The sequence below is a fragment of the uncultured Nocardioides sp. genome, assembly GCF_947489365.1.
Lineage (GTDB): Bacteria > Actinomycetota > Actinomycetes > Propionibacteriales > Nocardioidaceae > Nocardioides.
The window spans coordinates 278165-332356 of sequence record NZ_CANLDB010000003.1; the positions used below are offsets into that span (position 1 = coordinate 278165).

60 protein-coding genes and 1 pseudogene (2 of these 61 only partly in view) are annotated in these 54192 nt (G+C 73.5%); 34 read left to right on the forward strand and 27 right to left on the reverse strand.

Annotated elements, in window-relative coordinates; genetic code table 11:
- Positions 1-1324: the 5' portion of an HNH endonuclease signature motif containing protein gene (locus Q0858_RS10420; RefSeq protein WP_299053654.1), read on the reverse strand. Its footprint begins 26 nt before the window's first position; 1324 of the gene's 1350 nt are visible here — the first part of the coding sequence; its start codon is at positions 1322-1324; its stop codon lies beyond the left edge, outside the window.
- Between the two features lie 72 nt (positions 1325-1396).
- Here Q0858_RS10420 and Q0858_RS10425 point away from each other — a divergent pair, with 72 nt between their 5' ends.
- Positions 1397-1840 carry a GNAT family N-acetyltransferase gene (locus Q0858_RS10425; RefSeq protein ID WP_299053656.1) on the forward strand — a complete coding sequence of 148 codons (444 nt, stop codon included), beginning with the start codon at positions 1397-1399 and terminating at the stop codon, positions 1838-1840.
- A 63-nt stretch (positions 1841-1903) separates the two neighbouring features.
- Here Q0858_RS10425 and bla read toward each other — a convergent pair whose 3' ends face one another.
- Entirely contained in the window at positions 1904-2797 is an 894-nt protein-coding gene (gene bla, locus Q0858_RS10430; protein WP_299053658.1) for a class A beta-lactamase, read from the reverse strand.
- Positions 2798-2877: 80 nt separating this feature from the next.
- On the opposite strand from bla, the gene Q0858_RS10435 reads away from it, so the two are divergent.
- Genes Q0858_RS10435 through Q0858_RS10445 form a run of 3 tightly spaced genes read left to right on the forward strand, consistent with a single transcriptional unit; the run spans position 2878 to position 5487 of the window.
- Positions 2878-3765: a LysR family transcriptional regulator gene (locus tag Q0858_RS10435; protein WP_299053660.1), complete on the forward strand. Its 888-nt coding sequence runs from the start codon at positions 2878-2880 to the stop codon at positions 3763-3765.
- Positions 3762-4703, forward strand: coding sequence for a serine hydrolase (locus Q0858_RS10440; RefSeq protein ID WP_299053661.1), 942 nt, complete (start codon positions 3762-3764; stop codon positions 4701-4703). Before Q0858_RS10435 ends, Q0858_RS10440 begins: the two co-directional genes overlap by 4 nt.
- A gap of 19 nt (positions 4704-4722) precedes the next feature.
- Positions 4723-5487, forward strand: coding sequence for a hypothetical protein (locus Q0858_RS10445; RefSeq protein WP_299053662.1), 765 nt, complete (start codon positions 4723-4725; stop codon positions 5485-5487).
- Position 5488: 1 nt separating this feature from the next.
- Here Q0858_RS10445 and Q0858_RS10450 read toward each other — a convergent pair whose 3' ends face one another.
- Positions 5489-6247 carry a hypothetical protein gene (locus Q0858_RS10450; protein ID WP_299053664.1) on the reverse strand — a complete coding sequence of 253 codons (759 nt, stop codon included), beginning with the start codon at positions 6245-6247 and terminating at the stop codon, positions 5489-5491.
- Positions 6244-6726 (reverse strand): SigE family RNA polymerase sigma factor, encoded by a 483-nt coding sequence (locus tag Q0858_RS10455; RefSeq protein WP_299053666.1) that lies wholly within the window; start codon positions 6724-6726, stop codon positions 6244-6246. The genes Q0858_RS10450 and Q0858_RS10455 overlap by 4 nt, the downstream gene beginning before the upstream one ends.
- Before the next feature lie 217 nt (positions 6727-6943).
- On the opposite strand from Q0858_RS10455, the gene Q0858_RS10460 reads away from it, so the two are divergent.
- Complete coding sequence (locus Q0858_RS10460; RefSeq protein ID WP_299053668.1) at positions 6944-7999, forward strand: spore photoproduct lyase family protein; 1056 nt, start codon at positions 6944-6946, stop codon at positions 7997-7999.
- 182 nt (positions 8000-8181) lie between these two features.
- Here the strand turns inward: Q0858_RS10460 and Q0858_RS10465 are convergent, their stop codons facing one another.
- Positions 8182-8496: a hypothetical protein gene (locus Q0858_RS10465; protein WP_299053670.1), complete on the reverse strand. Its 315-nt coding sequence runs from the start codon at positions 8494-8496 to the stop codon at positions 8182-8184.
- A 73-nt stretch (positions 8497-8569) separates the two neighbouring features.
- Entirely contained in the window at positions 8570-9313 is a 744-nt protein-coding gene (locus Q0858_RS10470; protein ID WP_299053673.1) for an SDR family NAD(P)-dependent oxidoreductase, read from the reverse strand.
- 104 nt (positions 9314-9417) lie between these two features.
- Between Q0858_RS10470 and Q0858_RS10475 the strand changes: the two genes are divergently transcribed.
- Entirely contained in the window at positions 9418-10266 is an 849-nt protein-coding gene (locus Q0858_RS10475) for a LysR family transcriptional regulator (RefSeq protein ID WP_299053675.1), read from the forward strand.
- Here Q0858_RS10475 and Q0858_RS10480 read toward each other — a convergent pair.
- A complete protein-coding gene (locus Q0858_RS10480) occupies positions 10253-11089 on the reverse strand; it encodes a helix-turn-helix transcriptional regulator (protein WP_299053677.1) in 837 nt (278 codons plus the stop codon). The genes Q0858_RS10475 and Q0858_RS10480 overlap by 14 nt on opposite strands.
- A gap of 87 nt (positions 11090-11176) precedes the next feature.
- Between Q0858_RS10480 and Q0858_RS10485 the strand changes: the two genes are divergently transcribed.
- The gene (locus tag Q0858_RS10485; RefSeq protein WP_299053679.1) at positions 11177-11857 is read left to right on the forward strand and encodes an SDR family NAD(P)-dependent oxidoreductase; all 681 of its coding nucleotides are present in this window, start codon (positions 11177-11179) and stop codon (positions 11855-11857) included.
- 48 nt (positions 11858-11905) lie between these two features.
- Positions 11906-13975: an ATP-binding protein gene (locus Q0858_RS10490; protein WP_299053681.1), complete on the forward strand. Its 2070-nt coding sequence runs from the start codon at positions 11906-11908 to the stop codon at positions 13973-13975.
- A gap of 324 nt (positions 13976-14299) precedes the next feature.
- On the opposite strand, the gene Q0858_RS10495 is transcribed toward Q0858_RS10490, so the two are convergent.
- A complete protein-coding gene (locus Q0858_RS10495; protein WP_299053684.1) occupies positions 14300-15010 on the reverse strand; it encodes a DsbA family oxidoreductase in 711 nt (236 codons plus the stop codon).
- A 403-nt stretch (positions 15011-15413) separates the two neighbouring features.
- Between Q0858_RS10495 and Q0858_RS10500 the strand changes: the two genes are divergently transcribed.
- On the forward strand, positions 15414-16745 hold the full coding sequence (locus Q0858_RS10500; protein WP_299053686.1) for an ATP-binding protein: 1332 nt from the start codon (positions 15414-15416) through the stop codon (positions 16743-16745).
- The gene (locus Q0858_RS10505; RefSeq protein WP_299053689.1) at positions 16742-17326 is read left to right on the forward strand and encodes a hypothetical protein; all 585 of its coding nucleotides are present in this window, start codon (positions 16742-16744) and stop codon (positions 17324-17326) included. The genes Q0858_RS10500 and Q0858_RS10505 overlap by 4 nt, the downstream gene beginning before the upstream one ends.
- A gap of 113 nt (positions 17327-17439) precedes the next feature.
- Here the strand turns inward: Q0858_RS10505 and Q0858_RS10510 are convergent, their stop codons facing one another.
- On the reverse strand, positions 17440-18879 hold the full coding sequence (locus Q0858_RS10510; protein ID WP_299053692.1) for a trypsin-like peptidase domain-containing protein: 1440 nt from the start codon (positions 18877-18879) through the stop codon (positions 17440-17442).
- A gap of 135 nt (positions 18880-19014) precedes the next feature.
- Between Q0858_RS10510 and Q0858_RS10515 the strand changes: the two genes are divergently transcribed.
- From Q0858_RS10515 to Q0858_RS10525, 3 genes are all read left to right on the forward strand, one after another.
- Positions 19015-19212: a hypothetical protein gene (locus tag Q0858_RS10515; protein WP_299053693.1), complete on the forward strand. Its 198-nt coding sequence runs from the start codon at positions 19015-19017 to the stop codon at positions 19210-19212.
- A 247-nt stretch (positions 19213-19459) separates the two neighbouring features.
- Complete coding sequence (locus Q0858_RS10520; protein ID WP_299053696.1) at positions 19460-19750, forward strand: DUF4287 domain-containing protein; 291 nt, start codon at positions 19460-19462, stop codon at positions 19748-19750.
- Between the two features lie 4 nt (positions 19751-19754).
- Entirely contained in the window at positions 19755-20240 is a 486-nt protein-coding gene (locus Q0858_RS10525; RefSeq protein WP_299053698.1) for a cupin domain-containing protein, read from the forward strand.
- An 11-nt stretch (positions 20241-20251) separates the two neighbouring features.
- On the opposite strand, the gene Q0858_RS10530 is transcribed toward Q0858_RS10525, so the two are convergent.
- From Q0858_RS10530 to Q0858_RS10575, 10 genes are all read right to left on the reverse strand, one after another.
- Entirely contained in the window at positions 20252-21025 is a 774-nt protein-coding gene (locus tag Q0858_RS10530) for an ABC transporter permease (protein WP_299053700.1), read from the reverse strand.
- Positions 21022-21789 carry an ATP-binding cassette domain-containing protein gene (locus Q0858_RS10535; protein ID WP_299054539.1) on the reverse strand — a complete coding sequence of 256 codons (768 nt, stop codon included), beginning with the start codon at positions 21787-21789 and terminating at the stop codon, positions 21022-21024. The genes Q0858_RS10530 and Q0858_RS10535 overlap by 4 nt, the downstream gene beginning before the upstream one ends.
- Before the next feature lie 5 nt (positions 21790-21794).
- The gene (locus tag Q0858_RS10540) at positions 21795-22157 is read right to left on the reverse strand and encodes a DUF1048 domain-containing protein (RefSeq protein WP_299053703.1); all 363 of its coding nucleotides are present in this window, start codon (positions 22155-22157) and stop codon (positions 21795-21797) included.
- Between the two features lies 1 nt (position 22158).
- The gene (locus Q0858_RS10545) at positions 22159-22488 is read right to left on the reverse strand and encodes a PadR family transcriptional regulator (RefSeq protein WP_299053705.1); all 330 of its coding nucleotides are present in this window, start codon (positions 22486-22488) and stop codon (positions 22159-22161) included.
- Positions 22489-22578: 90 nt separating this feature from the next.
- Positions 22579-23493 carry a hypothetical protein gene (locus tag Q0858_RS10550; RefSeq protein WP_299053707.1) on the reverse strand — a complete coding sequence of 305 codons (915 nt, stop codon included), beginning with the start codon at positions 23491-23493 and terminating at the stop codon, positions 22579-22581.
- Positions 23494-23671: 178 nt separating this feature from the next.
- The gene (locus Q0858_RS10555) at positions 23672-25084 is read right to left on the reverse strand and encodes a HAMP domain-containing sensor histidine kinase (RefSeq protein WP_299053710.1); all 1413 of its coding nucleotides are present in this window, start codon (positions 25082-25084) and stop codon (positions 23672-23674) included.
- Positions 25085-25789 carry a response regulator transcription factor gene (locus tag Q0858_RS10560; RefSeq protein ID WP_299053713.1) on the reverse strand — a complete coding sequence of 235 codons (705 nt, stop codon included), beginning with the start codon at positions 25787-25789 and terminating at the stop codon, positions 25085-25087.
- 67 nt (positions 25790-25856) lie between these two features.
- Positions 25857-26723: a fructosamine kinase family protein gene (locus Q0858_RS10565; RefSeq protein WP_299053716.1), complete on the reverse strand. Its 867-nt coding sequence runs from the start codon at positions 26721-26723 to the stop codon at positions 25857-25859.
- A complete protein-coding gene (locus Q0858_RS10570) occupies positions 26720-27280 on the reverse strand; it encodes a low molecular weight protein-tyrosine-phosphatase (RefSeq protein WP_299053720.1) in 561 nt (186 codons plus the stop codon). The genes Q0858_RS10565 and Q0858_RS10570 overlap by 4 nt, the downstream gene beginning before the upstream one ends.
- The gene (locus tag Q0858_RS10575; RefSeq protein ID WP_299053723.1) at positions 27277-27675 is read right to left on the reverse strand and encodes a phage holin family protein; all 399 of its coding nucleotides are present in this window, start codon (positions 27673-27675) and stop codon (positions 27277-27279) included. The genes Q0858_RS10570 and Q0858_RS10575 overlap by 4 nt, the downstream gene beginning before the upstream one ends.
- 92 nt (positions 27676-27767) lie before the next feature.
- On the opposite strand from Q0858_RS10575, the gene Q0858_RS10580 reads away from it, so the two are divergent.
- The 3 genes from Q0858_RS10580 to Q0858_RS10590 all read left to right on the forward strand — a co-directional run bounded on the left by Q0858_RS10580 (position 27768) and on the right by Q0858_RS10590 (position 30212).
- A complete protein-coding gene (locus Q0858_RS10580; RefSeq protein WP_299053726.1) occupies positions 27768-28334 on the forward strand; it encodes a VanZ family protein in 567 nt (188 codons plus the stop codon).
- Positions 28335-28343: 9 nt separating this feature from the next.
- Positions 28344-29417, forward strand: a complete 1074-nt coding sequence (gene hisC / locus Q0858_RS10585; RefSeq protein ID WP_299053728.1) for a histidinol-phosphate transaminase — start codon at positions 28344-28346, stop codon at positions 29415-29417.
- Positions 29418-29699: 282 nt separating this feature from the next.
- Complete coding sequence (locus Q0858_RS10590; protein WP_299053731.1) at positions 29700-30212, forward strand: hypothetical protein; 513 nt, start codon at positions 29700-29702, stop codon at positions 30210-30212.
- On the opposite strand, the gene Q0858_RS10595 is transcribed toward Q0858_RS10590, so the two are convergent.
- Both Q0858_RS10595 and Q0858_RS10600 read right to left on the reverse strand, forming a co-directional pair.
- Positions 30169-31440 (reverse strand): MFS transporter, encoded by a 1272-nt coding sequence (locus tag Q0858_RS10595; RefSeq protein WP_299053734.1) that lies wholly within the window; start codon positions 31438-31440, stop codon positions 30169-30171. The genes Q0858_RS10590 and Q0858_RS10595 overlap by 44 nt on opposite strands.
- On the reverse strand, positions 31437-32018 hold the full coding sequence (locus Q0858_RS10600; protein ID WP_299053736.1) for a helix-turn-helix domain-containing protein: 582 nt from the start codon (positions 32016-32018) through the stop codon (positions 31437-31439). The genes Q0858_RS10595 and Q0858_RS10600 overlap by 4 nt, the downstream gene beginning before the upstream one ends.
- A 91-nt stretch (positions 32019-32109) precedes the next feature.
- Between Q0858_RS10600 and Q0858_RS10605 the strand changes: the two genes are divergently transcribed.
- The 5 genes from Q0858_RS10605 to Q0858_RS10625 all read left to right on the forward strand — a co-directional run bounded on the left by Q0858_RS10605 (position 32110) and on the right by Q0858_RS10625 (position 35307).
- Positions 32110-32931 carry an alpha/beta hydrolase gene (locus Q0858_RS10605; protein WP_299053739.1) on the forward strand — a complete coding sequence of 274 codons (822 nt, stop codon included), beginning with the start codon at positions 32110-32112 and terminating at the stop codon, positions 32929-32931.
- A gap of 133 nt (positions 32932-33064) precedes the next feature.
- Complete coding sequence (locus tag Q0858_RS10610) at positions 33065-34024, forward strand: glutathione S-transferase C-terminal domain-containing protein (protein ID WP_299053740.1); 960 nt, start codon at positions 33065-33067, stop codon at positions 34022-34024.
- Positions 34021-34407, forward strand: coding sequence for a hypothetical protein (locus tag Q0858_RS10615; RefSeq protein WP_299053743.1), 387 nt, complete (start codon positions 34021-34023; stop codon positions 34405-34407). The genes Q0858_RS10610 and Q0858_RS10615 overlap by 4 nt, the downstream gene beginning before the upstream one ends.
- A 47-nt stretch (positions 34408-34454) precedes the next feature.
- Positions 34455-34850 (forward strand): hypothetical protein, encoded by a 396-nt coding sequence (locus tag Q0858_RS10620; protein WP_299053745.1) that lies wholly within the window; start codon positions 34455-34457, stop codon positions 34848-34850.
- A gap of 64 nt (positions 34851-34914) precedes the next feature.
- Positions 34915-35307 (forward strand): hypothetical protein, encoded by a 393-nt coding sequence (locus Q0858_RS10625; RefSeq protein WP_299053748.1) that lies wholly within the window; start codon positions 34915-34917, stop codon positions 35305-35307.
- A 21-nt stretch (positions 35308-35328) separates the two neighbouring features.
- On the opposite strand, the gene Q0858_RS10630 is transcribed toward Q0858_RS10625, so the two are convergent.
- The gene (locus Q0858_RS10630; RefSeq protein WP_299053751.1) at positions 35329-36975 is read right to left on the reverse strand and encodes an MFS transporter; all 1647 of its coding nucleotides are present in this window, start codon (positions 36973-36975) and stop codon (positions 35329-35331) included.
- Positions 36976-37078: 103 nt separating this feature from the next.
- On the opposite strand from Q0858_RS10630, the gene Q0858_RS10635 reads away from it, so the two are divergent.
- The gene (locus Q0858_RS10635; protein ID WP_299053754.1) at positions 37079-37978 is read left to right on the forward strand and encodes a MarR family transcriptional regulator; all 900 of its coding nucleotides are present in this window, start codon (positions 37079-37081) and stop codon (positions 37976-37978) included.
- On the opposite strand, the gene Q0858_RS10640 is transcribed toward Q0858_RS10635, so the two are convergent.
- Positions 37965-38693 (reverse strand): hypothetical protein, encoded by a 729-nt coding sequence (locus Q0858_RS10640; RefSeq protein WP_299053757.1) that lies wholly within the window; start codon positions 38691-38693, stop codon positions 37965-37967. The genes Q0858_RS10635 and Q0858_RS10640 overlap by 14 nt on opposite strands.
- Complete coding sequence (locus Q0858_RS10645) at positions 38686-39255, reverse strand: sigma-70 family RNA polymerase sigma factor (protein ID WP_299053760.1); 570 nt, start codon at positions 39253-39255, stop codon at positions 38686-38688. The genes Q0858_RS10640 and Q0858_RS10645 overlap by 8 nt, the downstream gene beginning before the upstream one ends.
- 262 nt (positions 39256-39517) lie before the next feature.
- On the opposite strand from Q0858_RS10645, the gene Q0858_RS10650 reads away from it, so the two are divergent.
- The 3 genes from Q0858_RS10650 (at position 39518) to Q0858_RS10660 (ending at position 41820) form a co-directional block, all read left to right on the forward strand.
- On the forward strand, positions 39518-40246 hold the full coding sequence (locus tag Q0858_RS10650; protein ID WP_299053763.1) for a CHRD domain-containing protein: 729 nt from the start codon (positions 39518-39520) through the stop codon (positions 40244-40246).
- Between the two features lie 185 nt (positions 40247-40431).
- Positions 40432-40869, forward strand: a complete 438-nt coding sequence (locus Q0858_RS10655; RefSeq protein ID WP_299053766.1) for a class F sortase — start codon at positions 40432-40434, stop codon at positions 40867-40869.
- 27 nt (positions 40870-40896) lie between these two features.
- Positions 40897-41820, forward strand: coding sequence for a cation diffusion facilitator family transporter (locus Q0858_RS10660; RefSeq protein ID WP_299053768.1), 924 nt, complete (start codon positions 40897-40899; stop codon positions 41818-41820).
- 55 nt (positions 41821-41875) lie between these two features.
- On the opposite strand, the pseudogene Q0858_RS10665 reads toward Q0858_RS10660, so the two are convergent.
- Positions 41876-42298: pseudogene (locus tag Q0858_RS10665) on the reverse strand (SRPBCC family protein); the annotation flags it as partial.
- Between the two features lie 84 nt (positions 42299-42382).
- On the opposite strand from Q0858_RS10665, the gene Q0858_RS10670 reads away from it, so the two are divergent.
- The gene (locus Q0858_RS10670) at positions 42383-42904 is read left to right on the forward strand and encodes a hypothetical protein (RefSeq protein ID WP_299053771.1); all 522 of its coding nucleotides are present in this window, start codon (positions 42383-42385) and stop codon (positions 42902-42904) included.
- Position 42905: 1 nt separating this feature from the next.
- On the opposite strand, the gene Q0858_RS10675 is transcribed toward Q0858_RS10670, so the two are convergent.
- Positions 42906-44219 carry an MFS transporter gene (locus tag Q0858_RS10675; RefSeq protein WP_299053774.1) on the reverse strand — a complete coding sequence of 438 codons (1314 nt, stop codon included), beginning with the start codon at positions 44217-44219 and terminating at the stop codon, positions 42906-42908.
- Between the two features lie 102 nt (positions 44220-44321).
- A complete protein-coding gene (locus Q0858_RS10680; RefSeq protein WP_299054541.1) occupies positions 44322-45941 on the reverse strand; it encodes a FumA C-terminus/TtdB family hydratase beta subunit in 1620 nt (539 codons plus the stop codon).
- 175 nt (positions 45942-46116) lie between these two features.
- Between Q0858_RS10680 and Q0858_RS10685 the strand changes: the two genes are divergently transcribed.
- The 8 genes from Q0858_RS10685 to Q0858_RS10720 form a co-directional block, all read left to right on the forward strand.
- Positions 46117-46890 (forward strand): SDR family oxidoreductase, encoded by a 774-nt coding sequence (locus Q0858_RS10685; RefSeq protein WP_299053777.1) that lies wholly within the window; start codon positions 46117-46119, stop codon positions 46888-46890.
- Positions 46890-48101, forward strand: a complete 1212-nt coding sequence (locus tag Q0858_RS10690) for a CaiB/BaiF CoA-transferase family protein (RefSeq protein ID WP_299053780.1) — start codon at positions 46890-46892, stop codon at positions 48099-48101. Before Q0858_RS10685 ends, Q0858_RS10690 begins: the two co-directional genes overlap by 1 nt.
- A complete protein-coding gene (locus Q0858_RS10695; protein WP_299053782.1) occupies positions 48098-48775 on the forward strand; it encodes a GntR family transcriptional regulator in 678 nt (225 codons plus the stop codon). The genes Q0858_RS10690 and Q0858_RS10695 overlap by 4 nt, the downstream gene beginning before the upstream one ends.
- Positions 48775-49698, forward strand: a complete 924-nt coding sequence (locus tag Q0858_RS10700; protein ID WP_299053784.1) for a DMT family transporter — start codon at positions 48775-48777, stop codon at positions 49696-49698. Before Q0858_RS10695 ends, Q0858_RS10700 begins: the two co-directional genes overlap by 1 nt.
- A 343-nt stretch (positions 49699-50041) precedes the next feature.
- The gene (gene pdhA / locus Q0858_RS10705) at positions 50042-51226 is read left to right on the forward strand and encodes a pyruvate dehydrogenase (acetyl-transferring) E1 component subunit alpha (protein WP_299053785.1); all 1185 of its coding nucleotides are present in this window, start codon (positions 50042-50044) and stop codon (positions 51224-51226) included.
- Positions 51223-52194, forward strand: coding sequence for an alpha-ketoacid dehydrogenase subunit beta (locus Q0858_RS10710; RefSeq protein ID WP_299053787.1), 972 nt, complete (start codon positions 51223-51225; stop codon positions 52192-52194). The genes pdhA and Q0858_RS10710 overlap by 4 nt, the downstream gene beginning before the upstream one ends.
- 5 nt (positions 52195-52199) lie before the next feature.
- Entirely contained in the window at positions 52200-53705 is a 1506-nt protein-coding gene (locus Q0858_RS10715; protein ID WP_299053789.1) for a dihydrolipoamide acetyltransferase family protein, read from the forward strand.
- 159 nt (positions 53706-53864) lie between these two features.
- Positions 53865-54192, forward strand: the 5' portion of a protein-coding gene (locus Q0858_RS10720; protein WP_299053791.1) for a cyclic nucleotide-binding domain-containing protein. 86 nt of this gene lie beyond the right edge of the window; 328 of the gene's 414 nt are visible here — the first part of the coding sequence; it begins with the start codon at positions 53865-53867; the stop codon falls past the right edge of the window.

Consider the following 54192-nt stretch of genomic DNA (forward strand, 5'->3'; position numbering starts at 1 on the left):
TGTCGTCGTCGTGCCAGCGGGTCTCGTACGTCGGGTCGTGGACGCGATGGTGGTGATGGGGGCAGAGCAGGGCGCCGTCGGCGACGCTGGTGTGGCCGCCCTTGGCCCATTCGTAGCGGTGGTGGGTCTCGCACCACGGGGCGGGGACGTCGCAACCGCGGGCCTGGCAGGTGGGGTGCTCCAGCTCGAGGGCGAGGCGTTGAGGACCCTGGTGCAGGCGGACCTTGCGGCCCAGGTCGAGGACCTCGGAGGCCCCGCCGAGCACGGCCCCGCGGACGCCGTGGACGCAGCCGAGGCGCCGGGCCTCCCCGACCGAGACCGGCGCCCCGCCGGTGGTGGTGCCGTAGCCGGCGTAGCCGTGCTCGGTCGCCTCTCGGCGCAGGGTCTCCTCGGTGATGGTGACGACCACGGTGACCGGGGACCCACCGTGGACGGGAAGGCGGTCGGTGCGCAGGTTCTCGACGAGGGTGCAGAAGGCCTGGCCGAGGCGCTGGGAGTCGGTCAGGCGCTGGCCGTCCTGGACCGTCGCGCCGTCGTAGGGGATGCCGCCGTCGAGGTGGGTGCGTCGTGGGTTGGTGACGGCACGTAGGGCGGCTTCCAGAATGGAGGCGTGGAGCTCGGGGATCTCGCCGCGGAACCGGCGGGTGCCGCGTCCGGTGCGGGACATGGAGAACGTGGTCTCGCGCCGCGCCTGGCGCTCCTCGTCGGCGAGCCGCTCGCCCTCGAGGCGTTCGGCGACGTCGGGGGCGACGGCCTCCAGCAGCCGCGCGCCGAGGGTGCGGATCTGGACCGGGGTGAACTCACGGCAGTGCCCGAGCATCACGGTCTCGGCCTTGGACAGGGTCTCGGGGTCGAGGGCGTCGGGCCCGCTGCGGGGGAGCCGGTCGAGGGCCTCGACGGCGGCGCGGGCGTGGTCGATGGTGATCTCTCCAGACGCCAACGCGGCTGCCAGTCGCGGCCACCGGGCCAGGGACTGCCCGAGCTTCGACGCAGCGTGCAGCCGGTTCGCGCGGGTGTGCTGGCGGTGGGCGAGCCAGTCCGCGGCGGTGCGGCAGGCGGTGTCGTCGGCGATGGAGTCTGGTCCGGAGCACGCGGGCAGCACCCGCATCAGCAGCGCGTCCAGGCTGGCCTGCGCCCGTCCCAGCGACTCCAGCAACGCACCCTGCTCGGCCGGGACCAGCCACGACGGGTCGGAGCCCGAATCGATCGCCCCGTGCGCCGCAGCGAGGGCCGTGGTCAGCGAGGTGGACGCGGTCAGCAGCGGGTGGGAGCCGAGCCCCCACTCCGTCCCGCCTGCCACGCCCGCGCCGTCGTCCCTGACCATGGTTCGAACATACGCTCGACCGCCGACAGTGGGCGGAGTCTCTCCACAGCAGGCTCGGTCTAGGGTCGACGGATGGTCGGAGGGGCGGGTCCGGAGCCGCTCGCCGTACGTCACGGCGTGGCGGGGGACGTCGATGCGCTGCTGTCGTTCTGGGCCGCGGCCGGGGAGAACGACGGCCGCCCACCCGACACCGCCGAGGCGGTCGACCGACTGATCGCGCACGACCCGGAGGCCGTGCTGGTCGGTGAGTTCGGCGGCGTTCTCGCCGCCACCCTGGTCGTCGGCTGGGACGGGTGGCGCGCCAACCTCTACCGCCTGGCCGTGGACTCGACCCACCGCGGCCGCGGTCTCGCGCGGCAGATGCTGCGGCACGCCGAGGAGCGGGTGGTCGAGCTCGGCGTCGACCGTCTCTGCGCGATGGTCCTCGACGAGAACCACGCCGGCGCGGCGTTCTGGAGCGCGGCCGGCTACGCGCCACGACAGGACTGGAGGCGCTGGGTCAAGACCCTCCGCTGACCCACGTCCGTCCGGCACCTGCGGTGGCGGAGTCGGTGAGGCGGCGCGCGCCCCCCGAGCTGCTCACCCGAGCCGGCGTACGGCGATCCGCGCGAGCTCGGCGTGGATCTCCTCGCTCGCGACCACGTCCGGCTCGGGCAGCCGCACGAAGGCCGACAGCACGAACGGCGTCCCGCCGCCGCTCGGGAAGACCACGCCGGCGTCGTTGAAGGTCTCGGTCCCGGAGCCGGTCTTGTCGGCGAGCGCCCACCCGTCGGGCAGCCCGCGGCGGAAGCGCCTCTCGGAGGTCGTGTTGCGCAGCATCCAGTCGCGCAGGACGTCGCGGTCGGCCGGTGACAGGGCGTCGCCGACGAGCAGCGCGACGTACCCCTGCGCGACCTGGCGCGGGGTCGTCGTGTCGCGCGGGTCGCCGGGGATCGCGGAGTTGAGGTCCGGCTCCCAGCGGTCGAGGCGGGTGGCGCGGTCGCCGACCGAGCGCGCGAAGCGGGTGATGGACGACGGTCCGCCGAGCTCGCGCAGCAGCAGGTTGGCGGCGGTGTTGTCGCTGATCCGGACGGCGGCGTCGCAGAGCTCGCGGACGGTCATGCCGCGGTCGACGTTCGGCTCGGTGACGGGGGAGTACGTCACGAGGTCGGCCCGCGTGTAGCGCACCAGCCGGTCGAGGGTCTCCCCGTTGCGGTCGAGGTCTCGCAGCACCGCGGCGGCGGCGTACGCCTTGAACACGGAGTGGATCGGCACCCGCTCCTCGGCTCGGTGCGCGAGCACGCGGGCTCCGCGGCAGACCCGGGCGGCGTAGAAGCCGATGGTGGCGTCGTACGCCCGCTCGAGGTCACGGACCTCCCGGACACCGGGCGTCCTGGCGGGGGCGGTCGGTGCCGCGACGGCGCCGCCCCTGCCGAGGAGCGGGAGGGCGGCGGTGGTGCCGAGGGCGGCGAGGACGGTACGTCGGCTGGTCATGGCGTGAGCCTCGCGACCCGACCGGAGCCATGTCGAAGACGGAACTCCCGATGCTCATGCGCAGGCGGTATAACCGCAGGGTGGACCTCTTGCTGCACCTCCGGGCGTTCCGGGAGGTCGTCGACCAGCGCAGCTTCACGCGGGCGGCGGCCGAGCTCGGCGTGCCGCAGCCGGTGGTCAGCCGCCGGGTCGCCGCGCTGGAGAAGCACCTGGGCGGGCGACTGCTCGTGCGCGACCCGCGCGGGGTGACGCCGACCGACCGGGGCCGCGCCGTCCTGCCCCACGCCCGCGACCTGGAGGTCCGCGCGGACCACCTCCTCGGCGTCGCCCGGGCCGTCGGTGCGGGGGTGACGCTGGCCGTGCCCGGCGGGGCGTCCGCCCGTGCGCTGGCGCCCGTGCGCGACGCCGCCCGCGAGGCGGGCCTGGACCTGGAGCTGCGGGTGGCCGACCCCGACGACCGGGCCGCCGCGGTCGCCCGCGCCGCCGGCGGGCTCGCGCTCGTGCCGTGCACCCCGGACGAGGCCGACCTCGTCGGTCCGCTCGGCGCGGCCACCCGCGACGAGCGCGCCGGTCGCCTGCACCTCGACACCCTGCGCGCGAGCCGCGGCGACACCGGTCGGCCCCGGCGCCTGCACCTCGGAGCGGAGGACGACCGCCCCTGGGTCCGCGACGTCGTCCGACGGACCGCCGGGCGGGCCGGCCTCTCGCCCGGTCAGGTCGTGGTCGGCAGCCCGGCGCTGTCGGCGGTCACGGACGTCCTCGCCCACGACGACGTGTGGCTGGCGACCCCCGTGGAGGCCGCGGCGCACGACCTCGCGTGGCGGCCGGTGGCGGACCTGCCCGTGCAGCGGTCCTACCGGCTCGCCGTCGGCCGCGGCGGCGTCGCCGCGGCGGGGCCCGCCGTCCGCGCGCGGCTGCTCGCCGCGCTCGGCCCGGCGCTGGGCCTCGACGCGGCCGGTGCGCCGTGAACGCCCCCGACCTGGTCGGCGGCGACGGCGCCGCCCTCGGCGTCGCGCAGGAGGTCGCCGGCGCCTGGCACGACGCCGGCCTGTCGGGGGCCTTCCTCGCCCGCCACCTCGGCACGGGGGCCGAGATCGGCATCGACGTCGACCGGCAGCTGCCCCTCGCCTCGCTCGTGAAGCTGCCGCTCGCGCTCGCCGTCCTGGACGCCGCAGCCCGGGGCGAGCTCGGACCCCGCGGCGAGGCGGAGCCCGTCGAGGTCGACCCCGCCACCGCGACGCGAGGCCGGACCGGGTTCGGCGCCTTCCGCCACCCGGCGACCGTCGCCCTCGGCGACCTGGTCGACTCCGTGCTCACCGTCAGCGACAACGCCGCCGCGGACCTCCTCTTCGACCGGCTGCCGCCGGAGCGGGTCAGCGCCGCCCTCGCCGGGTGGGGGCTGACGGACCCGGCGGGCGGCGGGATCGTCGTACGCCACCGCCTGCGCGACCTGCACGACGCCGCGGCGGCCGCGGCGCCCGACGAGGAGACGGCGCTGGCCCTCGCCGTCCGCGCCGCCACGGAGGGCGGTGGCCACGCGATCGCGATGCTCGACGTCGCCGCCGCGAACGTCGGCTCCGCCCGCGCGGTCGCCGACCTGCTCGCCGCGGTCTGGTCCGACGCCGTCGCGGCCCCGGAGGTCTGCGCGCGGGTGCGGGACGCGATGCGGCGCCAGCTCACCAGCCACCGGATCGCTCCCGAGCTCGCCACGGACGCCGTCCGGGTCGCGACCAAGACCGGCAGCTTCCTCAACCTGCGCCACGACGCCGCCGTCGTCGAGGCCGGCGAGCAGACGGTGGTCGTGGTCGCCCTGACCGAGTCCCGCGTGCTCGTCACCGCCGACCCCGGCGCCGACCTCGCGATCGGGCGGGCGGCGCGCTGGGCGTTCGAGGCGCTGCGGGACTGAGTCCCTCTACGCTGCCCCGATGGCGCCGCCGGAGACGTCCCGCGTGCACACCTTCCACCTGGTCGAGCTCCCGGTCCGGGTGGGGGCCCGCGCCCTCGCACGCCCGTTGACGCCCGGCGCGGTGCCGGGTCTCGACCACGCCGAGACCCTGGCCCTGATGCGGCTCGGCGCACCGGTCGTCACGCCCGACCGGCTGCAGCTGCGCCGGATCGCGGTGTTCGCGCAGTGGCGGGACGAGGACGCGGTCGACGCGTTCCTCGACCGCGACCCGCTCGGACGACGCCTCGCCACGGGGTGGCACGTGCGGCTGGAGTACCTGCGCCGCTGGTCCGGCATCGCCGCGCTCCCGGGACTGCCCGCCCGGGCCGGCACCTGGGACGACGACGAGCCGGTCGTCGCCGTCACCCTCGCGCGGATGCGTCAGGCCGAGGTCCCGCGCTTCCTGCGGTGGGGTCGCCCGGTCGAGCGACTGGTCCGCGACCACCCGGGGACGACGCTCGCCCTCGCGGCCTTTCGCCCGCCGCGCACCATCTCGACGTTCTCGGTCTGGCGCAGCGTGCGCGAGATGGAGGACATGGTCCGCGGCCGCTCCGCCGTCCCGCACGCGCGGGTGCACGCGGCGGCGATGGACGAGCGCAGGCGCCGCGACTTCCACCACGAGTTCGCCACCTACCGCTTCCGCGCGATCTCCGAGCACGGCGCCTGGCAGGGCCGGACCGGCATCGTGCCGCCCGGCCCGCACGGTGGTGACGGTGCGAGCGGAGCGAGCCTCGAGACCCCGTGACTCAGGAGCTGGGGGCCGGCTCCGCCTCCTGGAACGACACGCGCGACGCGGTGCGCCACCCGTCCGGGACGACGAACGAGCCGACGATCTCCTCCGCCTGCGCCCGCAGCCCGGGGTCGCGGGTGGTCGCGGACGCCGTACCGCTGTCGAGCGCGACCACGGTGCTGATGCCGAACGCCGAGTTCTCGCGGCCGCCGCCCCCGCAGCGACCCTCGTAGGTGCTCGAGGGCGGGTTCCCCTGCGACTTCGACAGGATCTTCAGGACCTGTGCCAGCGTGCGGAGGCACCCGTCGTCCAGGTCCTCGGTCAGCTCTCCGAGGGGATCGTCGCCCTGGGTCGGGTCCGCGGCGACCGCGACCTCGACGGGGCACCCGGTGGCGCCGGCCGGTCCGACGCAGGTACGCCGCTCGCTCGGCCGCGCGAGCACCTCCCACCCGTCGGGCAGCGTGTACGCCAGCCCGGCGGTCTCCGTCGTCCCCTCGGCCTGCTCGTCGTCGCCGGCACGGTCCACGGCGACGGTGCGGTCGCCGTCCTGGCCGCTCCCGGTCCCGCTCAGCAACGGCACGGTCGCGACGGCGGCGACGAGGACGGCGGCGACCGCCGTCCCCCCGGCCCACTGCCGGCGTCGGCGCCGGTCGGCGCGACGGCGTACGTCGCCCGCCCCGAGCGGGACGGGGGACGGCGGGGCCAGGCGCGCCCGGTGCAGCACGTCGGGGGCGGTCTCGGGTGACGTGTCGGATGCGGTGTCGCGGTCGGTCATGGTCGGGCTCCTCCCGGGTCGAGCGTGGTCGCGAGCGCGGCGCGTCCGCGGGAGAGGTGCGACTTGACGGTGCCCTCCGGCATCCCGAGGACGTCGGCGACCCGTCGTACGGGCAGGTCCTCGAGGTAGTGCAGCAGCAGGACGTCGGCCTGCGCCCTGGGCAGACGGGCGAGCGCGTCGCGGAGCTCGACGAGCTCCGCGGGCAGGTCGGCGGACGTCGGGGTGCGGCCGTCGCGCCAGGCGTCGGTCTCGCGGCGTCCCCGGTGCCAGTCCTTCACCGCCAGCCGCCACGCCACCGTCGTCACCCAGCCGACCGGGTCGTCGTGCTCCAGGCGGCGCCAGCGCCGCCAGGCGCGGACGAACGCCTCCTGCACGCAGTCCTCCGCGCGGGTCCGGTCGCCGGTGCGCGCCAGGATCGTGCGGACGAGGGAGGGCGCGCGGGCGGCGTAGAACTCGTCGAACCCCACTGCGTCGCGCACCCCGTCACCCCCTCGCCGGCCATCGTCGTCGGTCTCTCTACAGGGGATAGCCCTCGACGGCGAGCTCAGGTTGCAGCGAGTTCCTCGGTTCGCGCCCGACGGTCGGGCCGGGACACAGTTCGTGCGGGATCGGTGCCACCGGCGAGCACCGATCCCGCACGATCCGTGGTCGGTGGCCGTGAGTAGCCCTCCCCCCGCCCGGGGAACCATGGTCGTCGTGAGCCTCCTCGACATCCGCCGCCTGTACGTCGAGCCCGGCGTCGAGGACTGGCAGCGCGGGCGGGAGGTGCTGGCGCGCTACCCCGACGCGGAGCGGATCGAGGTGGCCTCGCACCAGAACATCCCCGAGCTGCACGGCAACCCGGGCGGCGTCCGCGACTGGGTGCGCAACAAGCGGCAGGTGCTCGTGCTGGGGGAGAAGAAGTCCCTCCAGGCCCGGGAGAACGGGCGGTCGGCGGACTGGATCGCGCCGTCGACGTCCAACGGCTGCGCGATGGCGTGTGGCTACTGCTACGTCCCGCGGCGCAAGGGCTACGCCAACCCCATCACCGTCTTCGTCAACATCGAGAGGATCACCGGGTACCTCGCCCGCCACGTGAAGCGCCTGGGTCCGAAGCCGGAGCCGAACCAGTGCGACCCCGTCGACTGGGTCTACGACATCGGCGAGAACGGCGACTGCTCGGTCGACGCCATGGTCAGCGACAACGTCCGCGACCTCGTCGACCTGTTCGGGGACCTTCCGGGGGCGAAGGCGAGCTTCGCGACCAAGCACGTCAACCGAGACCTGCTCGAGTGGGACCCCCGCGGGGGCACCCGCATCCGCTTCTCCCTCATGCCCGAGCGGACGGCGAAGCTGCTCGACCTGCGCACCTCACCGGTCGCCGAGCGCATCGCCGCGATCGACGACTTCGTCGAGGCCGGCTACGAGGTGCAGCTCAACTTCAGCCCCGTCGTCGTCCACGAGACCTGGGAGGCGGAGTGGCGCGAGCTGCTGCGCCAGGTCGCGGACGGCGTCGGCGAGCGGGCGAGGCGACAGCTGGCCTGCGAGGTCATCTTCCTCACCCACAACGCCGGCCTCCACGAGGTCAACCTCGGTTGGCACCCCCGCGGCGAGGACCTGCTGTGGCGTCCCGACCTCCAAGAGGCCAAGACGAGCCACTCGGGCCAGGAGAACGTCCGCTACCGGGCCCGGTGGAAGCGCGTCTGGACCGACCGCCTCGTCGCGATGATCGACGAGGAGCTGCCGGGGTGCCGGGTCCGCTACGCGTTCTGAGGTGGCGCCGTCGGACGCCCCCGCGGCCGTTCCGGGCGACTAGCCTGTCGTCATGAGCCGGACTCGCCAGGTCGCGCTGGTCGCCCTCGCACTGGTGCTCGTCGTCGTCATGCTCGGCTGGGTGATGACCCTCCTCGGCCCCGGCACCCTCGTTCCCTAGACCCACAGGTGTGGCGCGCCACTCAGCTGTAGCGGTGGTTCTTCGCCGAGTGCCCCTTCTCACGGGTGCAGGTGCGGCCGTTCATGGACTTGTGGCCGCACAGCTCCTCGGTCTCGGCCTCGGCCGCCGGCGTCGCAGCGGCCTCGGCCGGAGCCGCGGTCTTGGCCGGCTCCGCGGGCGGAGCGACCGGGGGCCGGGTGCCGCGCGGCGCGGAGGGGCGCGCGGGCGGGGCGGCGGGCTGGCCGAACCGGCGGGCGGGGATGCCCCGGCTGCCGTTGGCCAGGCGCTCGGCGTTGCGGGCGTCGCGCACGGCGCGCTGCGCGGATTCCTTGCTCATCGGGTGATCACACCTCGACCCTAGGTGCCGCCACCGACAACGGCGGCGGCGCCGGGCCGTGGGGTGCGGACGCTCACCAGGGGACGACGCCCGCGTCCTCGAAGAACCCGCCCGTCGGGCCGTCGTCCGGCAGCGTCGCGAGCCGGATCGGGGTCGCCGCGCCCTGCTCGGGGGTGCGGTGACCCTGGAAGCCGTTGAGGTCGGTGGCGACGTAGCCGGGGCACGCCGCGTTGATGAGGATGCCGCTGCCGGCGAGCTCCCGGACGTACTGGAGCATCACCGCGTTGAGGAACGTCTTGGACGGCGAGTACGCCGCCGCGACCGGCCCGGCCTGACCGTCGACGGCCGCCGCGGCCTGGCGGGTCAGGGAGCCGACGCCGCTGGAGACGTTGACGATCCGCGGGGACGGCGCGCGGCGCAGCAGCGGCAGCACCGCGTTGGTGAGCCGGAGGACGCCGAAGACGTTGGTCTCCAGGACCGTGCGGAGGTTGTCGAGCTCCACCACCGTCGGCTCCTGCGGCATCGAGCCGGTGATGCCCGCGTTGTTGACGAGGACGTCGAGCCCGCCGCGCTCGGTGAGCAGCGCGGCCGCGGCGGCCACGCTGTCGTCGTCGCTGACGTCGAGCGGCACCGCGAACACGTCGAGGCCCTCGGCCGCGAGGTCGGCGACGGCCGCGGCGCCGCGCTCGGCGTCCCGGGAGCCGACGCCGACGGTGAAGCCGCGTCGACCGAGCCCGCGGGCGATCTCGAGGCCGATGCCCTTGTTGGCGCCCGAGACGAGCGCGGTCCTGCCCTGGAAGGTCTGTGTCTCTGTCATGCCTCCAGCGTTCGTCGCTGGACGCCGGACTCCAACACCGCTTGGGTGGAAGCCCATACCCTGGAGGTATCGATCGCGGGCGTCAGCCGAGGAGGGTGGAGCCGGTGGAGACACGCGAGCTGCGGTACTTCGTCGCCGTCGCCGAGGAGCTGCACTTCGGGCGGGCCGCCGAGCGGCTCGGCATCGCCCAGCCGCCTCTGTCGCGGGCCATCGGTCAGCTCGAGCGTCGCCTGGGCGCCCGGTTGCTCGAGCGCACCAGTCGCTCGGTGGCGCTCACCGGCGCCGGGGAGGTCCTGCTCGCCGAGGCGCGGACCGCCCTCGACGCGGTGGCCGCGGCCGAGCGTCGTACCCGCCGGGCCGCGGAGGCCCCGACGGGAGGGGCGGGACTGGTCCTCGTCTCCAAGGCGGGCGCCGCGAACGAGCTGGTGGCCAAGCTGCTCGACCAGTACGCCGCGGAACCGGACGCCGTGGGCGTCGACGTGATGCTCGTGGGGCCGGGCCTGCAGGAGCAGGCGCTGCGCGACGGTCGCGCCGACGTGGCGATCCTGCACGCACCGTGGGACGACGTCGCCGGCTTCGACACCGAGGTGCTGACCGTCGAGGACCCGGCGGTGCTCGTGCAGGCCGGCCACCCGCTCACCGGGCGCGACGCCGTGCACGCCTCCGAGCTGGAGGCGCTGGTCGGGCTGCCCGCGCCGCGCTGGCCCGACCGCGAGGGCCGGTACGCCGACGGGCCGGGCCCGGAGGTCCACGACGTCACCCAGCTGCTCCAGCTCATCGCGCTCGGCCGGACCTACCTCGTCGCCCCGGTCTCCGCCGCCGCGCAGGCGGGCGAGGGCGTGGCCGCCGTACCGCTGCTCGGGGCGCCGCCCGTGACGACGCTGCTGGCCTGGCCGCCCCAGAGTCGGTCGCGGGACCTGGCGTCGTTCGTGCGGGTCGCTACCGGGGCGTGAGCGCCTGGGTCCCGGTGACCCGCAGCAAGTCCATCCGCGAGGCGGCCTCCGAGCCGGGCGCGACGGTGTAGACCACGATCCGCAGGTCGCCGCCCGGGGCGGTGAGGACGTCGCAGTCGATCTCGATCGGCCCCACCGGCGTGGCGGTCGCGGTCTTGCGGCTCGACCGGTGGCGCGCGACGTGGGCCTCGCCCCAGCGACGCTCAAAGGACGGTGACTCCCGCCGCAGCCGCGCCACGAGCTCCCGCAGGCGGGGGTCGTCGGGGTAGCGGCCGACGGCGTCGCGGAGGTCGGCGGCGAGGTCGTCGGCGAACTCCTCGCCGTGCGCGGCGTCGAAGACGATGCCGGTGGGAGCGTCGAGGAAGTGCTTGAGCGCGACGTTGCGCTCGGCCGGCGGCTCCGTGGACGGGTCGCCGGTGAGGGCGGCCCACAGCGGGTTCCACCACAGCAGGTCCCACGCGGCGGAGAAGACGCCGACCGGGACGTCGCCGAGCCGGTCCACCACCCGCTGCACGCCCGGCGCGACGTGCGCCGAGACGGTGCCGTCGGTGGGCGGGGCGCTGCCCGCGACCCGGTAGAGGTGGTCGCGCTCGGCGTCGGTGAGGCGCAGCGCCCGCGCCAGCGACGCCAGCACCGACGGCGACGGGTTCCGGGCGCGGCCCTGCTCGAGCCGCACCAGGTACTCGACGCTCACCCCGGCCAGCCCCGCGAGCTCCTCACGCCGCAGCCCGGGCGCCCGGCGTACGGGACCCGGCGGCAGCCCCACCTCCTGCGGCGTCAGCCGGTCACGCCACGACCGCAGCACCTGCGCGAACTCCTCCACCCCTCCAGCATGCTCCGGCCGGCGTCGATCCGGGTGGTACCAGCGGTGCCTACCCTCCGCCGCGCCGCGGCCCCCACGCTGGAGCACATGACCACCACACTGATCACCGGGGCGAACCGCAGCCTCGGTCTCGAGACCGCCCGCCGGCTCATCGACGCCGGCCACACCGTGTACGCCGGCATGCGCGACCCCGCGACCGGCGACGACGCCCGCGAGCTGGGCGCGCACGTCGTCCGGCTGGACGTCGGCGACGAGCAGTCCGTCGCCTCCGCGATCGCCGAGCTGCCCGCGCTCGACGTCCTCGTCAACAACGCCGGCGTGCTCGGCACGTCGTACGGCGTCGACGACCTGGACGCCGACGCCATCACCGCCGTCCTCGACACGAACGTCGTCGGCGTCGTCCGCGTCACCCAGGCCGCGCTGCCGCTGCTGCGCCGCTCCGAGAACCCCGTGATCGTCAACGTCGCCTCCGGCGTCGGGTGGCCGCGTTGGCTGACCGACCCCTCGCACGACGAGTTCCCGGTGAAGGCCGTCCCGTACGCCGCGTCGAAGGCCGCGCTCGTGGCGCTGACGGTGCAGTACGCCAAGAACCTGCCCCAGATGCGGGTGAACGCCTCCGACCCCGGCTATACGGCCACGGACTTCAACGGCCACAGCGGCCACCAGACCATCACCGAGGGGACCGACGCGACCGTCGCCCTCGCGCAGCTCGGCGCCGACGGACCGACGGGTGAGTTCCACAACCGGGACGGCCGCATCGACTTCTAGTCGCCGTTCGCTCCCGACTCCGTCGTGCCCGACCTATTGTCGGGCGCGATGGATCTCGGGGCAGGTGAGAAGAAAGCGTGGGTCTGTGCGGCGCTCGGCGTCGTGCTGGTCGCGTCCGTCGTCCTGGCGGCCCTCGGGACGAGCGACGGCGGGGACGCCGCGCCGTACGCGGCCTGGCCGGCGGTCGGTGTCGCGGCGGCGATGCACGTGGTCGCCGGCCGCGAGTGGCGCGGAGTGCTCCTCGCCGTGCAGACGGCGGCGGTCGGCGGGTCCCTGGCCCTCAGCGGCGTCGTCCCGTGGTGGGGAGGACTGCTGGCCAGCGTGGTCGTCACCGCCCCGGCGCTGCTGGCGGCGACGGGTCTGCGGCCCGGAGGTCCGGCGTTCCGACGGTTCAGCGACAACGAGGTCGACGCCTACCACGGGGTGACCGCCCTGGCGGGCCTGCTGTGCGGGGTGCTGGCGGTCGTCGCCCTGGCGATGGCGGGATCGTTCGGACCCGGTCGGCTCGCCCTGGTCGGACTGACCGTGGTCCTGGCGGCGACCACCTCGCAGCTCGTGGTGCTGCCGGTCTTCCTGAGCCGCTCCGGGGGGATCACCTGGCGCGGCTCGGAGCTGTGGGGCCAGCGGCTGCTGCTCGCGGTGGTCACCGCCGCGGTCTTCCTCCCGGCGCCCGCCGCGCCCCTGGGCTTCATGCTCTTCCCGATCCTCGGCTGGGCGGCGCTCCGCGCGCAGGCCCTGGAGACCTACCTCCAGGTGCTGGTCATCTCGCTGATGGTCCTCGCCGCGACGTACGCGGGCAGGGGCCCGTTCGGGGACATCGGCAACGCGGACATGTCCGCCCTGGTCGTCCACCTCTACATCGCCTCGGTCTGCTACCTGCTGCCCCCGCTGGCGCTCACGGTGCGCCGGCTGCTCGTGGTCAGCGGTCAGGCGACACGGGCCGCGACCACCGTGAACCGCATGCTGGACTCGGCGACCGGCACCGTCTTCCTCGCCTCCGACCGCGAAGGCGTCATCACGCACTGCAACACGGGCGCGGAGCAGGCCCTCGGCTACTCCGCGCAGGAGCTGATCGGCCGGACCTCGGACCACCTGTACTCGGACGCCGAGGTGCAGCGGCAGGCGGAGTGGTTCGGGGTGGTCGGGGAGGACCCCGAGGCGCTGTACGGCGCGACCGCGCGGGCGCAGGTCGCGAGCGACTCCCGCCGCGACTGGGAGGTGACCCGCTCCGACGGCCGGACCCGGATGCTCTCGCTCCACCTCAGCGAGATCACCGAGCCGGGTGGCGACGTGGTCGGCTACATCGCCAGCGGCGAGGACATCACCGAGCGCCTCCGCGCCGAGACCGCCCTGGAGGCGGCGTTCGAGCGCGAGCGGGCGTCGGTCGACTCGCTGCGCCAGGCCGACCTGGTCAAGCAGGAGCTCATCTCCACCGTGAGCCACGAGCTCCGGACTCCCATCACCAGCATCACGGGGTTCTCCGAGCTGCTCTCGTCCGGGACGTTCGGGGAGCTGACCGCGAGCCAGGTGGACGCCGTGGAACGCATCGAGCGGAACGGCGTGCGGCTCCGCGAGCTCGTCGAGGACCTGCTCACCCTCTCGGCGTCCGAGTCCGGCACCGCGGCGGCGGTCCTGGTGGACGTCGACCTGCGCGACGTCGTCCGGTCGGCGCACGAGGCGGTGTCCCGGCTGCTCGCCCAACGCCGGCTCGAGGTCGACGTCCGCCTGCCCGACGGGCCGGTCGTCGTCCGCGGGGAGGCCAGGACGCTCGAGCGGGCGGTCGTCAACCTGTGGAGCAACGCCATCAAGTTCACGCCCGACGGCGGCACGGTCACGGTGACTGTGTCCCGGTCGGGGGCTGCGCCGGACGTCCGCGGCGTCGTCACCGTCGCCGACACCGGCATGGGCATCGCCCCCGAGGACCAGGCCTCCGTGTTCACACGCTTCTTCCGGACGACGGCCGCGGGGGAGCGCGCGATCCAGGGGACCGGGCTCGGCCTCAGCATCGTGCAGGGGATCGCTGATCAGCACGGCGGGGAGGTGACCCTGGAGTCCGCTCCGGATGTCGGCACGACCGTCGCGGTCGCCGTGCCGCTGGCGCCGGCTGCCTCCGAGTAGCCCGACCCATGTTGGTCGAGCAGCACGCGAGCCCGACCCATGCTGGTCGAGCAGCACGCGAGCCCGACCCACGTTGGTCGAGCAGCACGCGGCCCCACCCATGCTGGTCGAGCAGCACGCGAGCCCGACCCATGCTGGTCGAGCAGCACGCGGGCCCGACCCATGCTGGTCGAGCAGCACGCGAGCCCTACCCACGTTGGTCGAGCAGCACGCGAGCCCGACCCACGTTGGTCGAGCAGCACGCGAGCCCTCGGCGAGCGCGCGTCGTCGAGACCACCGACAGTCAGCCGACCACGTCGTACGACGCCCCGCCCCCAAGGTCGGCTAGATCGCGCACCCGTCGGGACCGCAGGCCCCGTCCGCGTCGCCACCGACGGTCTGCAGCGTCGGCCGGCTCTCGCTCCACGCCCGCTCGAGCAGCTGGCTGAACACCTCGACCGGCTGTGCGCCGGAGACGCCGTACTTCTGGTCGACGACGAAGAACGGCACCCCGCTGGCACCGTACGCCCGCGCCTGCGCGACGTCCGCGGCCACCGCGTCGGCGTACTCGTCGGCGCCGAGGACGGCGGCGACCCGCTCGGCGTCCAGACCCACCCCGACGGCGGCGGTGGCAAGGACCCCGTGGTCGCCGATGTCCTCGGCGCGCGTGAAGTACGCCGCGAACAGCGACTCGGCGAGCTGACGCTGCAGCGCGGGCCCACCCGTGGCGAGTGCGAGGTGCAACAACCGGTGCGCATCGACGGTGTTGGTGTGGACGGTCTCGTGCAGCCGCATCTCGAGCCCGTCGCCGGCGGCGAGGTCGATGAGCTGCTGCTGCATGTCGCGCGTCTCGTCCTCGGTGCGGCCGAGCTTGCGCGCCAGCGACACCGCCGTCAGCTCGTGCCCGTGCTGCGGCGCGGTCGGGTCGAGCTCGAACGAGCGGAAGACGACCTCGACGTCCTCGCGGTGCTCGAATCCCGCCATCGCGGCCTCGAGTCGGCGCTTGCCGACAAAGCACCAGGGACACACGACGTCGGACCACACTTCAACCTGCATAACTCGGCTAACGATCGCGGAGGTCGACGTAGTCCCGACGCGACCGCATCGAGGCAGTCGACCGCACCGGCCGCGATTGCCGAGGGCCCGGGTGTCAACAAGCCAGTCGCCTCGCGAGACACAAGGGATCGAGTCGAGCCCATGACGGCACCAGCCAAGTTAGGCATTGCTACGGGGGGCATCCGTTGTTCCAACGAACAGCGGACCGCCGCGACTCGGCGGTGACGGTTGCTGTATCCGACCTTGGACGGGCACCTCGACGCACTCGGCGCGTGGTCAGTAGGCGCAACCGTTCGGGCTGAGGCAGACCACCAAGGCCGCTCGACTACTACAGTCCACTACGCGACCACTGTCGTCACGATTCACTTTCCGAGAACAACTACTGTCTCAAGCCGGAGAGCGCATGATTCTCTCGATCGAAGTAGACAACTTCAAGACCTTACGTTCGGCGCGGGTTGACTTTGGTCGAATGACGATGATCCTCGGTGCTAATGGTGCGGGAAAATCAAACCTGTTTGACGCGCTTCGCTTTCTCAAAGCTGTGGGGGACGGGAGGTCAGTCCGAGACGCCATAGAGGGACATGCTTCTCCTTCTCTTGTGTCCAGCATTGTGAGCGGTGTTCGTGGGGGCGGCGCGGCTGTATCGAACTTTATGTCAGACAGTCGTGAGTTCTCGATACGGGCGCGCGTTTGGGTCGATGGTCAAACACTCACGTACTACGTACGCGTCGATGCTGAGCGCTACCGGGTTGTTCAGGAAGAGTTGAGAGCAACAGAGCATCCTGGAACGTACGTGTACAGCACGCAACCCGAAACGGGCGCAATTGAACAGGATCCGGAATCCCCAGTCGTTGTCGCTCGATTTCACAAAGCCACTCGAGGGATCAACCCGAGGCGGGACTTCTCGCCGTACGATTTTATCCTCTCGCAGTTTGTGAGCCGACGAGCGGAAAGTCGCGTTAATGAGGAAGCCGCCCATCTGGTTCGAGCCGAATTCGCATCGATCGGCTTACTTGAACTTCGGCCAGAAGTACTTCGTCAGTATTCGCCCCTGGGGCGGACCGATCTTGGCGAGCACGGCGAAAATTTCGCTGCAGTTGTCTGGCAGCTGGTGAACGACGCTACTCGGCGAGTTCTGGTTCGACGAACAAACGATCAGGGCGAGGAGGCGATAGTAACGCAAACGGGTAAGCGGGCAGCGCGGGAGAGTTTGGCAGCGATAAACGCTTGGCTCAATGAACTTTCTCCAGTGCCGATCGATTCAGTGACTACGGTTCAAGCGCCCACCGGTGAGGCCATCTTTGCGATTCGGGAAGCCGAAATGCAAAAGGAGATCGCAGCACCCTCGCTGTCCGACGGTACGCTCCGTTTCGCTGCCCTCGCCCTGGCTGCGGTTGGATCCTCGGGCCGCCATACATTGGTGGTAGAGGAACTTGAGAATGGGATAAGCCCTGCGCGTCTATCGCTGCTTGTCCAGATGTTGGAGCAAACGACCGAGGCGTCGGATGGCCAGTTGCAGGTTATTGCATCAACGCACTCTCCGACATTGTTAGACTTCGCATCTCCTCGCACAATCGACGATTCGGTGATCTTTGGGTGGGACCCCGACGAGATGGCTTCCAAGCCGATAGCGATCTCCAAGATTCCTGCTCTGAGAGAGGGTCTCAAGGACCGCACGCTCGGCGACCTTCAGGAAGAAGGCTGGTTGCAATTCGCGGCGGATGCTGAGACATGAGTTACCGGGTAGCGGTGGTCTGTGAAGACCACACTCTGGACCAGTATGTCGTCAAGCCGATAGTTGCAGCTGCGCTCGCTGCCGTAGGCAAGCCCCGGGCTATCGTTCGTGTCATCACGGATCCCCGACTTAACGGGATCTCGGACCTTGAAGGTCAATTGCCCGCGATTAGTCGTCGGTACGCCGCAATCAATGATCTAGTGGTCGTGATGGTTGATGCTGACGGTAGTGACGGGACCGATGCCGCTGCGAAAGCTCGCAAGTCCAAGTTATTGCAACGCTGTGGAGAGGGGGAGCCGAGAGATAAAATTGAGGTGGTAGTTGCGGTCCAGGAGCTCGAAGTGTGGGCGGTCTGGGGTGTGCGTTCGCTGCTAGGAGTTTCTTGGTCGGCGGTGCGAGCAGAGCGCGATCCGAAAGAGCGCTTCTTTGATCCGCAGACAACAGACGCGGATGCGAAGGCACCCGGGAAGGGCCGCACCAGGCTTATCAAGGAGAGTCTGTCCGCAGGCTGGGCGTCCATCGCCTCAGGCTGCCCCGAACTGAAGGACTTCGAGAAAAGCCTACGCGAGCGAGTGACCTAAGTTGCGCCGTTGAGCGCTGCCGGAGCGGAACCACGCCGGTTCGACCTATAGCCGTGTCGCGATCTTGTTGAACTCCACCCGCATCTGGCCTAATGAGTGCAAGCACTCTCGCGTTATTCCGCGTCCGACCCGAACGTCACGGACAGCGTCTGCTGCTCGCCGTCCCGGTCGACCACGACGTCGGCGGTCTCGCCTGGACGGAACGCGTACACCGCGGCGATGAGGCCGTTGGAGCTCGTGATCGGGATGTCCGCGAGGCGGGTGATGACGTCGCCTTCCTCCATGCCGGCCTCGTCGGCGGCCAGGCCGGACTCGACCGTCCCGACGAGGGCGCCGGCGGGGACGTCCTCCTCGGTGAGCTCGTCGTTGGTGGCGACGCCGAGGCGGGCGTGGGTGGGGGTCTCGCCGGCGCGCATCTCGGCGACGATGTCCTTCACGTCGTCGATGGGGATCGCGTAGCCGATGCCGATGCTGCCGAGGTCGCCGCCGGCGCCCTCGCTGCTGCGGGCCAGCTCGATCGAGGAGTTGATGCCGATCAGCTCGCCGCCCATGTTCACCAGCGCGCCGCCGGAGTTGCCGGGGTTGATGGCGGCGTCGGTCTGGATGGCGCCGTACACGCTGACCTCGTCGGGGTCCTCCACCGACGGGATGACGATCGGGCGTCGCAGCGCCGACACGATGCCGGCGGTGACCGTGGACTGCAGGCCGTACGGCGACCCGACGGCCACGACCGCCTGACCGACCTCGGTGGCGTCGGAGGAACCCACGTCGATCGTCGGCAGGTCCGAGACGCCCTCGGCCTTGATCAGCGCCGTGTCCGTCTTGGGGTCGGTGCCGATGATCTCGGCGGGGGCGAGGGTGCCGTCGTCGAAGGAGATCGTCAGTGAGCCGCCGTCCCCGGCGGCCGAGGCGATGACGTGGTCGTTGGTGAGGATCTCGCCGTCGGAGGTGAGGATGATCCCCGAGCCGCTGCCCCCGCCGCCGTCACCGTCGCGGGCGTCGATCTTCACGACGGTCGGCAGGACCTCGCTGGAGACCTGGTTGACGGTCACGATGTCGACCGGGTTCACGTCGGACAGGTCGACCTCGTCGGCGTCGACGCTGCCGCCGCTGACGATGTCCTCGGCGACGTCGCCGCCGTCCGTGCTGAACGCGTCCCACGCCGCCGCGCCCCCGACGCCGCCCAGGAGGCCGAGCACCAGCGCCCCGGCGAGCAGGCCCGCGCCGATGCCCTTGCCGCGACCGGACTTGGAGGACGAGTCCGAGCGGTGGCCCGTAGGCGGCTGCGGGGGAGCGCCCCACTGCTGCTGCGCCTGCTGAGGAGGCTGCTGGGGCGGGAAGCCCTGCTGCGGGTAGCGGGCGGTCTGCTGGACCTGACCGGGCGCCTGACCCGGCAGCTGAGCGGGCTGCTGGATGCGGCGACCGGCGTACTGGCCGGGCTGCTGCCCGCCGTACTGCGGCGGCTGCTGCGGGGACTGCTGCGGGGCCTGCCACCCCTGCCCGGGCTGCTGGCCGGGCTGCTGGGGCTGCGGCGGACGCTGCTGGTCGCTCATGCGCCACATCATCACCCAGAACCGGTCGCCTGAACCCTTCCCTGCCGAATTCGACGCCGCCGGGTGGACTGAGGTGGAGGGCTGCTGTTCGTCAGGAGCAGCAATGCTCCACCTCGTCGTGGCTACGGTGGCGAGATGAGGGTCGCGACGCTGCTGCTGGCGAACGCGTTCCTGCTCGCCGCGATGGCCGTGGCGTACCGGTCGTCGCGCCGGTCCGAGCGCGGCGAGGTGCGGCCGGACCCCACTGCGCGTCGTACGAGCCGGCGGCTGCTGGCCGCGGCGTTGGTGTTCTTCGCCGCGCACGTGGTGCTGCTCGGGGTCGAGGGGGTCTGACCTCCCGGGAGGTCTGGGTCTCGACGACGCGCGCTCGCTGCGCTCGCGGGCTGCTCGACCGGCTGAATCTCGTGCTGTCGTCGTACGGGTGCGGGGGTCTCGTGGCTCCTCGCCAGGGCTCGGAGCACCTCGACCTCCGGTGAGGGCGGGGGCTCGAAGCACCTCGACCTCCGGTGAGTGGTGGCCGATGAGTTCCGGGGTGGGGGAGGGTCGGTGACTGCAGATCCCACGAACCCCAGGAGCAACGATGTCCTTCCAGGCCTATCTCGACGGCGCCGAGAAGAAGACCGGGCGCACGCCGCAGCAGATCCTCGACGCGATCGAGGCGCAGGGCTTCGGGCCCGACGCCAAGGCCACCGACGTGTTGGCGTTCCTCAAGGCCGAGTTCGACCTCGGACGGGGGCACGGGATGCCGTTCGTGCACGTGCTGAAGAAGGGCCCGACCATCAGCGACAAGCACGTCGGGACGACGGGCTCCCACCGCGACGAGTCCACCGAGCTGAGGCTCGACGGACTCGCCGCGCGGCAGGCAGGCTGAGGTCGTGTCGCTGCACCGGCCCTACCCACCCGTGTCGTACGACGGGGAGGGCGGCGAGGTCAGTGCGTGGCTGCGACGGTCGGACACCGCGCCCGACCTGACGTACCCGGGGGGTGGGTCGTGCGAGTACCTCGCCACGGGCGACGCGACCGAGGGCCGGTTCGGGCTGTACCGCTGGACGTTCGGCGAGGACGAGACCGGCCCCGACCCGCACTTCCACCGGACGATCTCCGAGCACTTCTACGTGCTGTCCGGCGAGGTCCGTCTGTACGACGGCCGCGACTGGGTGACCGCCCGGTCGGGCGACTACCTCTACGTGCCCGAGGGCGGGATCCACGGGTTCCGCGGCGGGGGGAACGCCTCGATGCTGCTGAGCTTCGCCCCCGGCGGCCCGCGCGAGGACTACTTCGAGACCCTCGCCCGCCGCCAGCCGATGACCGAGGACGAGCGGGCGGCGTTCATGGACCGCCACGACACCTACTGGGTGTAGGCGAGAAGCCGTCAGGCCGCCGTGCGACGGAACAGGCGCGTCGCGACGGCGTACGCCACGACGAGGATCCCGACGCACCACGCGAGGGCCACCCCGAGGTCCCCGCCGACGGTGCCGCCCTCCAGCAGCGCCCGGATCGCGTCGACGATCGCGGTCACCGGCTGGTGCTCGGCGAAGGATGCGACGGGGCCCGGCATCGAGTCGGTCGGCACGAACGCCGAGCTCACGAACGGCAGGAAGATGATCGGGTAGGAGAACGCGCTCGCGCCGTCCGGCGTCGAGGCCAGCAGGCCAGCGATCACCGCGACCCAGGTGAGGGCGAGGGTGAACATCGCCAGGATCCCGACGACGCCCAGCCACGCGAGCGGGCCGGCGCTCGACCGGAACCCCATCAGCAGCGCGACCGCGACCACCATCGCCAGCGAGATCGCGTTGGCGACCAGCGAGGTCAGCACGTGCGCCCACAGGACCGCCGTGCGTGCCACCGGCATCGACCGGAACCGCTCGACGATCCCGCCCTTCACGTCGAGGAACAGCCGGAACGCCGTGTAGGCCACCCCGGAGCCGATCGTGATCAGCAGGATCCCCGGCAGCAGGTAGTCGACGTACGACCCCACCCCGGCGCCGGACCCCAGGTCGATCGCGCCCCCGAAGACGTAGACGAACAGCAGGAGCATGGCGATCGGCATGATCGTCGTGGTGATGACGGTGTCGACGCTGCGCGTCACGTGGCGCAGCGAGCGCCCCAGCAGGGCGGTGGTGTTGTCCACGAACAGGGTGCTCATGAGTCCTTCTCCTCCGTGTCGGGGGTCGGGGTGCCGACGAGCGCGAGGAAGACCTCCTCGAGCGACGGCTGGTGCTCGACCATCCGCACCTCGGTCGGCGGCATCAGCGCCTTCAGCTCCCCGAGGGTGCCCTCGGCGATGATCCGGCCCCGGTGCAGCACGGCGATGCGGTCCGCGAGCTGCTCGGCCTCCTCCAGGTACTGCGTGGTGAGCAGCACCGTCGTCCCCCGCGCGGCGAGCTCGCGGACGGCGTCCCAGACCTCGATGCGGGCCTGCGGGTCGAGCCCGGTGGTGGGCTCGTCGAGGAAGATCACCGGCGGGTCACCCACCAGGCTCATCGCGATGTCGAGCCGACGCCGCATGCCGCCCGAGTACGTCGACACCGCGCGGTCGCCGGCGTCGGTCAGGGAGAAGCGCGCCAGCAGCGCCGCGGCCAGCCCGCGGGGGTCCGGCAGGCGGCGCAGCCGCGCCACCAGGACGAGGTTCTCCCGCCCGGTCAGCACCTCGTCCACCGCGGCGTACTGCCCGGTGAGGCTGATCGAGCGGCGTACGTCGTCCGCGGCCGCGGCCACGTCGTGCCCGGCCACCGTGGCCGAGCCGCCGTCGGCCGGGAGCAGCGTCGCGAGGATGCGCACCAGCGTGGTCTTGCCCGCGCCGTTCGACCCGAGCAGGGCGTGGATGGAGCCGCGGTCGACCCGCAGGTCGACGCCGCGCAGGACGTCGTGGTCGCCGAACGACCGCTCCAGGCCCTCGACGGAGATCATCGCGGTCACGACGACCGCTCCTCGGCGGTGGCGCGGTCGACGGCGTCGACGAGCCGCCTCCGCTCCTTCGCGATCCACGCGCCCTCGCGGTAGTTGCGGAGGAACTCCTCCGCGAACTCCACGGGGTCGTCGCCGACCACCTCGCGCACCGGCGTCCCGGCCGCGGCGCTCTGCTCGAACAGCTCGCCCAGGTCGTCGAGCATCTGCAGCAGCTGCTCGCCGTCCCCGGGACCGAAGACGTAGAAGTAGCGCTCGAGGCCCTCGATCGCCGTCGGGTAGCCCCCCGGCAGCGCCCGGGTGCGGGCGGCGTACTGCTTGTAGCGGCGCTTGTCGCCGACCATGCGGCTCACCGCGTCGGTCAGTCCCATTTCACTCACCTTCCTCACGGAGCTCGGTCAGTCGGTCCGAGAGGAAGCTCCAGGTCCTCCAGAACTCGTCGAGGTGGTCACGACCGGTGGCGTTGAGCGTGAAGACCTTGCGGGGCGGGCCCTTCTCGGAGGGCACCTTCTCCACGTCGACGAGACCGCGCTGCTCGACCCGTACGAGGAGGGCGTAGACCGTGCCCTCCGCGATGTCGGTGAACCCCTGGTCGCGCAGGGCGGCGGTGATCTCGTAGCCGTACGCCGGCCGCACGGCCAGCACCGCGAGGACGACGCCCTCGAGGACGCCCTTGAGCATCTCCGTCATCTGCTTGCCCATGGGGCCACCTCACTCGTCGTCAGTACTCAGTGTCGTTGACTACCGACTACATAGTGACGCTGAGTACCGCCGAGCGCAACCCTGGTGGCCTCACCACTCCCAGCGGACGCCGAGCGCGCCCGGCCCGAAGCTGCTCGCCGTGTGGTGCAGCCCGCCGCCGGGGTCGACCTCGGCGTGCTGGACCACCTCGGCGTGCCCGGCCTCGCGCTCGTAGGCCTCGGCGGACGAGGGCAGGCAGTCGGGGTCGAAGCGGACCCACACCAGGACGTCCCGCACCGGGCGCACGAGGTACTGCTCGTAGCGCGGCGCCTGTCGGCCGGCCCCGAGGCGCGGGAGGGCGATCTCGTGCTCGACGACGACGGTCTCGCCCACGTCGAGCGGCCGGGGGAGCAGGACCTCCCACACGGCGACACCGGCGCCCAGGTCGAGGACCTCGCGCCCGAGGCGGCAGCCGCGCAGGGACAGCAGTCGGGGTGCCTCGGGGAACGGCTGGCCGTCGTTCGTCAGCAGGAGAGGGAGCGTCGCCACCCGGGGCCGGACGGCGCGGAAGAGGAAGCGGGAGGACTGTCGCACCATCTCGCCGTCGCAGTCGACGTCGACGGTGGAGTGGACGCTGACCTCCACCACCCGGTCCTGGGAGTCGAGCAGGCCGAGCGAGTCGAGGTGGTCGGCCACCGGCCCCGACAGGGCCGGGACGTCGAGCAGCTCGTCGTACGACGCCCGCTCCCGGACGGGCCCCGACCGCCGGGAGGGTCCGAGCCAGCGGGTCAGCTCCCCGGCGCCGAGGCCGAGCACCTGCTCCAGCTCGTCGACCGCCTGGCGCGAGAGCGGACCCTCCGGCCGCCGCTGCCCGGAGCGCCAGTAGCTCAGCGCGCCGATGCTCACCCGGACGGCGCGCTCGGCCAGCCGCTTCTGGATGCCCTGCAGGGACAGGCCGGAGTCCTCGATGGCGACGGAGAGCGCATGGGAGAAGCGGGTGCCGCGTCCGCCGGAGTCCCCATCCACCCGTCCACTCTGTCAGCCGGGGCCGTCTCACGGATCGGGATCTTCACACTTGTTGGTCAGCACATGTGAAATACGGCCCGATAGCCTTCGGGGTGGCTCGGCAGCGAACCCGGGGGGGAGACGTTGCCGGGCCCGGACCGGCCCGGCGGCACCCCATGGTCGTCGGGCCGGTCCTCCGTCAGCCGGGCTGCCCCGGCAACGACATCTCCAGGCGTGCCCCGCCGACGGGCGACTCGGTGGCCACCGTGGAGCCGGAGTGGCGGTCCACCACCTGACGCACGATGGCGAGGCCCAGTCCGGAGCCGGGCATCGCGCGGGACTCCTCGGAGCGCCAGAACCGCTCGAACACGTGGGGCAGGTCGCCGGGCGCGATGCCGGGGCCCTCGTCGTCCACCCGCAGGGTGCCGTCGTGCAGCGACACGTGGACGACGCCCCCGGCCGGCGACCACTTCGCGGCGTTGTCGAGCAGGTTCAGCGCGGCCTTCTCGAGCCCGTCGGACTCGCCGCGCACCAGCCACGGCTCGAGCGACACCTCGAAGCGGACGTCGGGCGCGCGGCGTCGTACCCGCACGACTGCGCGGTCGACCACCTCGGCCAGGTCGACGGTCTCGACGACGGGCGGCAGCGGCTCGTCACGGGCCAGCTCGACCAGCGCGCCGACGAGGGTGGTGAGCTCCTCGGTCTGGGCGCGGAGGTCGTCGAGCAGCTCCTCGCGGGCCTGCTGCGGCAGGCCGCCGGCCGCGTCGGCCTGGGCGAGCAGGTCGACGTTGGTCCGCAGCGAGGTCAGCGGGGTCCGCAGCTCGTGACCGGCGTCGGCGACGAGGCGGCGCTGGCGGTCCCGGGAGGCGCCGAGCGAGGCGAGCATCCCGTTGAACGCGGCCGCGAGCCGGGCGATCTCGTCGTGGCCCTCGACGGGCAGCGGTCGCAGGTCCTCGGTGCGGGCGATGTCCTCGACCGAGGTGGTCAGCTTGCGGACCGGGCGCAGGCCGTTGCGGGCGACGCCCCAGCCCGACAGCCCGGCGGCGACGACGCCGGCGGCGCCGATGAACCCCAGCACGAGGGCCAGCTTGGAGAGCACCTGCTCCTGCGGGTCCAGGCTCGAGGCGACGACGACCGCCTCCCCGGGGCCGCCCGGGACGGCCGCGATCCGCAGCCGCTCGCCCGCGGAATCGACGACCGTCCGCACCGAGCTGGAGGAGTCCCGGTCGGCGACCGACAGCTCCGGGCCGCCGAGCGGCAGCGGTCCCAGGTCGTCGGTCAGGGTGGCCCGCCGGTCGGTGGTCACGAACACGATGCGGACGTCGGAGGCGCCCTGCGCCCACGGCGGCAGCGCGGTCGCGCCGGCCAGCTCGGAGAGGGCGCGTCCGTCGCTGACCTTCCCGGCGCGCTCCAGCAGGCTCGCGTCGAGCGTGCTCTGCATCTGCGCGCGCACCGTCACGAACGCGGCGAGCGCCATGAACGCCACGGCCAGGCCGACGGCCATCGTGGTGAGCAGCGTGACGCGGCTGGCCAGCGAGCGGCGGTAGTGCCACCGCTTGGCGACCAGCCCGCTGAACCCGCTCGGCCCGACGGGCCCGCCGAGCGCGGCCACTCAGGCCTCCCGGAGGACGTACCCCACGCCGCGCACCGTGTGCAGCAGGCGCGGCTCGCCCTCCGCCTCGGTCTTGCGGCGCAGGTAGCCGACGTACACCTCGAGGGAGTTCGCGGTGGTCGGAAAGTCGTAGCCCCAGACCTCCTCGAGGATGAAGGCGCGCTCCAGGACCCGGCGCGGACGGCGCAGGAACAGCTCGAGCAGCGAGAACTCGGTGCGGGTCAGCTCGATGGACCGGCCGTCGCGCAGGACCTCGCGGCTGGCGATGTCCATCGTGAGGTCGGCGAACGACAGCGTCTCGTCGGGGTCGTCCTCGGCGCCCGGGGTGGCCCGGCGCCGCAGGAGCGCCCGGACGCGGGCCAGCAGCTCGGCGAGCGCGAACGGCTTCGTCAGGTAGTCGTCGGCCCCGGCGTCCAGGCCCTCCACGCGGTCGCCGACGGCGTCGCGAGCGGTGAGCACGAGGATGGGGACGTCGTTGCCGGCGGTGCGCAGCGCCCGGGTCGCCTCGAGCCCGCCGAGACGCGGCATCATCACGTCCATCAGGACGACGTCCGGCCGCACCCGGGCGATCCCGGCGAGGGCCTCGGCGCCGTCCCCGGCGACCGCGACCTCGTAGCCGTTGAACTCCAGCGACCGGCGCAACGACTCCCGCACGGCCTTGTCGTCCTCGACGACCAGAACCCGGGGCGTGTCCACGACGGTCATGGTGCCAGCCGGGCCTGAGTGCGTCCTGAGAGCGAGGTGTGGGGGCGTGGCGGTGTCGGGCCGGGGCTCAGAGGTAGCGGGCGGCGACCTGGGCCGCGCGGGCGCCGTACCCGCCGCCGAACATCGCGGCGTGCACCAGCAGCGGGAACAGCTGGTGCACGCCGACGCGGTCCTCCCAGCCGTCCGCGAGCGGGTGGGCCTCGGCGTACGCGTCGAGCACGCGCGGCAGCTGCGGCAGCCCGAAGAGGCTCAGCAGCGCCAGGTCGGCCTCCCGGTGGCCGCCGTACGCCGCCGGGTCGATCAGCCGCGCGACCCCGTCGACGCCCCACACCACGTTGCCGCTCCACAGGTCGCCGTGCAGCCGCGACGGCGGCTCCTCGGGCAGCAGCGTGGTGAAGCGACCGACGAGCTGCTCGACCTGCCCGGCCTGGCCGGCGTCGACGGCGCCGCGGTCGCGGGCGACCTTGAGGTAGGGCAGGACCCGGCGGGTGGCATAGAACTCCGCCCAGGTCGGGGCGGCGCCGTTGGGCAGCGGCAGGCGGCCGATCCAGCCGTCGGCCTCCGCGCCGTACGACGGGGCGCCGGCGTCGTGCGTGGCGGCCAGGGCCCGGCCCAGGTCGGCGGCCGCGGTCTCGGTGGGCCGCCCGGGCTCCACCCAGCGCAGGATCAGGCAGTCCTCGTCGGCGGCGAGCACGGTCGGGACGGGGGCGCCGCCGGCCGGCTCGGCCTCGGCGAGCCAGCGCAGGCCGCGGGCCTCGGCGGCGTAGAAGCCCGGCGGCGGGGTCGGCAGCGTCTTGACGAAGGCGACGGTGCCGTCGGACATCCGCAGGCGGGTGGCGGTCGAGATGTCCCCGCCGGCGACGGGCGCGGTCGCGACCACGGAGCTGCCCAGCAGCTGCTCGGCGCGACGGGCCACGGTGGGCCGGCTCGTCACAGGCCCCCTCCGGGGCGGTCCTCCGGCGCCGTGGGACCGGTCCCGAGGGCCTGCTCGAGGGAGGCGACCAGCTCGTCCGCGGTCCGTTCCACCATCGCCAGCACCTCCTCGAAGCCGTCGTCGCCACCGTAGTACGGGTCCGGGACGTCCGCCCCGGGCTCCGCCGGATCGAAGTCGCGGAACAGGGCCACCCGCTCGAGCGCGCTCCCGCCGGCGCCCCGGACCCCGGCGAGGTTGTCGGCGTCCATCGCCAGCACGAGGTCGGCGCCGCGGGCGGCCTCGGGGCCGGTGCCGAGCTGCCGGCCCCGGTGGGCGGCGACGTCGGCGTCGTCGTACCCGGCGGCGCGGAGCGTGGCGGCGGCGCGGGCGTCCATCTCCTGGCCCACGTGCCACCCGCCGGTGCCGGAGCTGACGACCTCGACCCGGTCGTCGAGGCCGGCGGCCCGCAGGCGGTCGCGCAGGACGACGGCGGCGGTGGGGGAGCGGCAGATGTTGCCCAGGCAGACCGTCTCGACGACGTACTCCCCGGGCGTGCGCGGCGGGGGTGCCTGCCTCATCGCGCCACCCGGCGGGACTCGAAGAGCGGCTCCACGGCCCACGTGACCAGGGTGATGACGATGGCGCCGCCCACGGCGGTCCAGAAGCCCTCCACGTGGAACGGCAGCCCGAGCTGCCCGGCGAGCCAGGCGGTCAGCGCCAGCATCCCGGCGTTGATGACGAGCAGGAACAGCCCGATGGTGACAATCACCAGCGGCAGCGCGACCAGCCGGACGACGGGCGCGACGATGCTGGTGACGACGCCGAAGATCAGGCCGGTCAGCAGCAGCGGCAGGAACTTCTGCTCGATCTCGGCCATGCCCTGGCGCGGGCCGTCGAAGTAGATGCCCTCGAACAGGAACGCGGCCGCGGCGAGTCCCGCGATCCCCGCCACCACCGACGCCACGAACTTCACTCGAGTCACTCTAGTGATCCCGGCTGAAGCGTGCCTGAACGTCGCGGGCCGACCCTGGGGCACGGCGCCGTGCCCCGGCTACCCTCCCCGGCGTGGTGAGCTTCGGAGGCACGGGGGTGATGCTGCTGGGCGCTGCCCTCGCGGCCGTCGTCCTCGGCCTGCTCGGGCTGCTCGCCGCCCGCCGGACCGGCCCGGTGACGGCGTACGCCGCGGCGGGGCTCGTGTGGTCCCTGGTGGTGATCGCGCTGGTCACCCTCGTGCCGGCGGCCGGACCGCCCGGCTACCTCATGCCCGAGGAGGTGCAGACCGCCTGCTCCTTCGACTACGGCGGCCCGGCGCCCGACGGCTTCTGGATCTTCTCCGGCGGCCAGCGGCTGCTGAACACGGCGCTGTTCGTGCCGAGCGGGGCGCTGCTCGTCGTGGTCGCCGCCCGGTGGCGGCTCGGCTGGCTGCTCGCGCCGCTGGGGCTGGGCCTGCTGGCGGCGTACTCGGTCGGCGTCGAGGCCGCCCAGCTCGTCCTCGCCCGGATCGACCGCGCCTGCGACGTCACCGACGTCGTGGACAACGTGACCGGGGCGGGCATCGGTTTCGTCGTCGGGCTCGGGCTGGTTGTCCTGCTGCGCCCCTGGCGGGAGCGACGCGACGCGGTGATCGCCTAGCGTGCTCGCGTGACCGCTCCGGAGCCCCGCCGCAACGTCCAGCAGATCCCCGCCTACGTGCCCGGCAAGCCTCCGGCGCCGCGGACCGACCTGGTCTCGTACAAGCTGTCGTCGAACGAGAACCCGTACCCGCCGCTGCCGGGCGTGGTCTCCGCCGCGCAGGCCGCCGTCGAGACGATGAACCGCTACCCCGACATGGGCAGCGCCGCGCTGTACGCCGAGCTGGCCGCCCGCCTCGACGTGCCGGTCTCCGACCTGGCCGCCGGCACCGGGTCGGTCGCGCTGATCTACCAGCTCCTCGCGGCATACTGCGAGCCCGGCGACGAGGTCGTCCACGCCTGGCGCTCCTTCGAGGCCTACCCGATCGCGATCACCACGGCGGCCGCCGTCAGCGTCCCCGTCCCCCTGACCGCCGACGCCCGCCACGACCTCGACGCGATGGCCGCCGCGATCACCGACCGCACCCGCGTGGTGCTGCTGTGCACCCCGAACAACCCGACCGGCCCGGCGCTGACCCAGACCGAGGTCGACGGCTTCCTCGCGAAGGTCCCCGCCGGCGTGCTCGTCGTCCTCGACGAGGCCTACCTGGAGTTCGTGCGCCTCGACGACGCCCTCGACGGCATCGGCACCTACCGCCGCCACGACAACGTGCTGGTCTTCCGCACCTTCTCGAAGGCCTACGGCCTCGCCGGCTTCCGGGTCGGGTACGCCGTCGCCCACGCCCCGGTCGCCGCGGCGCTGCGGGCCGTGTCGCTGCCGTTCGGCGTCTCGTCGGTCGCCCAGGCCGCCGCGATCGCCTCGCTCGAGGCGCAGCCCGAGCTGTTCGAGCGCGTCGAGGGCATCGTCGCCGAGCGCGACCGCCTCGTCGCCGGGCTGGCCGAGGTCGGCTGGCACGTCCCCGACGCGCAGGGCAACTTCGTCTGGTTCGACCTGGGCGACCGCACCGGCGCCTTCGCGGCCGCGGCCGACGCGGCGGGGCTGATGGTCCGGCCCTTCGCGGGTCAGGGCTGCCGGGTCACCGTGGGCGAGCCCGAGGCCAACGCGCGCCTGCTCGAGGTCGCCGCGGCGTTCTCGCGGGAGTAGGGAGACCCCGGCCGGGGCAGGAGGGACGCATGCCACGCGTGCCGAAGGTCCGGGCCTGGTCCAACACGGTCCGGAAGAGCCAGTTCCACCCGGGCGACGTCGACCTGTTCGTGCTGCGGGACCACCAGCGGATCCTGCGCGTCCTGGGTTTCGAGCGCGCCGACGAGGGCGAGGGCGCACCCCTCGGGCCGCGACCGGTGGGGCCTGCTGCGCGGCATCGCGATGCTGGCCCCCGTGTTCACCGTGGTCGCCGGTGGCGGTCGGGTCCCGAGGAGCGGGACCGTGGTCGACCCGATGGGCAGCGACACCGCGACGGTCTACTGCGCCCTCCTCTTCCTCGTCGCCGTGCCCGGGCCGGCGCTGGTGGCGATGCGGTGGCTCGCGGCCCACCGCCGGCGGGACTGGCTCGAGATCGCCTACCTCGCCTTCACCACGCTGGTCGGCGCCAGCGTCCTGACCTCAATGATCACCGACTGGTACGTCGAGCCGCTCGCCCTCCCGACGCTGCCGGTCTGGGTGACCACGGTGACCGCCGCCGCGGTGCTCCTCGCCGTCGCGGTCGCCTCGCGGGGCCGTCGTACGCAGGCCGACGAGCACTTCCGCGTCGTGGGCGAGCCCGACCCCACGAAGGCCCGGCAGATGATCGAGGCGCTCCCCGCCCGCACGCGCGAACAGCTGCACGACATGCGCACCCGCGCGGTCGAGAACCTGACGAAGCGGGGCGTGGTCGACGCGGACGAGGCGCGTCGCATCACCTCGACGCCGCTGGGTGAGGGTCCGCAGTCGCGTCGTTAGTCGCGCCCGTGTCGAGGTGCTCCGTCACCCGGTCCATGGCGCGGAAGCGCGGGCCGGCGGCGGGCGCCATCGTCGCCACGAGGTACGCCGCCCCGCAGGCCACCAGCGCGGGTGCGAGACCGACGCCGGCGACGAGCCCGCCCGCCACGAGACCGCCGAACGGGATCAGCGACCACGCCGACGCCGTCATCATCGAGCCCGCCCGGCCCACCATCGGCTCGGGCGTCCGCTCGTAGAGCAGTGCGCTGATCAGCGGGTTGATGAAGCCTGCGGCGAAGCCGGCGACGACGCCCGTCGCGACCACCCCGGCGAGCGGGGAGTCGAGGGCGACCACGACGAACCGCGGCGCCCCCGCCAGCAGGAACGCGACGACGTACGTGGCGAACCGCGGCAGGCGGTCGCCGTACGCCGCGGCGAGGAGGCTGCCGGCGATCGCGGCGCCGGAGAACGAGGCGCCGAGCAGGCCGAGCACCGTCGCGCCCAGGCCGGACGCGACGACCCAGCTCGGCAGGAGGACCGCCGAGTACGCCTGGTCCAGCAGGTTCGTCACCGCCACCATCACCGCGATGCCGAGCAGCACGGGGTCGCGGCGCAGGAAGCCGGCGCCCTCACGCAGCTCGGTGAGGTAGCCCTGCCGCGGAGCAGGCTCCGGCGCGACCAGCCGCCGCGTCGCCACGAGGGTCAGCAGCGCCGCCGCGCCCCAGCCGACCGCCGTGACGACGAGCGCGTACGGCGCCCCGACGGCCGCGACGACCACCCCGCCGAGCGCGGCGCCGGCGAGGCTGGCGGTCCGCTCCGAGGTCCCGGCCAGGCCCGCGACCCGTTCCAGCGACGTGCCCGCGTGGCGGGCGAGCTGGGGCACGAGGGCGCCGCGCCCGGCGTCCGCCGGGCCGTTCAGCGCGGCCGCGAGCGCGACGAGCACGCAGAGCAGCGGGATCGACAGCACGTCGAGCGCGTACGCCGCCGGGACGGCCGCCAGCACCGGCACGCTCAGCGCCTCCGCTCCGATCGCGACCCGCCGCGCGCCGAACCGGTCGACCACCGGCCCCGCCAGTGCCTGGGCCACGACCTGCGGGACGGTCCCCGCGAACGCCACCACGCCCGTGAGGACGGCGCTGCCCGTCGTGGTCAGCACGAACCACGGCACCGCGATGAACGAGACCCGGACGCCGGCGGTGGCGAGGACGTCCGCGGCCAGGTAGCCCGCCAGCGCACCCCGCCCGCTCACGGTTGTTCCGCCCGGGGCCGTGGGAAGGCGTGGATCGCCACCTCGAACAGGCTCGCGTCCCCCGAGTCGTCGTGAGCGCCCTCGGGGTCCTCGACCCAGCCGTCGACGACCGCCATCAGCGCCTCCTTCAGCTCCCTGGCCCGGGAGGGAGTGAGCCGCAGCCCCCAGTCACTGACGGTGGTGGCGTCCACCCACTCCCGAGGGAGGGACGAGCGTTCCTCCACGAAGCGCTGCAACCGCTCGGTGTGCACGATCGCGACCGCCTGGAGGAAGCCCTCGAGCGCGTCGCGCTCGTCAGGAGCGCGGTAGTCACCAGGCCCGGAACGGGTCGACTGGTGCGCCGCCGCCCACCACCGCTCCCGGCCGTTCCCGCGCTCGGCGTCGTCGACGACGAATCCGTGCTTCGCGAGCGTCCGCAGGTGGTACGACGTCGCCCCGCTGGTGAGCCCCATGCGCGCGGCCAGGCTGGTCGCCGTCGCGGGCCCGTCGGCGCGCAGGTGGCCGAGGATCTTCAGCCGCGCCGGGTGGGCGAGGGCCCGCAGGCCGGCGGCGTCGGGCGTGATGGAGGTGAGGTCCACCCCGCGATGCTAGACCGCCAACATGTGTTTGCAAAGATTCGTTGGCGATCAGACCGATGAGTTCGCGGGGCCGGTCTGGTCGACTGCAGCCATGGAGACGACGACCCTGGAGACCGGACGCGGCGACCGCGTCACGTACGACGCCCACGGGCCGGTGGGGGAGGGCCGTGCGGTGGTGTTCGTCGCCGGTGCGGGGCCGTACCGCGCGATGGACCCCGCGACCACCGCCTGCGCCGAGGCCCTCGCCGCGCGTGGCGTGCCCGCCGTCGTCCACGACCGGCTCGGCCGCGCCGACAGCCCCGCCGAGGGCCCGATCGACCTCGACCGGGAGGCGGGCCCGGGTGGCGCGATCGCCGCCCTCGTCGCGGCGGTCGGCGGGGACGCCGTCCTGTGCGGGCACTCGTCCGGCGCCGCGATCTCGCTGTACGCCGCGACGGAGGGCGGGGTGCCCGTCTCCGGCCTGGCGCTCTTCGAGGCCCCGCTGGACCCGGCGGTCACCGGCGTCGGACCGTGGACGGTGGAGGTCGAGACGTTCCTCGACGCCGGGGAGCACGAGCGGGCCGTGGACCACTACCTCCGTGACATGCCGCCCGAGCTCGTGGGCTGGCTGCGCGAGTCGCCGGTCTGGCCGGCCTGGGTCTCCCACGCCCCGGCCCTGCGCGTCGACGCCCAGGCCATGCGCTGGGCCTTCTCCGCGCCGTACGACGTGCAGTTCGGCGCCCGGCTCGCCGAGCTGGGGGTGCCGGTGCGGGCGGCGCACGGCACCGACACCTTCCCCGAGATGCCGGTCGCGGCCGAGGCGATCGCCGCCGCCGTCCCGGGCGCGGTCGCCGTCGAGGTCGCCGGGTCGAACCACACCTGGGACCCCGACGCCATGGCCGACCTGCTCGCGGAGCTCGTGCGTGAGGGCTGACGATCTGTGGCGGATACGACCCCGATATCGGGGTCAGATCCGCCACACATCTGTCACGAGCCCCGCGGTGCGCCGCCCGGGCGCCGAGGCCCGTGGGGGCTCGACGCGGGGGGCCGCTCCCTAGGCTGACGCCATGAGCAACGAGTCGGGCCAGGAGTCCGGGAGCTACGTCGAGGCGGACGGCTTCGACCGCGACATGAACTACATCGACGACCGCATCGTCCGCGAGCCCTCGGGGGACCGGGAGTGGCCGGTCGAGCCGGGCCGCTACCGCCTCGCCGCGGCCCGCGCCTGCCCGTGGGCGAACCGCGCGATCATCGTGCGCCAGCTGCTCGGCCTGGAGGACGTGATCTCCATGGGCCTCGCCGGCCCCACCCACGACGCCGACAGCTGGACCTTCGACCTCGACCCCGGCGGCAAGGACCCCGTGCTCGGCATCGAGCGCCTCCAGGAGGCGTACTTCGCGCGCTTCCCCGACTACCCCCGTGGCATCACGGTGCCCGCGATGGTCGACGTCCCGACCGGCCAGGTCGTCACCAACGACTTCGACCAGATCACCCGCGACCTCTCCTCGGAGTGGACCGCCCACCACCGCGCCGACGCGCCCGACCTCTGGCCGGACGACGTCCGCGACGAGATGGAGGAGGTCATGGAGCGCGTCTTCCGGGAGGTCAACAACGGCGTCTACCGCTGCGGCTTCGCCGGCAACCAGGGCGCCTACGAGAAGGCGTACGACGAGCTGTTCGCCGCGCTGGACTGGCTCGAGGAGCGCCTGACCGACCGCCGCTACCTCATGGGGTCGGCGATCACCGAGGCCGACGTCCGCCTGTTCACGACCCTGGCGCGGTTCGACCCCGTCTACCACGGCCACTTCAAGTGCAACCGCAACAAGCTGACCGAGATGCCGGCGCTCTGGGGCTACGCCCGCGACCTGTTCCAGACGCCCGGCTTCGGCGACACCACCGACTTCGACCAGATCAAGGCCCACTACTACGTGGTCCACACCGACGTGAACCCCACGGGCATCGTCCCGAAGGGTCCCGACCTGTCGGGCTGGACGACGGCGCACGGTCGCGAGGGCCTCGGCGCGTGAGGCGGGCGCTCGGCCTGACCGCGGCCGCCGGGCTGCTCGCCGGCGGTCTGGTCGGCCTGGCGCCGACCTCGGCCTCGGCGGCGTACACGACCGTCGCGGAGTACGACGGCGGCCGGGTGCAGGCCTGCCGGGCGGTCGTCGACGGCGGCGGGGTGGTCCGCTTCCGCCTCGACAACCGGCGCGCGGGGGAGACGCACGCCGCCGGGGTGACCCGCGCCCGCGACGGGGACTCCCGCACGGTCGTGGTCCGGGCCGCGGCCGGCGCGTCGTCGTCGACCAGGACCGTCCCCGTGCGCTCCGGCGACCGGTTGACCGCGTTCGCCCAGGAGGAGTCGGCCGGCGCGGCCCAGGACTTCACCCGCGCCGCGCTGCCCCGCTGCTGAGCACGATCGCCGGGCGAACAACGTCCGGGCCTGCCAGGGTGGGGCGCATGAGCCCCCGACACCTCCTCGCCACCACCGCGTCGGCCGCCCTGCTGGCCGGCGGCCTCGTCGGCCTCGCGCCGACTGCGGCCTGGTCGGCGTACACCACGGTCACGTCCGTGCACGGCGCGAACCTGCAGGCCTGCCGCGCCACGGTGGGCGGCGACCCGGCCGTCCGGTTCCGCCTCGACAACCGCGCCGGGAGGCACGCCCACCGGGGATCGGTGTCGCGGCAGCGGGGCGGGGTCTCCCGCACCTTCTCGGTGCAGCCGGGCGCGGGCCGCGTGTCGGCGGTGAAGACGGTCCGCCTGCGTTCCGGCGACCGCCTCGTCAGCGGCATCCAGGACCTCGACGGGCCGGGCGCGGGCGGGGACTTCTCCCGCAGCGACCTCAGGGCCTGCTGACCCGGCCGGGAGCAGCGCCAGCCGGTCGTTGACAGCGGACCGTGGCCACCTGAGACTCGCGGCCATGAGCCCGCGCCGCGTCCTCGCCACCCTCGCCTCGTCCGCCGTCCTCGCGGCCGGGCTCGTCGGCCTGGCGCCGACGTCAGCGTCCGCGGCGTACACCGTGGTCGCCCGCCACGAGGGCGGGAGGATCCAGATGTGTCGCGCCACCGTGGACGGCGACCAGGCCGTCCGGTTCCGCCTCGACAACCGGGACGCCCGCATCGACCAGGAGGGCGGACTGGGGCGCGACCGCGACGGGGTCACGCGGCAGTTCCCGGTGCGGGCCGCCGCAGGGCGCCTCTCCGCCACGAGGACCGTCCTGGTGAGGGCCAGCGATGTCCTCGTCGGCTACGTGCAGAGCGACCGGGGCGGCTTCGGCGCCGAGTTCGAGCGCGGGGAACTGCGCCCCTGCTGAGACGGCGGCAGCGTTTGAGCCTCAGCCCTCCGCTGCGGCGGGGGCCTGCTCCTCACGCTTCACGAAGTCCTTCTGCCGGATCAGCGCGAGGCAGGCGACGGCCGAGGTGAACGCGATGACGGCGGCGATGAGCAGGATGTGGTTCAGCGCGTCGACGACGCCCGACGTCCCGACGCCGAGGACGAGGTCGTAGGCCTGCTGGCCCGCCGAGGCGCCCCCGGCCGCGGAGGCCTGTGCCTGCGCGGCCTCGGCGGCGACCGTGACCTGGCCGCCGGACAGCGCCGAGACCAGCGGGTCCACCGCGGCCTGCGGGACGGCGCCGGCCAGCTCGGGGCGGACGGCGTCCGCGACCTCGCGGCCGAACAGCGAGCCCAGCGCGGCGATGCCGGTCGCGATGCCGACCTGGCGGAAGGTCGAGTTGACCCCGCTCGCCATGCCGGAGCGGTTCACGTCCACCACGCCCACCGCGGTCGAGGCCAGCGGCGGGTTGATCATCCCGATGCCGACGCCGGCGACGGTCAGGCCGGGGATGAGGTGGGTCCAGGACGAGTCGTCCTGGATGCCGAGCAGCAGCAGCAGCCCGGCGCCGAGGACGAGGAAGCCGGGGCCGATCAGCCACTTGACCGGCACCCGCTCGGTCAGCCGGCCGGCGGCGATGGCGGCGAAGAACGACGCGCCGGACAGGAACAGGAACCGGATGCCGGTGCCGACCGCGGAGTAGTCGAGGACGTTCTGCACGTAGATGACCAGGTAGGTCAGCACGGAGAAGATCGACGCGGAGACGCCGAACGCGGCCACCAGGCCGCCGACGAAGGTGGGCTTGCGCAGCAGGCTCAGGTCGAACATCGGGCTGCGCTGGAGCTGCTGGCTGATCGCGAAGACCACGAGCAGCACGCCGGCGGCGACGAGGCAGGAGACGACCACGGTGTCGTCCCACGAGGTCTGACCGGCCTCGATCAGGCCGTAGACCAGCGCGCCGAGGGCGGCGGAGAACGTGACGAAGCCGAACCAGTCGGGGCGCCCGGCGTGCGGGTCGCGCGACTCCGAGACCTTCGTGAGCGTCACCCCGAGGGCGACGAGGCAGAGCGGGACGTTGACGAAGAAGATCCAGCGCCACGACAGCCCGCTGGTGAGCACGCCGCCGAGCACGGGGCCGATGGCCACCGCGACGCCGGTGACGGCGCCGAACACGCCGAACGCCGTCCCCCGGTCCTTGCCGCGGAAGGCGCCGGCGAGCAGGGCGAGGGCGGTCGCGAACATCGCGGCGCCGCCGATGCCCTGGAAGGCGCGGGAGACGGTGAGGACGGTGATGTCGGTGGCGGCGCCGCAGGCGACCGAGCCGAGGGTGAACAGGACGACGCCGATCGAGAAGACCTTGCGGCGGCCGTACCGGTCGGCCAGCGCGCCGGCCGTCAGCAGCAGCGCGGCGAGGCTCAGCGCGTAGGCGTCGATGACCCACTGCAGGTCGGACAGCGTCGCGTCGAGCTCGCGCTGGATGTCGGGCAGGGCGACGTTCACGATCGTGATGTCGAGCAGCAGCATGAAGACGCCGGTGCAGACGGCGGCCAGCGTCCACCACTTGTTGCCGGCGGCGTGGGCCCCGGCGCCGGCGCCCCCGTGGGTGCCGGCGTGGGTGCCGGCGTGGCGGCCGGTCTCGGTGTGGCTCATCGGCCGTCCTCCGCGAAGATCGTCAAGCACCTAATGATTCGTCGACCACGGTACTCCGGCGCGGGGTATCGTCAAGTACCGAACGATCAACCGAGGGAGCGATGTGGGCGAGGTCACGAGCGGGTCGACGACCCTGCTCGCCGCCCTGGCCGCGATCCCGGGGCACGTCCTGTGGCGCGCCTCCGCGCGGGTGGGCCACCTCGCGGAGCGGACGCTGCCCACCGACGTCGACCTGACGGCGTACGCCGTCCTCCACGCGCTGCCCCGCGGTGTGGCGGCGTCGCAGCAGACGGTGGCCGACGCGGTGGTGGTGAGCCGGACGACCATGACCAAGGTCGCGGTCGACCTGGTCGCGTCCGGCCTCCTCGCGCGGGTGCGGAACCCCGAGGACCGGCGCTCGTACCTGCTCAGCCGCACCCCCGCGGCCGACCTGCTCCTCGCCCGCTGGGACGACGACCTCGCGGCGCTCGACGAGGCCGTGCTGGCCCCGTTCGACGCCGACCGGCGCGTCCGGCTGGCGCACCTGCTCGCGCTGCTCGCCGACGACGTCCTGCCCGAGGCGCTGCCCGGCGCGGTCCGCGGCAGCGTCTCGCTGCTCCTGGTCCGCCTGCACGCGTGGCTCTACCGCGAGTTCCAGGACCTCCTGGCGCCCCTCGGCATCGAGCCGCGCCACGTCGGCGCGCTCACCGCGCTGACCGCTCTCGGACCGGTCTCGCAGGCCGAGCTCGCCCGCGGCATCGGCGTCAGCGCCGCCAGCGTCGTCGCGATCGTCGACGAGCTCGAGGAACGCGGGCTGGTCGAGCGGCGTCGGGTGGTGGGGGACCGTCGTACGCAGGAGGTCCACCTCACCGAGCCGGCACCGGCGGTCCTGGCGGCCGCGAGGACCCGGGGACGACGCGGCGCGCGGACCGCCTTCGCCGCGCTCCCCGACGGCGGGCTCGAGGAGCTGCTCGACCTGCTCCGCAGGTTCGTCACCGCGGAGGAGGACGTCAGCCCCGGGTGACCTCGGGGACGTCGGAGCGCGCGACCACCGCGCCGTCGGCGTCGCGGATCTCGACCACGTCGACGTCCTCGCGCAGCAGCTCGCCGTTCATGCGGCAGGTGATGGTGACCTCCGAGCCCCGGAACGAGCCGGACTCCGCGACGTCCCCGTCGGCGTCGAGCAGGACGAGGCGGAACGACGCGCCCGGCTCCCACCCGGTCATGCCCAGCACCGTCTCGGTGCCCCACGTGTGGGCGACGAGGTCGGCCGAGATGTCGACCTCCGCGGGCTCGCCGGTGAACTCGATCGGCTCGGGAGCGCCGAGGGTGCCCGGGGGACCTTCGGGCGGGTCGACCGGCGCGGCCTCGAGCGGCTCGTCGCGGACCACCTCGGTGAGGACGGCGCCGCCCACGCCGCCCAGCGCGAGGAGGGCGACCGCGGCCGCGACGAGGCCGACCCAGCGGCGGGGCCCGGGTCGGTGCTCGACCGGTTGCCCGGGTCGTGAGGTGGCGAGGACCCTCGCCCCCAGGTCGTCGCTGGGGGTCGCCTCGGTCCAGCCGCCGAGGTCGTCGACGCGGACGAGCAGCGCCCGGAGCTCGGCGGTCTCGGTGGCGACCGACGGGTCGGCGGCGACCAGGGCGTCGTACGCCGCGGCATCGGCGGGCGAGAGATCGCCTGCTGCCGCGGACGCGATCAGGGCCGCCTGCTCGTCGGTGCGAGGGACGGGCTCAGTCATGGTTCTCCTCCTCGGCCAGCAGGGCGCGCAGCGCGCGCAGGGCGTGGTAGGCGCGGGTCCGCAGCGTCGCGACCGGGACCCGGTTGCGGGCAGCCAGGTCGGCGTAGCTCAGGCCCTCCAGCCTGACGGCGACGAGCACCTCGCGGTGCTCCGGGGTCAGCTGCGCCAGCGCCGACACCAGCGTCACGCGCGCGTCGACGGCGTCGTGCTCGCCGGTGGCCGCCGGGGCGATCCGCGCGATCCCGTCGTCCCCGACCGGCGTCGGGCGCCGGGCACGCGCCCTGGCGGCGTCGACGACGATGTTGCGGGCGATGGTGAACAGCCAGGTGCGCTCGCTCGCCCGGTGCTCCGCGTAGGTGTCCCGCGACCGCCACGCGCGCAGGAACGTCTCCTGGACGCAGTCCTCGGCGAGCGCCCGGTCTCCCAGGCTGTTGACGGCGAACCCGAGCAGCGCGGAGCCGTGCTCGTGCCAGGCAGCGGTGACGTCCAGGCCGCTCGACGTACCCGGCTCGGCAGAGTCGCCGAGGTCACCGACGTCATTGAGGTCGGCGGGACGACCCATCGGCCACCTCCCGGCTCCCGTGCCCGCGCCCCATGACCGCGTCGCCGGACCGAGCGCCAACGCTGTCGCCATCACCGACCTCCTCCACGCGCCGTCGTCGCGGCACGACCCGGATGTGAGGTCGTGCCCGAAGGTAGTACGTCGCCGGGCGGCCCGGCGTTCACCCGCCCCCCGGACCGAGATCGGGATGAACGGTCCGGTGGGCCCCGCCGTACACCTCGACGAGGCCCCGGACCGCCGGGGCCCGACGGAGAGGACGAGCATGACGCACCGCACGACCTTCGCCCGCCCGGCCGCAGGACTCGCGGCGACCGCCCTCGTGGGCGCCTCGCTGTGGGCCGCCGGACCCGCCTCCGCCGAGACCGAGGTGCCCCGGCCCGACAGCTTCACCAGCGCCTACACCGTGATGGCCACCCCCGACGGGATCATCGACACCGAGGGCAACCCCGCCGAGGGCCAGCCCGGCGCGACCGGCACCTTCGACCTCATGGTGAACGCCGACACCGAGGTCATCTGCTACGACATCACGCTCGACGGCGTGACCGGCGAGTACGAGAGCCCCGCCAAGACCGCGACGCACATCCACCTCGCCCCCGCGGGCGAGGGCGGCCCGCCGCGCATCGCGTTCCCGAACCCCGAGGGCGACGGCACCCGCACCGCCAGCGGCTGCCTGCAGGGCCCGTTCACCACCGGGCTCGAGGACGAGGAGACCGGCGAGGACACCGGCGAGGGCTTCACGCTCGCCGACCTTGAGGCCGACCCGACGTCGTACTCGGCGGACACGCACACCGCCGACTACGCAGCGGGCGCCGTCCGTGGCCAGCTGCAGCAGGTCCCGGTCGGCGGCATCGACACCGGCATGGGCGGTGGCGCCACCGACGCCGGGGAGGCGACCGGCGCCGGGACCACCGCGGTGGCCGCCGGCGGCGCTGCGCTGGTCGTGGGAGTGCTCGGCGCCTGGCTGCTGCGTCGCCGCGCGGCCGGGGTCTGAGCGCGGTGCAGGGCCCCGCGCGGGTCCTCCGGGGCCTGGCCGGGGTCCTGCTGACCGGGAGCCTCCTGGGGTGCGGAGCCGACAGCCCCGCGGCCCGGGAGGCCCCGACCGCTGCGCCGCCCTCGTCCTCGACCGCCTCGCCGTCCTCGCCGCCCGCGCGGGACGCCCCGGACGGTCCGCGGCCGGTGCCGACCGCGGTGAGCATCCCGTCGCTGGGCCTGGCCGAGGACCTCGTCGACCTCGGGCTCGACGAGGGCGGCACGCTGGAGGTCCCGACCGACCCCGACCGGGTCGGATGGTTCACCGGGGGCGGTCGACCCGGGGGGCCGGGACCGACCGTCGTGGTCGGGCACGTGGACTCCACCGAGGGACCCGCGGTGTTCGCCCGCCTCCCCGAGCTGACGGTCGGGGACGAGGTCGTCGTGGACGACGCGGACGGCGGCCGCACCCGCTACGCGGTGACCGAGGTGGCCGACGTCCCGCAGACGCCGTTCCCCACGGAGCAGGTCTTCGGCGCCACCGTCGAGGACACGCTGCGGCTCATCACCTGCACCGGCCCGTACGACGCCGAGGCCGGCCGCTACACGGAGAACCGGGTGGTGAGCGCCGTCACCGTGGACTGAGCGCCCTCATCATATAAGGTTTTCCGCATGGGTTACGGGCACGGACACGGCCACGCCGCCGGGCGGGCCGGTGACCGTCGTCGCCTGAGACTGGTCCTCCTCATCACCGCGGTCGTCCTGGTGGTGCAGCTCGTCGGCGCCTGGGTCAGCGGCTCCCTCGCGCTGCTCGCGGACGCGGGCCACATGGCGGCGGACGCCGCCGGGGTGCTGCTCGCACTCGGTGCGTCGTACGTCGCCGCGCTGCCGTCGTCGCGGCGCTTCACCTTCGGCTGGCACCGCGCGGAGGTGCTCGCCGCGCTCGTCAACGCCGCGGCGCTGGTCGTGCTGTGCGCCTACCTCGTCGTGGCGGGCGTACGACGGCTGCTGGAGCCCGGTGGCGACGTCGCGCCGGTGCCGATGATCGCCTTCGCGGTGGTGGGCCTGCTCGCCAACGCGGCGTCGCTCGCCATCCTGACGCGGTCGGAGACCGGGTCGATCAACCTGCGCGGGGCGACGACGGAGGTCTTCGCCGACACCCTCGGCTCGGTCGTCGTGATCGTCGCCGGCGTCGTCATCTGGGCCACCGGCTTCGAGCGCGCCGACCCGATCGGCTCACTGGTGATCGCCGCGATGATCCTGCCCCGGGCGGTGTCGCTGGGCCGCGACGCCCTCACCGTCCTGCTGGAGGTGGCCCCGGCCGAGGTGCCCCTCGACGAGGTCCGCGACCACCTGCTGGGCGTCCCTGGCGTGGTCGACGTCCACGACCTGCACGCCTGGACGATCACCACCGGCCTGCCCAGCCTGTCCGCGCACGTCACCGTCACCGATCCCGTGCTCGCCGACCGCGGCGTCGGGGCGATCCTCGACGACCTGTCGCGCTGCACGACCAGCCACTTCGCGGTCCAGCACGCGACCTTCCAGGTCGAGCCCGAGAGCCACCGCGCCCACGAGGACCTCGGCGAGGCCCACTGAGGTCGGCCGGGCCGGTCGACCCGTGACCGGTCAGGCGTCGCGCGGCCTCGCGCAGCTTGACCAGCGTCCCGGAGATGCCCTTGCGGTTGCGCTCGGGGAAACCGGCGGCCTTGAGGCCGAGCCAGATCGGGGTCAGGTAGCGCGAGGCGTCCCAGGTCTCGGTGACGTCGCAGCCGGTGGCGGTCGGGGTGATCTCGTAGCGCCAGCGGTGCGCACCGAAGTGGCGCCAGGCGATGCGCTGGTCCTGCTCGTACTCGACGACGACGTTCCGGATCTTGTAGGGCAGCCCGAACATCTTCATGTCGACGCCGAACTTGGCGCCCTTCGACAGCACGCGGGGGCCCTTGATGTTGCCCTTCACCGAGCCCGAGCCGTCGATGCGCTCGTGCTGGTGGGGGTCCGCGACGATCGCGAACACCGTGGCCGGCGGCGCGGCGATGGAGACGGTCTCGGACACGATGCGCTCGTCGGACGACATGCGTCGAGCCTAGCCAGCGCCCCACTGTCGGCGGCGGTCCCTACGGTCGCCGTACCAGTCCGCCCCGCACCACCGGAGACTCCCGTGATCCTTCCCCTCGACGACCACCTCGACCTCGGCGGCACCACAGCGGGCCGCGCCACGGCGGACCGCACGCCCGCCCTCGCCGAGCGCCTCGGCGTCGACGTGGACTGGTTCCTCGAGCTCTTCGGCGGCCCCTGGTACGACGCGGGGTCGCCCGCCCTCCACGACTTCGACGGTGACCCGTCCGGCGGGGACGGGTACCCGGTGACGCCCTGGCACGTCACCGGTCGACCCGTGCAGCTGATGGTCCGGGTCTTCACCGGCCACTGCTTCCTCGCCCGGCCCGAGGGTCGCTGGGCGGGCGGCACCCACGACCTCGTGTGGGAGGAGCACGACCAGGTCCACCTGACGTACGACGACCTGCGCCGAGAAGAGATCGTGCGGCCGGTGGTCGCCGGGCTGGTGAGCAGCCGGCGTCGCAGGCTGCGCTGGTGCGAGCGCTGCCGGGAGCAGCAGGGCCCCGAGACGATGCTCGGAGCCCTGTGCCACGGCTGCGCCCAGGGCACGGGCGTCGTCTTCTGACTCAGTCCGCGAGCTTCGCCTGGTAGGTCTCGGCCACGAGCCAGGTGGCGACGATGGTGACCAGGGCGCCGATCACCGTCAGGCCGGCGATCAGCCACGGCTCGCCGTCGCTGCTCGCGAGGAGGGCGGTGGCGATGAAGGGTGTCGGGGCGCCGGCGACGAGCGCGCCGAGCTGGAAGCCGACCGAGGTCCCGGAGTAGCGGACGCCGGTGCCGAACAGCTCGGAGAAGAACGCCGACAGCGGCGCGAACACCGCTGCGTGCCCGACGCCGATCATCAGCACGGTGGCGAGGACGACGAGGTACGGGTTCGTCGTCCCGACCATGACGAAGTACGGGAAGGCCATGAGACCGCAGACGGCCGACCCGCCGATCATCACCGGGCGGCGGCCCACGCGGTCCGAGAGGGCGCCGAAGTACGGCATCAGCACCAGCTCGAGCGCGGACGCGACGAGGACGCCGAGCAGCGCGACGTTGCGCGAGATCCCCAGCTCGCCGGTGAGGTAGGTCAGCGCGAAGGTCGCGAAGACGTAGTAGGCGATGTTGTCGGTGAACCGCATCCCCGCCGAGAGCAGCACCTGCTTCGGGTGGCGCTTGAACACCTCGACGATCGGGGCGCGGACCTCCTCGCCGCTCTGCTGCAGCCGCGCGAACACCGGCGACTCGGCGACCCGGAGCCGGATGAACAGCCCGACCGCGACGAGCAGCAGGCTCAGCACGAACGGCACCCGCCAGCCCCAGGCCAGGAACGCCTCGTCGGAGAGCTGCGAGACGACGGCGAACACGGCGGTCGACAGCATCAGCCCGATCGGGACGCCGAGCTGCGGCCACGAGCCGTAGAAGCCACGGCGGTCGGCCGGGGCGTGCTCGACGGCCATGAGCGCCGCGCCGCCCCACTCGCCGCCGACAGCGAAGCCCTGCGCGATCCGGAGCACGACCAGGAGGATCGGGGCGGCCACCCCGATCGTGGCGTACGACGGCAGCAGGCCGATCAGGGCCGTCGCGAGACCCATGACCACCAGGGTCCAGACCAGCATCCGCTTGCGGCCGACCTTGTCGCCGAGGTGGCCGCACACCACGGCGCCCACCGGGCGGGCGAAGAAGCCGACGCCGAACGTCGCGAACGCGAACAGCGTGCCGGCCAGCTCGGAGGACTCCGGGAAGAAGAGCCGGTTGAACACGAGCGCGGCGGCGGTGCCGTAGAGGAAGAAGTCGTACCACTCGATGGCGCTGCCGATGAGGCTCGCGCCGGCCACCTTCCGCATCTCGGCGGGGCTGGTCGTGGGCAGGGGGGCACCCGGTGTGGCGGTCGTCATGTGATGCACGCTACATCGGGTCATGCACGACGTCAACGATCATGCATGACCGGCAGCAGCGCCGCCGACCCCCCGCCCCGCCCCGCCGGCGCGGTGGTCAGGTCAGGCGCGGCGCCCGATCTGCAGCATCGGGCCGTCGTCGTCCGCGTAGAAGTCGCGCCCGTGGTCGTCGATGACGACGAAGGCGGGGAAGTCCTCGACGGTGATGCGCCAGACGGCCTCCATGCCGAGCTCCTCGTACTCCAGGACCTCGACGTGGCGGATGCAGTCCTGGGCGAGGCGGGCGGCGGGGCCGCCGATCGTGCCGAGGTAGAACCCCCCGTGCTCGCCGCAGCTGCGGGCGACCGCCGACGAGCGGTTGCCCTTCGCGAGCATCACCAGCGACCCGCCCGCGGCCTGGAACTGCTCGACGTAGGTGTCCATCCGCCCCGCGGTGGTGGGTCCGAAGGAGCCGGACGCGTAGCCGTCGGGCGTCTTGGCGGGTCCGGCGTAGTAGACCGCCCGGTCGCGCAGGTACGCCGGCATCTCCTCGCCGGCGTCCAGCCGCTTCTTGATCTCGGCGTGGGCGGCGTCGCGGGCGACGACGAGGTCGCCGCTCAGCGAGAGTCGCTGGCCGACCTCGAGGCCGGACAGCGCGGAGCGGACGGCGTCCATCCCGGCGTCGAGGTCGACGGCGACGACGTCCCCGCCGAGGCCCTCCTCGGTGACGTCGGGCAGGAAGCGGGCGGGGTCGCGCTCGAGGTCCTCGAGGAAGACGCCCTCGCTGGTGATCCGGGCGACGGCCTGGCGGTCGGCGGAGCACGACACGGCGATCGCGACCGGGCAGGACCCGCCGTGGCGCGGCAGGCGGACGACGCGGACGTCGTGGCAGAAGTACTTCCCGCCGAACTGCGCGCCGATCCCGAGCTCGCGGGTGAGCTGGTGCACCTGCTCCTCCAGGCCGGTGTCGCGGAAGGCCCGCCCGCCGGCGGAGCCGGTCGTGGGCAGGGAGTCGAGGTACTTCGTCGACGCCAGCTTCGCCGTCTTCATCGTCGCCTCGGCCGAGGTGCCGCCGACCACGACGACGAGGTGGTACGGCGGGCACGCCGACGTCCCCAGCGCGCCGATCCGCTCGCGCAGGAAGGTCATCAGCGACGTCTCGTTGAGCAGCGCCTTCGTCTCCTGGAAGAGGAACGACTTGTTGGCGCTGCCGCCGCCCTTGGCGATGAACAGCAGCTCGTAGGCGTCGTCACCCTCCGCGGCGATCTCGATCTGCGCGGGCAGGTTGTCGCCGGTGTTCTTCTCCTCGTACATCGTCTGCGGCGCGAGCTGGGAGTAGCGCAGGTTGAGCCGCGCGTACGCCGACCGGATGCCGTCGGACAGCCACGCGGCGTCCTCCCCGTCGGTGAGCACGTGGCGCCCGCGCTTCGCCTGGACGATCGCGGTCCCGGTGTCCTGGCACATCGGCAGCACGCCGCCGGCGGCGACGGCGGCGTTGCGGAGCAGGTCCGTCGCGACGTACCGGTCGTTGCCGGAGGCCTCGGGGTCGTCGACGATCCGCCGGAGCTGCTCGAGGTGAGCGGTGCGCAGGAAGTGGGCGATGTCGCCGAACGCGGTGTCCGCGAGCGCGCTCAGCGTCGAGCCGGGCACCTCGAGGAACCTGCGCCCGAGCGCCTCGCGGACCTCGGGCACGGGCAGGTCCAGCCGCCGGTACGTCGTGGTGTCGGCGCCGCGCTGCAGGATCGGCTCGTACGGCGGGACGGCCGCGGTGGACGTGGTGGACGTGGTGGGGGCGGGCTCGCTCACGGTTCCTCCGACGTGTGGGAATGGATCATGCATGATCTGACGCTATTGTGTCTGAGATAGACGTGATGCCGGTCTCAGGGCCGGCGTCGTCGCCCCGACGAGAGGATCACCCATGTCCGCCAGCAGCGCACCCGTCGCCCTTCCCGGCCTCGACGGCAAGGTCGCCCTCGTCACCGGCGGGGCCAGCGGCATCGGCCTCGCCACCGTACGTCTGCTGGCGGCCTCCGGTGCGAAGGTCGTCGTGGCCGACCTCGACGAGGCGGCCGCGACCGCGGCGGCCGACGAGGTCGGGGGGACGGCGGTCCGCGCCGACGTGACCTCGGCCGACGACTGCGCCGCGGCCGTCGCCGCTGCGGTCGACACCTACGGCCATCTCGACGTCGTCGCGTGCAACGCCGGGCTCACGACGTACCCGACCCCCGCGGTCGAGATCACCGAGGGTGACTTCGACGCCACCTTCGCGGTCAACGTGAAGGGCGCCTGGCTCACCGCCCGCGCGGCGGTCGGCGCGCTGAAGGACGCCGGCGGCGGCGCGATCGTGGTGACCGGGTCGGTCATGGGCGAGCGCACCCGGCCGGGCTTCGCGGCGTACGCGCCGAGCAAGGCCGCGGCCAACCACCTCGCCCGCTCGCTCGCCGTGGAGCACGCGGGTGACGGCATCCGCGTCAACGCCGTCGCCCCGGTCGCGACCGACACCGCGATGCTCGAGAAGTTCCTCGGCACCGAGGACCCGGCCGCGGCGCGCCAGCGGTTCGAGTCGAGCATCCCGCTCGGCCGCCTTGCCACCCCGGAGGACGTCGCGTCCGCCATCTGCTTCCTCGCCTCCGACTCCGCGTCGTTCCTCACCGGGGTCGTGCTGCCGGTGGACGGCGGGAGGAGCATCTGATGTCGCCCGAGGCCGCCGAGTCGAACCGCCGGGTGCTCCCGCTCACCGGCGTCACCGTCGTGTCGTGCGAGCAGGCCGTCGCGGCCCCCTTCGCCACCCGCCAGCTCGCCGACCTCGGTGCCCGCGTGATCAAGGTCGAGCGTCCCGGCGTCGGTGACTTCGCGCGGTCGTACGACGAGACCGTGCGCGGCATGTCGAGCCACTTCGTCTGGCTCAACCGGTCGAAGGAGAGCATCGCGCTGGACCTGAAGCACCCCGACGCCGCACGGGTCATGGAGGAGCTGCTCGGGCAGGCGGACGTGTTCGTCCAGAACTTCGCCCCCGGGGCGGCGGCGCGGCTCGGCCTCGACGCCGAGACCCTGCAGGCCCGCGACCCACGCCTGATCACCTGCTCGATCAGCGGCTACGGCACCTCGGGCCCGTACCGGGACGCGAAGGCCTACGACCTGCTGATCCAGTCCGAGACCGGCCTGGTCTCGGTCACCGGCACCGAGGACACCCCGGCCAAGAGCGGCATCCCGGCCGCCGACATCGGCGCCGGCATGTACGCCTTCTCCGGCATCCTCGCCGCGCTCTACGAGCGTGAGGTCACCGGTCGCGGCACGGCGCTGGACGTCAGCCTCTTCGACTCCCTCGTCGAGTGGATGGGCTACCCGCTCTACTACGCCGACTACGGCGGGACGCCGCCCCCGCGGCGCGGCACGAGCCACGCGGCCATCGCGCCGTACGGCACCTACGCGGCAGGCGACGGCACCGAGTTCGTGCTGTCGATCCAGAACGAGCGCGAGTGGGCGGCGTTCTGCGAGGTCGTGCTGGGTGACGCCGCGATCGCGACCGACGAGCGCTTCGACACCGGCTCGAAGCGGGTCGAGCACCGCGACGCCCTCGACGAGGTCATCCACGCGCGACTGGCCGACCTGACAGGTGAGACGTTCGGCGCCCGGCTCGAGAGCGCCCGCATCGCCAACGCGCGCCGCCGGGAGCTCAGCGAGGTCCTCGACCACCCGCAGCTCAGCGCGCGGGACCGCTGGCGCACCGTCGGCAGCCCCGTGGGGGACCTCCGCGCGACGCTGCCCGCGATCACGGTGGCGGGCCGCGAACCCCGGATGGACCCCATCCCCGAGGTCGGCGAGCACAGCGAGGCGATCCTGGCCGAGCTCGGGTACGACGACGACCAGGTCGCCCACCTGCGGGAGGATGGCTTGCTGTGAGCACGCAACCCTCCCCACCACCGACGAAGCGGGACCTGATCGTCGAGGAGCTGCGCCGGCTCATCCTGTCCGGTGAGCTGCCGCGGGGGGAGCGGTTGCGCCAGGACGACCTCGCCGCCCGGTTCCACGCCAGCATCACGCCCGTCCGGGAGGCCCTGCGGGCGCTGGAGGCCGAGGGCCTCGCGGTCTCCGAGCCCCACCGCGGCGTCCGGGTGGCCGGGATCGACCTGGACCGGGTGACGGCGACGTACGTCGTCCGCCGGCTCACCGAGTCGTACGCCGTGGCGCGGGCGACCACGCGGCTGTCGCTGCGCGACCTGCGCCGCGTCGAGGAGCTCGTCGAGGCGGTCGCCGCGGCCGGCGACCCGGTCGAGCGGCGGGCCCTGAACCGGGAGCTGCACTTCACGCTCTACCGCCGCTGCGGACTGCCGGGGATGCTCGCCGAGATCGAGTCCCTCTGGGCGGCCTTCCCGTGGGACGTCTCGCTGGGCAGCGACGAGCGCGCCCGGGCCTCGGACGCCGAGCACCGCGCGATCCTCGCCGCGCTCCGCGCCGGCGACCCGGACGCCGCCCGCGCGGCCGCCGAGGACCACATCCGCAGCGGCTTCGCCGACCTGCAGGCCCGGCTCACCGGCAGCGCCGGCGCGGACCCCTTCGAGCTCGACGCCGACTAGTGCCGACCCTCGCCTCCCCGCGGACCGGCGGGCTCCCGCTGCTGCCCGCGGCGGCCTTCGTGCTGGTCTGGTCGTCCGGGTACGTCGTCACCCCGATCGGCGTCGACGCGATCGCGCCGCTGTGGATCCTCGCCATGCGCTTCGCGCTCGCCGGGGCGCTCGCCGCCGTGATCGCCCTCGCGCTGAGGCGGCGCGTGGGCGCCTCCCGCCGTGACCTGGGACGCATCGCCCTGGTCGGCATCGTCCTCAACGGCGTCGTGTTCTCGGCCATGTTCTCGGCGTTCGGCCTCGGCCTCGACGCGACGTTCGGCGCGCTGGTGCACTCGCTGAGCCCGGTGCTGACCGTCGTCCTCGCGGGCCTGCTGCTCCGTGAGCGACTGACGCGGGTGCAGGTGGTCGGGTTCGTGGTCGGCGTCCTCGGGGTGCTCCTCGTGCTGATCCCCGACCTGGAGGGCACCGGCGGCCCGGTCGCCATCGGGCTCGCGCTCTTCAGCCTCCTCGGGCTGAGCCTCGGCACGCTCGGGCAGCGCTGGATCGGCGACGCCCCCGACCCGCTGTGGTCGACCGCCGTCCAATGCGCGGCCTCCGCGCCCTTCGTCGCCGTCCTCGCCCTGCTCGTCGAGGACGGCCCGGTCGTGAGCGACCCCGTCGTCGGCCTCGTCGCCCTGGCCTACATGGTGGTCGGCAACTCCCTGGCCGGCCTGCTGCTGCTCGGCCTGCTGGTCCGGGCCGGCGGCGCCGGGGCGGCGTCCGCGACGTTCTTCCTGATGCCGCCGGTCACCGCGGTGCTCGCCTATGTGTTCCTCGGCGACGTCCTCGGCCCCGTCGAGCTGGTCGGCCTCCTCGTCGCCGCCGCGGGCGTCGCCGCCGCCACCCTCGGCGCCCGCCCCCGCGACGAGGAGCCCCCGCCCGTCGCGGGGTAGGCCGCCGGTCGGTCGGTGGGTGGCCGGGGCCTTGGTCGGGCGTGGCGTGCGACTTGCGCGGCCATGTGGCCACTCCAGTGGGCGCTGGCGGGCCTCATGGCGCCGTACGACCGCGGCAGATCCAGGAGACCGCGGTAGATCCCCCGCCCCCGACCGTCGTGGACGGCGTCCGATTCGCCCGCCGCAGCACCCCCGGATACCCTCTGACGCACGTGAGGCGGGTGGTGACCCGGCTCACACGAAGCACCGACCGACGTACGGCACCGGCCACCCCCGGGTGCGGGCGGAGGTCGGACGAGGACGGCCGCGGAGACCCCGCCGGCCGCCGAGCGAAGGAGCACGGATGACGCACTCTGCCGGCGACTCCCCGAGGGAGTTCGGCCCCGACCTCGCCGAGGTCTTCGGCCCCAGCCAACGCGACGGCGGGCCCGACCTGGTGCAGCTGCTGACCCCCGAGGGGGAGCGCGTGCACCACCCCGAGTTCGAGGTGGACCTGTCCGCCGAGGAGCTCCTCGGGCTGTACCGCGACATGGTGCTCGTACGACGCCTCGACACCGAGGCGACCGCGCTCCAGCGCCACGGCGAGCTGGGCATCTGGGCGCAGCTGCTCGGCCAGGAGGCCGCGCAGATCGGCGCCGGCCGCGCGCTGCGCCGCCAGGACCACGTCTTCCCGACGTACCGCGAGCACGGCGTCGCCTGGTGCAAGGGCATCGACCCGCTCGACCTCCTCGGGCTCTTCCGTGGCGTCGACCAGGGCGCGTGGGACCCCGCCGAGTTCGGCTTCGGGCTCTACACGATCGTCATCGGCGCGCAGACCCTCCACGCCACCGGCTACGCCATGGCGATGCAGCGCGACGGCGTCGTCGGCACCGGCGAGCCCGACCGCGACGCCGCCGTCCTCGCGCACTTCGGCGACGGCGCGTCCAGCCAGGGCGACGTCAACGAGGCCTTCATCTTCGCGGCGTCGTACAACGCGCCGGTCGTGTTCTTCTGCCAGAACAACCAGTGGGCGATCTCCGAGCCCATCGAGCGCCAGACGCGCATCCCGCTCTACCAGCGCGCGCTCGGCTTCGGGTTCCCCGGCGTCCGCGTCGACGGCAACGACGTCATCGCGACGTACGCCGTCACGAAGGCCGCGCTGCAGCGCGCCCGCGACGGGCAGGGCCCGACGCTGGTGGAGGCGTACACCTACCGGATGGGCGCCCACACCACGACCGACGACCCGACCCGCTACCGGCTCAGCGAGGACGTCGAGAACTGGAAGCTCAAGGACCCCATCGCCCGGGTGACGGCGTACCTGCGCCGCATGGGTCTGGCCGACGAGCAGTACTTCACCGACCTCGCCGCCGAGGCCGACGACCTCGGCGCCCGCCTGCGTGAGGGCTGCAAGGCGCTGCCCGACCCGCGCTACATCGAGGGCTTCGACCACGTGTACGCCGAGCAGACCGACGAGCTCGTCGCCCAGAAGGCGGCCTACCAGGCCTACACCGACAGCTTCGAGAACGACCAGACGGGAGCCGCCCGATGAGCAGGATCACGCTGGCGAAGGGCCTCAACGCGGGGCTGCGCAAGGCGATGGAGGACGACCCGAAGGTCCTCCTCATGGGCGAGGACGTCGGCAAGCTCGGCGGCGTCTTCCGCATCACCGACGGCCTGCAGAAGGACTTCGGCGAGGACCGCGTCATCGACTCCCCGCTGGCCGAGTCCGGCATCGTCGGCACCGCGGTCGGCATGGCGCTGCGCGGCTACCGGCCCGTGATCGAGATCCAGTTCGACGGCTTCGTCTACCCGGCGTACGACCAGATCGTCTGCCAGGTCGCGAAGATGCACTACCGCTCCCGGGGCCGCTCCCCGATGCCGATGGTCATCCGGATCCCGTTCGGCGGCGGCATCGGCGCGGTCGAGCACCACTCCGAGAGCCCCGAGGCGCAGTTCGCGCACACCCCCGGCCTGAAGGTCGTCTCCTGCTCGAACCCGGTCGACGGCTACTGGATGATCCAGCAGGCCATCGCCTGCGATGACCCGGTGATCTTCCTGGAGCCGAAGCGGCAGTACCACGCCGACAAGGCCGACCTCGACGAGACCGCGACGCCCGCGCCGCTGTTCACCTCCCGCACGGTCCGCGCCGGCACCGACGCCACGCTGGTCGGCTACGGCCCCACCGTGAAGACCTGCCTGCGCGCGGCGGAGGCCGCGGAGGACTCGTCGCTCGAGGTCATCGACCTGCGCACGCTGTCGCCGCTCGACCTCGGCCCCGTCTACGACTCGGTACGCCGCACCGGCCGCCTCGTCGTCGTCCACGAGGCCCACGTCAACCTCGGCATGGGCGCCGAGGTCGCGGCCCGCGTCACCGAGGAGTGCTTCTACTCCCTCGAGGCGCCCGTCCTGCGCGTCGGCGCCCCGGACACGCCGTACCCGCCGTCGCGGGTCGAGGAGGAGTACCTGCCCGACCTCGACCGCGTCCTCGACGCCGTCGACCGAGCCCTGGAGTACTGAGACACATGGCCGAGTACCTGCTCCCCGACGTCGGCGAGGGCCTCACCGAGGCCGAGATCGTGGCCTGGAAGGTCAAGGTCGGCGACGTCATCGCGATCAACGACATCGTCGTCGAGATCGAGACCGCCAAGTCGCTCGTCGAGCTGCCCAGCCCGTACGCCGGCGAGGTCACCGCGCTTCTCGTCGACGAGGGCGAGATGATCGAGGTCGGCACCCCGATCATCGCGATCGGGGAGCCCGGCGCCGCCGCGGCTCCCGCCGCACCGGCACCCGAGGCCACGTCGCCGGTCGAGGCCGTCGAGGCCGTCGAGATCGACTGGTCCAACCCCGCCGCGTCCGGCGGCGGCGAGGGCGAGTCGCTGGTCGGGCGCCAGAAGGCCGAGCGCGGGCCCGTACGACGGCCTCGCAAGGGGTCCGCGTCGCCGTCGACCGAGTCGGCGGCGGCCACCCAGATGCAGGTCCAGGGCGCGTTCGCCCCCGGCGGCGCCCAGTCCGACCCGGTGGTGGAGGCCGAGGAGCCGGCCGTCCCGGCGACGTCCGCGCGCCCCGACCCGGTCGAGTCCCGCGTCGCGGACCCGATGACCCCGCCCGCCGCCACCGTCGGGACGCGCGCGCTGGCCAAGCCGCCCGTCCGCAAGCTCGCGAAGGACCTCGGCGTCGACCTCGCCGGCCTCCGCGGGTCCGGCCCCGGCGGCGTGATCACTCGCGAGGACGTGGAGCACGCACGGAGTGGTTCGGACCGCGCGGAGCCCGCGCAGGTCTCGAGGCCCCTCGCCCAGACCGCACCCGCAGCGAGCGCCGACCGCGAGTGGCGTGAGCCGGTCAAGGGCGTGCGGAAGATGATGGGCGAGGCGATGGTCGGCTCGGCCTTCAGCGCCCCGCACGTCACCGAGTGGGTCACCGTCGACGTCACCGGCGCGATGGAGCTCGTCGAGCGCCTGAAGACCCGGCGCGAGCTGCGGGACGTCAAGGTCTCCCCGCTGCTGCTCCTCGCGCGGGCCGTGGTCCTCGCGATCCGTCGTACGCCGGTCATCAACTCGACCTGGGACGACGCCGCGCAGGAGGTCGTCTTCAAGCGCTACGTGAACCTCGGCATCGCCGCCGCCACCCCGCGCGGCCTCGTCGTCCCGAACGTCAAGGACGCCGACCAGCTGGGCCTGCGCGAGCTCGCCGAGGCGCTGACGACGCTCACGGGCACCGCCCGCGAGGGCCGTACGCAGCCGGCCGACATGGCGGGCGGGACGTTCACGATCACCAACGTAGGCGTCTTCGGCGTCGACGCGGGCACCCCGATCATCAACCCGGGGGAGTCGGCGATCCTCTGCTTCGGCCAGGTCCGCAAGCAGCCCTGGGTCGTCACCCGGGACGGGGTCGACGTGATCGAGCCGCGCCAGGTGACCACCCTGGCGCTGAGCTTCGACCACCGCCACGTGGACGGCGAGGCCGGCTCGCGCTTCCTGCGCGACGTCGCCGACGTCATGGAGGACCCGGGCACCGCGCTGCTGTTCTGAGGCGCACGGGTCGCTGTGTCGGCCGGCTGACGGAAGAGCTCCGTCCGCCGGCCCACACTCGGCCCGAACGGCCCGGGCGGCCGGAGCGGCGCAGGGGAACGTCCTGCCCGTTCCGGCGTTAAGGTGCCGCCACCGCACCTCGACCAGGCAAGGAGCCCCATGTCCAGCGACCTCGAGCAGGCCCTCTCCTCCGTCGACCTGCTCTCGGGGCTGTCACGCCGCCAGCTGCGCAAGCTGGTGGACGCCGGGAGCGAGGTCACCAGCCAGGCCGGCAAGGAGATCGCCACCGAGGGTCTCGGCGCCCTGGCCCTGCACGTCGTGCTGGAGGGCGCGCTCGAGGTGTCCCGGCGCGGCGAGACGCTCCGCACCCTCGGCCCCGGCGACTACTTCGGCGAGATGAGCATGATCGACGGACGGCCCCGGTCGGCGACGGTCACGACCACGGCGCCCACGACGACGTTCGCCATCCCGCACTCCACCGTCGCAG

Excerpts from the sequence above, each read along its gene's own strand:
- Q0858_RS10425 (WP_299053656.1), top strand. The coding sequence starts at position 1,397 with ATGGTCGGAGGGGCGGGTCCGGAGCCGCTCGCCGTACGTCACGGCGTG.
- bla (WP_299053658.1), bottom strand. The coding sequence starts at position 2,797 with ATGACCAGCCGACGTACCGTCCTCGCCGCCCTCGGCACCACCGCCGCC.
- Q0858_RS10445 (WP_299053662.1), top strand. The coding sequence starts at position 4,723 with ATGGCGCCGCCGGAGACGTCCCGCGTGCACACCTTCCACCTGGTCGAG.
- Q0858_RS10450 (WP_299053664.1), bottom strand. The coding sequence starts at position 6,247 with ATGACCGACCGCGACACCGCATCCGACACGTCACCCGAGACCGCCCCC.
- Q0858_RS10465 (WP_299053670.1), bottom strand. The coding sequence starts at position 8,496 with ATGAGCAAGGAATCCGCGCAGCGCGCCGTGCGCGACGCCCGCAACGCC.
- Q0858_RS10470 (WP_299053673.1), bottom strand. The coding sequence starts at position 9,313 with ATGACAGAGACACAGACCTTCCAGGGCAGGACCGCGCTCGTCTCGGGC.
- Q0858_RS10485 (WP_299053679.1), top strand. The coding sequence starts at position 11,177 with ATGACCACCACACTGATCACCGGGGCGAACCGCAGCCTCGGTCTCGAG.
- Q0858_RS10490 (WP_299053681.1), top strand. The coding sequence starts at position 11,906 with ATGGATCTCGGGGCAGGTGAGAAGAAAGCGTGGGTCTGTGCGGCGCTC.
- Q0858_RS10495 (WP_299053684.1), bottom strand. The coding sequence starts at position 15,010 with ATGCAGGTTGAAGTGTGGTCCGACGTCGTGTGTCCCTGGTGCTTTGTC.
- Q0858_RS10500 (WP_299053686.1), top strand. The coding sequence starts at position 15,414 with ATGATTCTCTCGATCGAAGTAGACAACTTCAAGACCTTACGTTCGGCG.
- Q0858_RS10505 (WP_299053689.1), top strand. The coding sequence starts at position 16,742 with ATGAGTTACCGGGTAGCGGTGGTCTGTGAAGACCACACTCTGGACCAG.
- Q0858_RS10510 (WP_299053692.1), bottom strand. The coding sequence starts at position 18,879 with ATGAGCGACCAGCAGCGTCCGCCGCAGCCCCAGCAGCCCGGCCAGCAG.
- Q0858_RS10515 (WP_299053693.1), top strand. The coding sequence starts at position 19,015 with ATGAGGGTCGCGACGCTGCTGCTGGCGAACGCGTTCCTGCTCGCCGCG.
- Q0858_RS10520 (WP_299053696.1), top strand. The coding sequence starts at position 19,460 with ATGTCCTTCCAGGCCTATCTCGACGGCGCCGAGAAGAAGACCGGGCGC.
- Q0858_RS10530 (WP_299053700.1), bottom strand. The coding sequence starts at position 21,025 with ATGAGCACCCTGTTCGTGGACAACACCACCGCCCTGCTGGGGCGCTCG.
- Q0858_RS10535 (WP_299054539.1), bottom strand. The coding sequence starts at position 21,789 with ATGATCTCCGTCGAGGGCCTGGAGCGGTCGTTCGGCGACCACGACGTC.
- Q0858_RS10540 (WP_299053703.1), bottom strand. The coding sequence starts at position 22,157 with ATGGGACTGACCGACGCGGTGAGCCGCATGGTCGGCGACAAGCGCCGC.
- Q0858_RS10545 (WP_299053705.1), bottom strand. The coding sequence starts at position 22,488 with ATGGGCAAGCAGATGACGGAGATGCTCAAGGGCGTCCTCGAGGGCGTC.
- Q0858_RS10560 (WP_299053713.1), bottom strand. The coding sequence starts at position 25,789 with ATGACCGTCGTGGACACGCCCCGGGTTCTGGTCGTCGAGGACGACAAG.
- Q0858_RS10570 (WP_299053720.1), bottom strand. The coding sequence starts at position 27,280 with ATGAGGCAGGCACCCCCGCCGCGCACGCCCGGGGAGTACGTCGTCGAG.
- Q0858_RS10605 (WP_299053739.1), top strand. The coding sequence starts at position 32,110 with ATGGAGACGACGACCCTGGAGACCGGACGCGGCGACCGCGTCACGTAC.
- Q0858_RS10610 (WP_299053740.1), top strand. The coding sequence starts at position 33,065 with ATGAGCAACGAGTCGGGCCAGGAGTCCGGGAGCTACGTCGAGGCGGAC.
- Q0858_RS10620 (WP_299053745.1), top strand. The coding sequence starts at position 34,455 with ATGAGCCCCCGACACCTCCTCGCCACCACCGCGTCGGCCGCCCTGCTG.
- Q0858_RS10625 (WP_299053748.1), top strand. The coding sequence starts at position 34,915 with ATGAGCCCGCGCCGCGTCCTCGCCACCCTCGCCTCGTCCGCCGTCCTC.
- Q0858_RS10630 (WP_299053751.1), bottom strand. The coding sequence starts at position 36,975 with ATGAGCCACACCGAGACCGGCCGCCACGCCGGCACCCACGCCGGCACC.
- Q0858_RS10640 (WP_299053757.1), bottom strand. The coding sequence starts at position 38,693 with ATGACTGAGCCCGTCCCTCGCACCGACGAGCAGGCGGCCCTGATCGCG.
- Q0858_RS10645 (WP_299053760.1), bottom strand. The coding sequence starts at position 39,255 with ATGGGTCGTCCCGCCGACCTCAATGACGTCGGTGACCTCGGCGACTCT.
- Q0858_RS10650 (WP_299053763.1), top strand. The coding sequence starts at position 39,518 with ATGACGCACCGCACGACCTTCGCCCGCCCGGCCGCAGGACTCGCGGCG.
- Q0858_RS10660 (WP_299053768.1), top strand. The coding sequence starts at position 40,897 with ATGGGTTACGGGCACGGACACGGCCACGCCGCCGGGCGGGCCGGTGAC.
- Q0858_RS10675 (WP_299053774.1), bottom strand. The coding sequence starts at position 44,219 with ATGACGACCGCCACACCGGGTGCCCCCCTGCCCACGACCAGCCCCGCC.
- Q0858_RS10685 (WP_299053777.1), top strand. The coding sequence starts at position 46,117 with ATGTCCGCCAGCAGCGCACCCGTCGCCCTTCCCGGCCTCGACGGCAAG.
- Q0858_RS10690 (WP_299053780.1), top strand. The coding sequence starts at position 46,890 with ATGTCGCCCGAGGCCGCCGAGTCGAACCGCCGGGTGCTCCCGCTCACC.
- pdhA (WP_299053785.1), top strand. The coding sequence starts at position 50,042 with ATGACGCACTCTGCCGGCGACTCCCCGAGGGAGTTCGGCCCCGACCTC.
- Q0858_RS10710 (WP_299053787.1), top strand. The coding sequence starts at position 51,223 with ATGAGCAGGATCACGCTGGCGAAGGGCCTCAACGCGGGGCTGCGCAAG.
- Q0858_RS10715 (WP_299053789.1), top strand. The coding sequence starts at position 52,200 with ATGGCCGAGTACCTGCTCCCCGACGTCGGCGAGGGCCTCACCGAGGCC.